This is a genomic window from Pantoea sp. X-Soil-OKNW-556, from assembly GCF_059730695.1.
On sequence record NZ_AP035990.1, the window covers coordinates 2643555 to 2699596 of the forward strand.

62 protein-coding genes (2 of these 62 cut by a window edge) are annotated in these 56042 nt (G+C 52.4%); 25 read left to right on the forward strand and 37 right to left on the reverse strand.

Translation table 11 applies throughout. The annotated features are described in order from the left end of the window. The 4 genes in view from AC6I8T_RS12425 to AC6I8T_RS12440 are tightly spaced (at most 31 nt apart) and all read right to left on the reverse strand, a layout consistent with a single transcriptional unit that may run on beyond the window. A protein-coding gene (locus AC6I8T_RS12425; RefSeq protein WP_497833928.1) for an anti-CBASS protein Acb1 family protein crosses the window boundary here: on the reverse strand, nt 1-1083 show its 5' portion. It extends 375 nt beyond the left edge of the window; only the first 1083 of its 1458 coding nucleotides appear in the window; it begins with the start codon at nt 1081-1083; its stop codon lies beyond the left edge, outside the window. A 12-nt stretch (nt 1084-1095) separates the two neighbouring features. Then, complete coding sequence (locus tag AC6I8T_RS12430; RefSeq protein WP_497833929.1) at nt 1096-2568, reverse strand: phage terminase large subunit family protein; 1473 nt, start codon at nt 2566-2568, stop codon at nt 1096-1098. Beyond that, the gene (locus tag AC6I8T_RS12435; protein ID WP_497833930.1) at nt 2555-3034 is read right to left on the reverse strand and encodes a DUF2280 domain-containing protein; all 480 of its coding nucleotides are present in this window, start codon (nt 3032-3034) and stop codon (nt 2555-2557) included. Before AC6I8T_RS12435 ends, AC6I8T_RS12430 begins: the two co-directional genes overlap by 14 nt. A gap of 31 nt (nt 3035-3065) precedes the next feature. After that, nucleotides 3066-3695: a putative metallopeptidase gene (locus AC6I8T_RS12440; protein ID WP_497833931.1), complete on the reverse strand. Its 630-nt coding sequence runs from the start codon at nt 3693-3695 to the stop codon at nt 3066-3068. Between the two features lie 103 nt (nt 3696-3798). On the opposite strand from AC6I8T_RS12440, the gene AC6I8T_RS12445 reads away from it, so the two are divergent. Next, on the forward strand, nt 3799-3996 hold the full coding sequence (locus tag AC6I8T_RS12445; RefSeq protein WP_497833932.1) for a hypothetical protein: 198 nt from the start codon (nt 3799-3801) through the stop codon (nt 3994-3996). A gap of 65 nt (nt 3997-4061) precedes the next feature. On the opposite strand, the gene AC6I8T_RS12450 is transcribed toward AC6I8T_RS12445, so the two are convergent. Both AC6I8T_RS12450 and AC6I8T_RS12455 read right to left on the reverse strand, forming a co-directional pair. After that, entirely contained in the window at nt 4062-4307 is a 246-nt protein-coding gene (locus AC6I8T_RS12450; protein WP_497833933.1) for a hypothetical protein, read from the reverse strand. Between the two features lie 117 nt (nt 4308-4424). Then, nucleotides 4425-5738, reverse strand: coding sequence for a colicin-like pore-forming protein (locus tag AC6I8T_RS12455; protein WP_497833934.1), 1314 nt, complete (start codon nt 5736-5738; stop codon nt 4425-4427). A gap of 125 nt (nt 5739-5863) precedes the next feature. Here AC6I8T_RS12455 and AC6I8T_RS12460 point away from each other — a divergent pair, with 125 nt between their 5' ends. Further along, a complete protein-coding gene (locus tag AC6I8T_RS12460; protein ID WP_497833935.1) occupies nt 5864-6220 on the forward strand; it encodes a TonB family protein in 357 nt (118 codons plus the stop codon). A gap of 75 nt (nt 6221-6295) precedes the next feature. On the opposite strand, the gene AC6I8T_RS12465 is transcribed toward AC6I8T_RS12460, so the two are convergent. From AC6I8T_RS12465 to AC6I8T_RS12535, 15 genes are all read right to left on the reverse strand, one after another. Further along, nucleotides 6296-6538 carry a DUF1378 family protein gene (locus AC6I8T_RS12465; RefSeq protein ID WP_497833936.1) on the reverse strand — a complete coding sequence of 81 codons (243 nt, stop codon included), beginning with the start codon at nt 6536-6538 and terminating at the stop codon, nt 6296-6298. Further along, entirely contained in the window at nt 6535-6795 is a 261-nt protein-coding gene (gene lysC / locus AC6I8T_RS12470) for an Rz1-like lysis system protein LysC (RefSeq protein ID WP_497833937.1), read from the reverse strand. The genes AC6I8T_RS12465 and lysC overlap by 4 nt, the downstream gene beginning before the upstream one ends. Then, nucleotides 6683-7075, reverse strand: a complete 393-nt coding sequence (locus AC6I8T_RS12475) for a DUF2570 family protein (protein ID WP_497833938.1) — start codon at nt 7073-7075, stop codon at nt 6683-6685. The genes lysC and AC6I8T_RS12475 overlap by 113 nt, the downstream gene beginning before the upstream one ends. Next, the gene (locus AC6I8T_RS12480; protein ID WP_497833939.1) at nt 7072-7350 is read right to left on the reverse strand and encodes a DUF7940 domain-containing protein; all 279 of its coding nucleotides are present in this window, start codon (nt 7348-7350) and stop codon (nt 7072-7074) included. Before AC6I8T_RS12480 ends, AC6I8T_RS12475 begins: the two co-directional genes overlap by 4 nt. Next, entirely contained in the window at nt 7280-7909 is a 630-nt protein-coding gene (locus tag AC6I8T_RS12485; RefSeq protein ID WP_497833940.1) for a glycoside hydrolase family 19 protein, read from the reverse strand. Before AC6I8T_RS12485 ends, AC6I8T_RS12480 begins: the two co-directional genes overlap by 71 nt. Nucleotides 7910-7912: 3 nt before the next feature. After that, nucleotides 7913-8251 (reverse strand): phage holin, lambda family, encoded by a 339-nt coding sequence (locus tag AC6I8T_RS12490; protein ID WP_497833941.1) that lies wholly within the window; start codon nt 8249-8251, stop codon nt 7913-7915. A gap of 300 nt (nt 8252-8551) precedes the next feature. Beyond that, nucleotides 8552-9118 carry a hypothetical protein gene (locus tag AC6I8T_RS12495; RefSeq protein ID WP_497833942.1) on the reverse strand — a complete coding sequence of 189 codons (567 nt, stop codon included), beginning with the start codon at nt 9116-9118 and terminating at the stop codon, nt 8552-8554. Nucleotides 9119-9345: 227 nt separating this feature from the next. Continuing rightward, nucleotides 9346-10185 carry an antitermination protein Q gene (locus tag AC6I8T_RS12500; RefSeq protein WP_497833943.1) on the reverse strand — a complete coding sequence of 280 codons (840 nt, stop codon included), beginning with the start codon at nt 10183-10185 and terminating at the stop codon, nt 9346-9348. Between the two features lie 37 nt (nt 10186-10222). Beyond that, entirely contained in the window at nt 10223-10579 is a 357-nt protein-coding gene (locus AC6I8T_RS12505) for a RusA family crossover junction endodeoxyribonuclease (RefSeq protein WP_497834302.1), read from the reverse strand. Next, entirely contained in the window at nt 10579-11961 is a 1383-nt protein-coding gene (locus AC6I8T_RS12510) for a replicative DNA helicase (protein WP_497833944.1), read from the reverse strand. Before AC6I8T_RS12510 ends, AC6I8T_RS12505 begins: the two co-directional genes overlap by 1 nt. Continuing rightward, the gene (locus AC6I8T_RS12515) at nt 11958-12956 is read right to left on the reverse strand and encodes a replication protein (protein ID WP_497833945.1); all 999 of its coding nucleotides are present in this window, start codon (nt 12954-12956) and stop codon (nt 11958-11960) included. The genes AC6I8T_RS12510 and AC6I8T_RS12515 overlap by 4 nt, the downstream gene beginning before the upstream one ends. A 52-nt stretch (nt 12957-13008) precedes the next feature. After that, complete coding sequence (locus AC6I8T_RS12520; RefSeq protein WP_497833946.1) at nt 13009-13170, reverse strand: hypothetical protein; 162 nt, start codon at nt 13168-13170, stop codon at nt 13009-13011. A gap of 55 nt (nt 13171-13225) precedes the next feature. Further along, nucleotides 13226-13411 (reverse strand): DUF4222 domain-containing protein, encoded by a 186-nt coding sequence (locus AC6I8T_RS12525; RefSeq protein ID WP_497833947.1) that lies wholly within the window; start codon nt 13409-13411, stop codon nt 13226-13228. Beyond that, nucleotides 13404-13706: a CII family transcriptional regulator gene (locus AC6I8T_RS12530; RefSeq protein WP_497833948.1), complete on the reverse strand. Its 303-nt coding sequence runs from the start codon at nt 13704-13706 to the stop codon at nt 13404-13406. The genes AC6I8T_RS12525 and AC6I8T_RS12530 overlap by 8 nt, the downstream gene beginning before the upstream one ends. Nucleotides 13707-13717: 11 nt before the next feature. Then, nucleotides 13718-13948 (reverse strand): transcriptional regulator, encoded by a 231-nt coding sequence (locus tag AC6I8T_RS12535; RefSeq protein ID WP_497833949.1) that lies wholly within the window; start codon nt 13946-13948, stop codon nt 13718-13720. A gap of 39 nt (nt 13949-13987) precedes the next feature. Here AC6I8T_RS12535 and AC6I8T_RS12540 point away from each other — a divergent pair, with 39 nt between their 5' ends. The 19 genes from AC6I8T_RS12540 (at nt 13988) to AC6I8T_RS12630 (ending at nt 26108) form a co-directional block, all read left to right on the forward strand. Beyond that, entirely contained in the window at nt 13988-14692 is a 705-nt protein-coding gene (locus AC6I8T_RS12540; RefSeq protein WP_497833950.1) for a helix-turn-helix domain-containing protein, read from the forward strand. 1004 nt (nt 14693-15696) lie between these two features. Further along, on the forward strand, nt 15697-16101 hold the full coding sequence (locus AC6I8T_RS12545) for a hypothetical protein (RefSeq protein WP_497833951.1): 405 nt from the start codon (nt 15697-15699) through the stop codon (nt 16099-16101). After that, nucleotides 16098-16232, forward strand: coding sequence for a hypothetical protein (locus tag AC6I8T_RS12550; RefSeq protein WP_497833952.1), 135 nt, complete (start codon nt 16098-16100; stop codon nt 16230-16232). The genes AC6I8T_RS12545 and AC6I8T_RS12550 overlap by 4 nt, the downstream gene beginning before the upstream one ends. Continuing rightward, the gene (locus AC6I8T_RS12555; RefSeq protein WP_497833953.1) at nt 16223-16423 is read left to right on the forward strand and encodes a hypothetical protein; all 201 of its coding nucleotides are present in this window, start codon (nt 16223-16225) and stop codon (nt 16421-16423) included. Before AC6I8T_RS12550 ends, AC6I8T_RS12555 begins: the two co-directional genes overlap by 10 nt. Then, nucleotides 16404-16838 carry a hypothetical protein gene (locus AC6I8T_RS12560; RefSeq protein WP_497833954.1) on the forward strand — a complete coding sequence of 145 codons (435 nt, stop codon included), beginning with the start codon at nt 16404-16406 and terminating at the stop codon, nt 16836-16838. The genes AC6I8T_RS12555 and AC6I8T_RS12560 overlap by 20 nt, the downstream gene beginning before the upstream one ends. 4 nt (nt 16839-16842) lie before the next feature. Then, nucleotides 16843-17508: an exodeoxyribonuclease X gene (gene exoX, locus AC6I8T_RS12565; RefSeq protein WP_497833955.1), complete on the forward strand. Its 666-nt coding sequence runs from the start codon at nt 16843-16845 to the stop codon at nt 17506-17508. A gap of 1 nt (nt 17509) precedes the next feature. Next, nucleotides 17510-18175 carry an ATP-binding protein gene (locus tag AC6I8T_RS12570; RefSeq protein WP_497833956.1) on the forward strand — a complete coding sequence of 222 codons (666 nt, stop codon included), beginning with the start codon at nt 17510-17512 and terminating at the stop codon, nt 18173-18175. Further along, complete coding sequence (locus AC6I8T_RS12575) at nt 18175-18861, forward strand: hypothetical protein (protein ID WP_497833957.1); 687 nt, start codon at nt 18175-18177, stop codon at nt 18859-18861. The genes AC6I8T_RS12570 and AC6I8T_RS12575 overlap by 1 nt, the downstream gene beginning before the upstream one ends. Before the next feature lie 84 nt (nt 18862-18945). Next, a complete protein-coding gene (locus AC6I8T_RS12580) occupies nt 18946-19134 on the forward strand; it encodes an ANR family transcriptional regulator (RefSeq protein WP_497833958.1) in 189 nt (62 codons plus the stop codon). Further along, nucleotides 19135-19665, forward strand: coding sequence for an HD family hydrolase (locus AC6I8T_RS12585; RefSeq protein ID WP_497833959.1), 531 nt, complete (start codon nt 19135-19137; stop codon nt 19663-19665). Beyond that, nucleotides 19658-19822, forward strand: coding sequence for a hypothetical protein (locus tag AC6I8T_RS12590; protein WP_497833960.1), 165 nt, complete (start codon nt 19658-19660; stop codon nt 19820-19822). Before AC6I8T_RS12585 ends, AC6I8T_RS12590 begins: the two co-directional genes overlap by 8 nt. Beyond that, complete coding sequence (locus tag AC6I8T_RS12595; RefSeq protein WP_497833961.1) at nt 19822-20076, forward strand: hypothetical protein; 255 nt, start codon at nt 19822-19824, stop codon at nt 20074-20076. The genes AC6I8T_RS12590 and AC6I8T_RS12595 overlap by 1 nt, the downstream gene beginning before the upstream one ends. Further along, nucleotides 20069-20800 (forward strand): hypothetical protein, encoded by a 732-nt coding sequence (locus AC6I8T_RS12600; RefSeq protein WP_497833962.1) that lies wholly within the window; start codon nt 20069-20071, stop codon nt 20798-20800. The genes AC6I8T_RS12595 and AC6I8T_RS12600 overlap by 8 nt, the downstream gene beginning before the upstream one ends. Further along, nucleotides 20793-21011 carry a helix-turn-helix domain-containing protein gene (locus AC6I8T_RS12605; RefSeq protein ID WP_013509325.1) on the forward strand — a complete coding sequence of 73 codons (219 nt, stop codon included), beginning with the start codon at nt 20793-20795 and terminating at the stop codon, nt 21009-21011. The genes AC6I8T_RS12600 and AC6I8T_RS12605 overlap by 8 nt, the downstream gene beginning before the upstream one ends. Continuing rightward, nucleotides 21005-21532 carry a hypothetical protein gene (locus AC6I8T_RS12610; protein ID WP_497833963.1) on the forward strand — a complete coding sequence of 176 codons (528 nt, stop codon included), beginning with the start codon at nt 21005-21007 and terminating at the stop codon, nt 21530-21532. Before AC6I8T_RS12605 ends, AC6I8T_RS12610 begins: the two co-directional genes overlap by 7 nt. A gap of 622 nt (nt 21533-22154) precedes the next feature. Then, complete coding sequence (locus tag AC6I8T_RS12615) at nt 22155-23030, forward strand: phage N-6-adenine-methyltransferase (RefSeq protein WP_497833964.1); 876 nt, start codon at nt 22155-22157, stop codon at nt 23028-23030. Then, nucleotides 23027-24769 (forward strand): DNA cytosine methyltransferase, encoded by a 1743-nt coding sequence (locus tag AC6I8T_RS12620; protein ID WP_497833965.1) that lies wholly within the window; start codon nt 23027-23029, stop codon nt 24767-24769. Before AC6I8T_RS12615 ends, AC6I8T_RS12620 begins: the two co-directional genes overlap by 4 nt. Continuing rightward, nucleotides 24766-24972, forward strand: coding sequence for an excisionase (locus tag AC6I8T_RS12625; protein WP_497833966.1), 207 nt, complete (start codon nt 24766-24768; stop codon nt 24970-24972). The genes AC6I8T_RS12620 and AC6I8T_RS12625 overlap by 4 nt, the downstream gene beginning before the upstream one ends. Further along, complete coding sequence (locus tag AC6I8T_RS12630) at nt 24930-26108, forward strand: Arm DNA-binding domain-containing protein (protein WP_497833967.1); 1179 nt, start codon at nt 24930-24932, stop codon at nt 26106-26108. The genes AC6I8T_RS12625 and AC6I8T_RS12630 overlap by 43 nt, the downstream gene beginning before the upstream one ends. A gap of 236 nt (nt 26109-26344) precedes the next feature. Here the strand turns inward: AC6I8T_RS12630 and phoH are convergent, their stop codons facing one another. Both phoH and putP read right to left on the reverse strand, forming a co-directional pair. Beyond that, nucleotides 26345-27133: a phosphate starvation-inducible protein PhoH gene (phoH, locus tag AC6I8T_RS12635; protein ID WP_013509516.1), complete on the reverse strand. Its 789-nt coding sequence runs from the start codon at nt 27131-27133 to the stop codon at nt 26345-26347. Between the two features lie 727 nt (nt 27134-27860). After that, entirely contained in the window at nt 27861-29345 is a 1485-nt protein-coding gene (gene putP, locus AC6I8T_RS12640) for a sodium/proline symporter PutP (RefSeq protein WP_497833968.1), read from the reverse strand. Nucleotides 29346-29646: 301 nt separating this feature from the next. Here putP and putA point away from each other — a divergent pair, with 301 nt between their 5' ends. Beyond that, a complete protein-coding gene (gene putA / locus AC6I8T_RS12645) occupies nt 29647-33591 on the forward strand; it encodes a trifunctional transcriptional regulator/proline dehydrogenase/L-glutamate gamma-semialdehyde dehydrogenase (RefSeq protein WP_497833969.1) in 3945 nt (1314 codons plus the stop codon). A gap of 144 nt (nt 33592-33735) precedes the next feature. Here the strand turns inward: putA and AC6I8T_RS12650 are convergent, their stop codons facing one another. The 9 genes from AC6I8T_RS12650 to AC6I8T_RS12690 all read right to left on the reverse strand — a co-directional run bounded on the left by AC6I8T_RS12650 (nt 33736) and on the right by AC6I8T_RS12690 (nt 42374). Then, nucleotides 33736-34818, reverse strand: coding sequence for an acyltransferase family protein (locus tag AC6I8T_RS12650; RefSeq protein ID WP_021182899.1), 1083 nt, complete (start codon nt 34816-34818; stop codon nt 33736-33738). A gap of 415 nt (nt 34819-35233) precedes the next feature. Next, nucleotides 35234-36325: an acyltransferase family protein gene (locus AC6I8T_RS12655; protein WP_497833970.1), complete on the reverse strand. Its 1092-nt coding sequence runs from the start codon at nt 36323-36325 to the stop codon at nt 35234-35236. Nucleotides 36326-36550: 225 nt separating this feature from the next. Further along, the gene (tcyN, locus tag AC6I8T_RS12660) at nt 36551-37303 is read right to left on the reverse strand and encodes an L-cystine ABC transporter ATP-binding protein TcyN (RefSeq protein WP_021182896.1); all 753 of its coding nucleotides are present in this window, start codon (nt 37301-37303) and stop codon (nt 36551-36553) included. Beyond that, nucleotides 37300-37968: a cystine ABC transporter permease gene (gene tcyL / locus AC6I8T_RS12665; RefSeq protein WP_021182895.1), complete on the reverse strand. Its 669-nt coding sequence runs from the start codon at nt 37966-37968 to the stop codon at nt 37300-37302. The genes tcyN and tcyL overlap by 4 nt, the downstream gene beginning before the upstream one ends. Next, nucleotides 37968-38768: a cystine ABC transporter substrate-binding protein gene (gene tcyJ, locus AC6I8T_RS12670; protein ID WP_021182894.1), complete on the reverse strand. Its 801-nt coding sequence runs from the start codon at nt 38766-38768 to the stop codon at nt 37968-37970. Before tcyJ ends, tcyL begins: the two co-directional genes overlap by 1 nt. A gap of 101 nt (nt 38769-38869) precedes the next feature. Then, nucleotides 38870-39856: a D-cysteine desulfhydrase gene (locus tag AC6I8T_RS12675; RefSeq protein ID WP_497833971.1), complete on the reverse strand. Its 987-nt coding sequence runs from the start codon at nt 39854-39856 to the stop codon at nt 38870-38872. 131 nt (nt 39857-39987) lie between these two features. Continuing rightward, nucleotides 39988-40491, reverse strand: a complete 504-nt coding sequence (gene fliZ / locus AC6I8T_RS12680; protein ID WP_013509525.1) for a flagella biosynthesis regulatory protein FliZ — start codon at nt 40489-40491, stop codon at nt 39988-39990. 49 nt (nt 40492-40540) lie between these two features. Then, the gene (locus AC6I8T_RS12685) at nt 40541-41263 is read right to left on the reverse strand and encodes an RNA polymerase sigma factor FliA (RefSeq protein WP_013509526.1); all 723 of its coding nucleotides are present in this window, start codon (nt 41261-41263) and stop codon (nt 40541-40543) included. 142 nt (nt 41264-41405) lie between these two features. After that, a complete protein-coding gene (locus AC6I8T_RS12690) occupies nt 41406-42374 on the reverse strand; it encodes an HNH endonuclease signature motif containing protein (RefSeq protein WP_208724125.1) in 969 nt (322 codons plus the stop codon). 349 nt (nt 42375-42723) lie between these two features. Here AC6I8T_RS12690 and rfbD point away from each other — a divergent pair, with 349 nt between their 5' ends. The 3 genes from rfbD (at nt 42724) to AC6I8T_RS12705 (ending at nt 46022) form a co-directional block, all read left to right on the forward strand. Further along, complete coding sequence (rfbD, locus tag AC6I8T_RS12695; protein WP_208724124.1) at nt 42724-43608, forward strand: dTDP-4-dehydrorhamnose reductase; 885 nt, start codon at nt 42724-42726, stop codon at nt 43606-43608. Between the two features lie 90 nt (nt 43609-43698). Then, nucleotides 43699-44880: an ATP-grasp domain-containing protein gene (locus AC6I8T_RS12700; RefSeq protein ID WP_497833972.1), complete on the forward strand. Its 1182-nt coding sequence runs from the start codon at nt 43699-43701 to the stop codon at nt 44878-44880. After that, nucleotides 44877-46022: a Gfo/Idh/MocA family protein gene (locus tag AC6I8T_RS12705; RefSeq protein WP_208724122.1), complete on the forward strand. Its 1146-nt coding sequence runs from the start codon at nt 44877-44879 to the stop codon at nt 46020-46022. Before AC6I8T_RS12700 ends, AC6I8T_RS12705 begins: the two co-directional genes overlap by 4 nt. Nucleotides 46023-46063: 41 nt before the next feature. Here the strand turns inward: AC6I8T_RS12705 and AC6I8T_RS12710 are convergent, their stop codons facing one another. The 5 genes from AC6I8T_RS12710 to AC6I8T_RS12730 form a co-directional block, all read right to left on the reverse strand. Further along, a complete protein-coding gene (locus AC6I8T_RS12710; RefSeq protein ID WP_208724121.1) occupies nt 46064-47215 on the reverse strand; it encodes a DegT/DnrJ/EryC1/StrS family aminotransferase in 1152 nt (383 codons plus the stop codon). Nucleotides 47216-47249: 34 nt separating this feature from the next. Further along, entirely contained in the window at nt 47250-50678 is a 3429-nt protein-coding gene (locus AC6I8T_RS12715; protein ID WP_497833973.1) for a glycosyltransferase family 2 protein, read from the reverse strand. Nucleotides 50679-50838: 160 nt separating this feature from the next. After that, nucleotides 50839-54366, reverse strand: a complete 3528-nt coding sequence (locus tag AC6I8T_RS12720; RefSeq protein ID WP_208724119.1) for a glycosyltransferase — start codon at nt 54364-54366, stop codon at nt 50839-50841. Nucleotides 54367-54530: 164 nt separating this feature from the next. Then, nucleotides 54531-55370 (reverse strand): hypothetical protein, encoded by an 840-nt coding sequence (locus AC6I8T_RS12725; protein ID WP_497833974.1) that lies wholly within the window; start codon nt 55368-55370, stop codon nt 54531-54533. Nucleotides 55371-55409: 39 nt separating this feature from the next. After that, nucleotides 55410-56042, reverse strand: the 3' portion of a protein-coding gene (locus AC6I8T_RS12730) for a radical SAM/SPASM domain-containing protein (RefSeq protein ID WP_208724117.1). It continues 351 nt past the right edge of the window; the window shows 633 of its 984 coding nt (coding positions 352-984); its start codon lies beyond the right edge, outside the window; it ends in the stop codon at nt 55410-55412.

The following is a 56042-nucleotide window of genomic DNA, read 5'->3' on the forward strand; positions in this document are numbered from 1 at the left end:
GGTTTTCGCCCAGCTCTTGCCGTCCTCGGTTGAGGCGCGTTCGCCGGTCTGCATACCCACCAGCTCTTTCATCGGGATTGGCACGGTGGCGCACCACTCACTCAGCGCAGTTCGCCACGTTGGTTCGGGATCGGCAGCGGCCACTGAAAGCACCGAGGCGGTCCCTTCCTGCATGAATGTGGCGCTGTCGGTGCTGTCGTTGAGTCGGCGAACCTGATTATCCAGCGCATCGGACAGCTGCCCCTCGGTCACGCCAAGGGCTTTAGCCAGCGCGGCAAAGTTCGTATCCTTGCTGAAGCTGAAGTTGAGCTGGCGGCTGGCGTTCTTCAGAAAGCCTTCAGACGCGCCACCGCTCACCTTCTCGATGTCCAGCAGCTTGTTGAATCCATCCTCAAGCATCGACCGGCCGGACGTCATAGCGCCATCTTCAGAGCCTTCGGCGAGGATAATCACGCGGTCGGGGTGCACGTTAATAACGCGGCCCGGACGCGGATCACGGTTGTTGCCAACCGGCATCTCGACGAATGAATACATCTTCACATCGCCGAATGTCTCGCTTTGCTCATCGCTGTCCCATTCAATCGGCTCAATCTGCGCTTCCCACGCCGGGATCAGTTTCACCAGCGCTTTCTCAGCCTGACGGCCTACAACCGCTGTGTCGACCGGCTCTCTCCAAGCTTTATTGTCTTTCACCTGAATCAGCAATGCCGAGTAGCGCCCCACCAAGTTGCGCCGGTCAGCGCCTTTAATCTGCTTCCAGCAGCGTTTCAGCAACTTATTGATACGCTTATCCCACGGGGTCAGTTTGGTTGCGTCTTTGGTGTCGTCGCCTTCATACACTTCCGGGGTATCTTCCCAGCAGCCATCAATCATCCGTTGCACTGATGCACCGGCGATCGCGTTGCGCGTGTAGGCGCGATAGAAATCGTCGAAGCTCAATTCGACCGGGTAGCCGAATTCCTGATACAGCCGCTGGCGCTTCGTGTTGCTTGTGCCGCCGTAAAGGGACGACAGAAATTTGCCCCGCTCCTTTTCAAGGCTGGCATTAGCGGCATGCTGTTGTTTCATCTGGCTTTCGTTCACTGGTGTCCTCCGTCAGCGCGAGCGCACCAACATGCCAAGAGATTGTGGTTCTGATAGTTCGGTAAGGGCATAAACAGCGGCGTCGAGCCGGTCAGGTGATTTCTTCGCGGTCGCTGGCACGTACTCCATAAACTGGTTTTCAACCTGATACAGACTGCCCCGGTGCGCTACGCGGCCCTGCGCATAGAGCGCGGAAATGGGTTCGGCGCGGGCAAACTTACCCTTGCTGGCGTGCACACGAATGACGCGGCCAGAGAATCCAGCGTTGCGCAGCGTATCTTCCGCCATGTCGCCGCCCTGGTTGGTTTCAATGACAATCGCATCGGCATCATGTTGGTGATACGCCTCAATCGCACGCGTAGCCCAGCCGTTTGGCGAGTATTTGCCGCTGTAGTCGGCGTCGAGGCTGTACTGGCGCTCATCACCGCTACCGTACACGCTGGCAACCGCAATGCCTGATTCGTCGCTCTCTTCGCTGTTGGTTGCCTGTGGATCGATAGCAACAACGGTGCGCGCGAGTTCCTGCGTGATCCGCATGTCATGCGCCGCGCTGATCATCTCCTCATTCCACAGTGCGCCCTCGGCGTTGAAACGCTTCGGATTCTGCATGTACTGCGCCTCGGCGGTGCGCCGGTGGGAGAAGAGTGAAACACGGTGCGACTCGTTATGCTTGAACGGCCACAGCCAGCCATCAGGCAGGCCGTGATCAATCGGTATGGCGTGGGTGTTATCCGGGTATATCTCGGCATAGCTGCGGCTGTTATCGATGATCACCGGCAAATTCAGGTGATGCCACATTTCGCCGCTGCCGCCGCGCAGCAGATAACCACTGAGGTCGTGATAGTGGATACGCTGCATAATCACGATCATCGGCGTCGTTTCGACGGCCAGACGTGATTTGATGGTTTCGTTAAAACGGTCGTTAACGCCGCCGCGCACGGTATCGCTGTATGCATCATCTGGCTTAACCGGGTCATCGATGATCAGCGCACCCTGCCAACCAGGTTCCATATGCCCGGCACGAAAGCCGGTGACCTGCCCAGCTGCCGACGACGCATAAACGCCACCGCCATACTCGTTCCACCACATGGCCTTACTGTCTGCGTCGTCGCGCAGATCCATAGGCCACATGCCCTGAAAGGCGCTCGATTTAATCATCCCGCGCGCGGTCGATGAGTTGAGCAGCGCCAGATTATGCGAGTACGACAGATGCATGAAGCGGGCGCGCCGGTTAATCGCCAGCCCGCGCCCCATCATGTTGATGGTCGCCAGTTCGGTTTTGGTGTAACCGGGCGGAACGTTGATAACGAGGCGCTTAATCTCGCCATCGATGACGCGATCAAGCGTTTGCTGAATCACCTGGTGATGCGGCGCGACTATCATCTTGCCGCCGGTGCGCTGCTTGAAGAAGTAGCGGGCAAAATACATGCCATCCTCTTCACACTCTATCCGGCGCGCGAATACCTTTTGCTCAGCAGTCGTCATCCTCCATCATCTCCTGCCGGGCGGATTTGTAATCCTCTTTGCTCATGGTGAATGTCTGGATAGCGCCGCCATCTTTGCCGGTGTGCTCCACTTTCTGCCGGTTGGTGAATGCGTCGCCGCACTCTTTGGCCGCCTGCTCAATCAGTTGGGCGGTCAGCGCGAAGTTCTTCATGCCTTCGGTGCGCGTCGCCATGCGGTCGAGTGCGCGCAGCCGGTACGCTTTGTTGGCGATCGGGATGTCGGCTAACTCAGTCTGGAATCGTTCGCGGGTGGCGTTGAACATGTCCACCCACTTTTGTGCCAGCCCCCGCCCGTTAACCTTCGTCGGGTCGTGAGATTCGACCTGCTGTCGGCTTACGGCGATCCCAAATTCTTTCTTGACGGAATCGACCACCGCTGAAGGGGTGTCAAAGCAGGCCAGGGACTGGACGATGAAGGCTTTGACCTCACCTTTCAGTGTCGCCATTGGTTACCTGCCCGTCATAAACAGTCAAAAATTAAGCCAGTCGCAGCAGACATGTGCCGCACGCCCTGGCTATGTCGAGTTTTGCCACCTCAGCCGGTTGGCTGAAGGCATCGATAAGCTGTTGAACCTCTGCGCTGGCACCATAGCGTCGTACCACTCCCACGAACTCTTCAACATCGTGGCCGCGCAACGTTAGCTTAGGTTGGCCCTCGCGAGTGAACTCCGGCGCGCCGAACTCATCCACCTTTTGCGCGATGTGGTACAGCTCATGCTCAACCAGTGCGCAGAACTCAACATCACTGCATTCGGCACAGTAATCAGCGGCCAGCGTGATGATGTAATCCGGCACCTCGCCGAACCATTCATACATCTGCTGTTCCATCCGGGCTTTCTGCCAGCCGCCAGCGCGAAACGCGACCTCTTCGGCCTGGCCGAGTACCGTGCGCCCCTTTTTGGCGAATGCCGATGATGCCCACATAACGCGGATATTGGCGTCTATCAGATGTGCATGGTCGGGGTTGTGCAGGTGACCGTCTTGCGAAAGGATTTGCTGGTTTATCCACTCGAGCACCTCAGGCGCGGGGATCAGCTTTATGTGAGGTTGAAAATCTTCAATAAAGTTGGCTGGCGCAGTAGGCCGATCAATTTCATCATCAGCCATATTATCTCCTAATGACCATTACTAAACGCGCCGATATACGAGCTGAGTAATAATCTTTTGATGTTATGGTAGAGAAAACTTTTAACTTCTGGAGTGATAGAACATGAAAGGAATGCCAAGAGGCAGCAAAGGTCAGAGAGCTGTGCAACAAGTGGCAAGAAGAAACCGAAAGCAATCTATGCACTCAGAGGCTAATCCTAAGCAATCTAATCGCGCTGGTGATCTAGAGCCTCAACAGATCGCCGCAATTGTGCTTATCGTTATCGCCATTTTTGCTTTCATCATGATCGCTTTGCGTTAGTGCAGATTAATTTCTTCTGCAATAAAAAACCGCCCGGAGGCGGCCTAGTTAGATAGCTTGATTCGCTATTTATTTGAAAACTCTTCATCAGGATATTTAGCAATAATGCTCTGAATCTCTGAATCAAGCATCCCTCTGAGCTGGGATGCTGTTAAGGCAGACCCATCTTCGACTATTAAACTATGGCTTCTGACATTGCCATTTTCTTCCCACTGCCAAACGAGTCTTTTCATAGGCCCGATGGAAAGGATATTGAGATTTCTAAATGGAATCATAGTCCCAGCAATGTCTTCAATCTCATATTCTGTCATGGCGCTCTCCTAGGTTAGCCCATGACATTATTAACTATTTCATCATCAGGCGCACTCGTAAATGCGCCTTGTGATGAAGAATCAAGGCCGCCAAGTGGACGGCCATTAGGGCATCCATTAACCAGCGAGAATGGAGTCAAGCCACTCAGAAAGGTCTTCCATATGGTCTTCGTCGGCGTATGTTGCCAGGAGCAGCGCCAACAGACCAAACATCACCGCAGTACCTGTTCCTATAACCAACGAACCAAAGAGAAATGCAGTAAGATTGGAAACAACCTCACCAGCCAGATACGCGGAAATGTAGTTCAACACCGGATTCCAGTTGCCAGACCGGGCTGCATCCCCCACCTCTTTCGCGAAGTCCACAATCTGCAATGACTTGCTGGCATCACCCAGATACCCAGCCCATTTTTTGAACTGAGCTTCAACGTCAGATTGTGACATCGACTCAAGAGCGTTGGCGATTGCAGTGAGATCTGAGCTGCTAAATTTACTCACTACTGCTAGCCCGTATTTTTCCCAAGCTGTAACAGCTTCTGCATAACTGCTGATTGTTTTACCTACCGAGGCATTAGCAAGGCGCATGGCCTCTTTGGCTGCATTCTCACCAAGAGTCTCATAAACACTCTGGAAAAAGCTGATCGCATTTTCCAGATACCCTTCAGCATCTTTTTCAGCTTGGGTGTAGTTAAACCGATCCGGTACAGTACCATTCTGAATGCTAACAATATCAGCTTCCGTTTGGGTGATATCAGCATTAATATTTGAGAGTGATGCCTGACTCTCAACAATTTGCTTGCTTAGGTCATCTTTTTCCGCAGCTAGCTCGTTTACTTTGACTTGTGATGACTCAAGTTCAGCTTCATTTTCTGGCCACCAAACGCCACCAGAATAATAAAGCCATTCACCACCAACGGTATAAGCTACATTCTGTAAGTAACTCACATATGCACTTACTTCTGTCGATCTTGCTTTTGCCAAGGCTAAATATGCCTGTGCATTGTTCAGCGCGTTAGATTTATCAACATTCAAATATGCAATTTGTGCATTAAGACTCGCATCAAGCGCAGCGTTATAAGTCGCCTGGCTTGTTTTCTGCCATTGCATTCCTTCCTGAATTTGAGCAATAGCTTCGGATGAGTTGAACGATTTCAGCTCTGACAGTGTCTGTGGAATTGGAAATGTAGCATTTAGACCATCAATTGCTGCCTGCAAGCCTGCTTCCCAAGATTCCATGCCTGATAGGTTATAGGCAGATGAGGTAATATCTGATGTTGTATATGCTGATAAATCCCCACCGTTATATGCTTCAGACAAAAGAGTATCATCTGAAATAAGTCCACCACGAGACCATATCTCCTGATCAGGATAGGAATCATCCTTCGGTTGCAGAGTATATCCAGCAGCGATGAGCTTACTTACATCAGTCATATCAGTTCCTTATGAAATTTTAAAATCGACTAATAAGTCGTAGGAAAATACATTAAGTTGCAAATGATAACGATTTTCATTATCATGCATGGTGCTTGTTCACATTGAAAATTAACGGATTAAATATGAAAGCAATTTTAGTCGGATTTATTTTAATAATTTCAGGATGCTCAACATCCATAAAGTCATCTGCAAATCCTTCTGAAGGACTCCTTTACGTACCAACCCCTGCGTACCCAGCTCTTGCATATAATAGAAAGATGACAGGTGTTGTTAAGGTTCAATATGACGTAGATAGTGATGGCAGAACTTATAATGCCAAAGTTATTCAGGAGTGGCCGAAATACTATTTCTCCGAGTCCGCAATTCAGACAATAACAAACATGAAATATATTAAGAACCACCCCAGAAAGGGATTGATTTTCAAAGTCACATATACGCTATCTTCAGGTGAAGATTTAGAAAAAGAATCGAAAAAATAATATCTTAGTAACTCTAACGGAAAAGCACTTAGAGGCGCACTCGCATGAATGCGCCTTTTGATGATAACGCCAACTTTATGCCGGGGCAGTCCCTGCAACTACCGGCCCCTCAGTGGACGTAGCAGTCGCTGCCGGGGCATCTGCTGATGTTGCTTGGGCTACTTTAAGCCGCGCCTGTACTTCAGCCTCAATCGCATCAGACTTGGCCTGCGCTTTTGCCTTAATGTAATCCCGGATTTTTACCCAGCCACCCGAGATAAGGTAAAGAGCAACCCCGAGGGTTGAGAACCACAGCATTACAGTTTGAATAAAAGTCATTTAGTTTGTTCCTGTCTGGATTGTTCAATGGTACGGATGTCTGCTTTGTCCTGATTGCATTTCTCAATCACGGCCAGCAGTTGCTCGTTCAGCGTGAGGCTGTCGCTCCACGTCATCTGGTAAGGGATTTCGGGAATTACACAATCAATTAGCAGGCTGGCTGGCAACGGTACGGGTGGCACCTGCACGTATTCGGTTCGCGTGGTCCCGCAACTGCTCAACAGCAGCGGCAGGCACAGGGCGTTTAGCGCATTCATCGTCAGCAACGGCTTTCTGAATAACGACGATACGCTCCGCTGACTGCTGGTCTGTTTTCTGCTTTGCATCTGCATTCGCCTGGACAATGCTGTTGATGATCGAGACGGTCCTGAGCACATTGGCCGTCACTGTGCTGGCTTGTTTTGCTGCATTCTCGGCAGTATCAGCCCGGTCGCTGTTGCTTTTGAACTGGTAGCCAAAATAGCCACCAGCGCCGATAAGGCTGAACAGCATGATTAGAAGAACGATGACGATCCCCGCTTTAATCTCTGCTGTCATGGCTTTTTACCCTGATCCACAAGACGACCAACGATTCCGCACACAGCGACCACAGCTGTGATGGCCCCCATGTAATCGGGCGGTATATGACGCTTGAGGTCATCAGGAAGCCATACCCAGGCAGCCGGGATAGCACCGGCGAGCGCGAGGCAGTGAACAGACAACCAGCGCCATGAGCGCTTCCAGTCAGCGACTAACCTCATATCACACCACCAGAACCGATTTGGCTTTGAGAAAACGGGCGCGCCGATCATCAATACCATTCTGGCCGCCATTGATAATCTGAGTAACGCGCAGGAGGTCACCGCTGTATTTCAGGCAACCTTTGCTGGCAAAGAACCACGCAGCACTGCGGGCGGCGTATTCATCCTGCGCCAGCAGTTCGGGCTGCGATACCAGATCCACTTTCAGGCCCGTGCCACAGTTGCTGTAATTCATCAGGCCAGTGATCTGGATAAGACCACGCCCACGATAAAACCAGCCGTCTCCCGCAGCGCTGTTACCCATGCGCTTGCTGTACACCAGATTGGCAATAGCTCGCTGACGTGCCAGCGGTAATGGAGGTTCATTCAGCCGACGGCCCAAAGCGTTAGCCTGGTCCTGTGTCAGCCGCCCGGCGTTAATAAAGCCTGCCAACCCGGCAATACTGTAGTTGAAACTCTCAACCAGACTGGAGAAACCGGAACTCTCATGGCCTGCTTGTGAAATAAACATCGCCTGGTCAATCGGTGCGTTGATGCTAAATTCCTTCATGGCCGCATCAATATGCGGAAACCAGCGCGCAGCTAACCCGGCGCTTATACCAGCCGCCTGCTGAAATTGAGTCTGATTCATTGATTAAGCCTTAGGATTACCACCGAAGCGGATAGCAAGGATATTCAGGAGCAATTTTCTGAACTGCTCGACGCCGATAAAACCGATTCCGCCGCCAATTGCGATAGAAAGCGCTTTTGGTATTGAGAAGTATTCGAGGCCTGACGACGCGGTAAGCGTTAAAGCACCGCACAATAGCCCTTCCAGTAACATCTTTTTCCATCCACCGCCGCCATAAGCAATGCGCAAGCCTGCCATGACAAAGGCCAGCAGAACGGCACCAACCGGTGTGTCTCCACGCCACCAGCTATGAAGAAGCTCATACACATCCGGCCATGAATGCGGGTCATTGTTCATTTTCATGGTCTCTACCCCTGTAGGGGATTCGCTTTTAGGAATTGAGGAAATTGTGACCACAGCGAACCCGGTTAATATTCTCACTGTCACCTGAGAACCCCCTTCGTCGGCCAATGGATGAATGACTCGCAGTCACCTGCATACCAATCAGAACGTGGAAATTTCCTGTATAAAAACAGACCTTCTTCAGGAGAAATTCTGAAATTTTTAAATCGGCAGAAACGAAAAAACCAGCATCGGCGGCTGGTTTTTAAAATTGATTATTTTTGGTGAATGAAATAACTACACTCAGATTTGAAAGTATAATTAGCCCAATGACTGACACATAGATAGAACTGCTTCTCTCGTAACATTATCACCAGAAACGATGCCTAATTTCTTCCCCGAAGTTTCATAGAGATAAAGATAATCGTAGGAACCACCTTGAACGAAATAACGATGTTGTTGGACAATTAGTTTCCCCTGATATTCCCCACCAGCAACAACACATACTAAACTTCCGTCCGTAACATATTTAGTTTGATGAGTTGATATATCAAGCGAGTGAATTGCAGAAGAAGTAGCCCATGCTGCCGTTTCAAAGTAGATCGTTTTTGCATCTTGAGATAATTTAAGGTTGCTAAATCCGTAAAGTGTTTTTTTAGGATCAGCGTCTGGAGCAGAGTTAAGAAGTACCTCATCTTTTCCAGAGGAGAAATTTTTCAGCAAAATTTGGGAACCACCTTCGTAGTCCTCCGTCCCTTTTTTGCTCTCATCAGCCATGATGTAGTAAACCAACTTCCCGCCAGGCGCAGTTACATACTGCACAGGAGATAACGCTGCAAATGTTGATAATGGTGAAGCCAGTAGCGCTAACAATGTCCATGTTTTCATTTTTATTGCCTCATAAGAAGAGAGTCAAAATTATACTCTCCCGTTAATCAGCCGAAAACAACACACATAAAAAAACGCCCTACTGGCTGGTGAGGCCTCAGGGCGCTTTATTTAGTCACAGATTATGCAACTGACCGGATTCTTCGCTGATGAACAGCACACAAAAATCCTATCATTGGCGAGATATTGGGCCATTTTCGTCACAACGTCAATACAACGAATCGGACCTAATTGATTTTTTCTAAATTTTCTCGATTTCTCGTCACCTTCTGAAGCATGTCATCAGCGTGCGCTTCCTCTTTGTGGCACTGGATGATCAGCAGTTCATAGAACGGTTTAAAGCTGCGGCGCCACGTAGGCTCGCTGATAGCCATTACTGCATAACCGGCTGCGCGCCGTACCGTTTCCCCCGGAAGCCGGGCATAACCACGTCCAGAACATTTCGGGCAGTTCTTCATAACCGGTACGCCCTGTAAATCACTTTGCTCTTTATCCAGCACCTTCCCCTTTCCGTGGCAGCGACAGGCATTGCTGATTTCGCCTTTGCCGTCGCATGATTTACACAGGGCGCGCACGACTTCACGCTTTGCCTTCACCTCTTCCCAGTACGACGGGAATACGCCTTTTGTGCAACGCGCCCATTTCGGCGGCTTGCCGTCGGGATAATACGTTTTGTTAGTAAACGTCTCCGCTTCGATAAATTTTTTACCGTGACAGCAAGGACACTGCCGGGTGCTGGCCGCGCTGCGTGAATAATCCTGATATGCGAATGTTGCGAGCAATTGCACCAGGTCGCGTTTAATATCGTTTTCGAGTACGGCAATCGCCCGGTAGCGCACCGCCTGACTCAGACCAAAATCAGTAAGCATCTCCACGGCGCGGTCACTGGAAGTGATGCCGAGTTTCGACAGAAACAGCTCAAAGCCGAAGCGTGCCTGCGCTTCGGTAAGACCAAAGGATGCCATCACATCCGTTATGGTCAGGCTGTCACTGGCCGTTGCCCGTGGAGAATCGCTGAACATAGGTGATTTAGGCGCGAAAAATTTGATAGAGCTTTCCAGATTCAATGTGATTCTCCTGATATTTATTGGCGTGGTACATCAGTCAGGTATTGCTCTCGATCCGTATTTGTCCCTTCTCCCCCCAAATCTTGGTGATCCGCGCATCCCATACCGCGCTGTCGTCTCTGAACACTGCATCCATCAGCGCTTTAAACATGTTGTCCACATCAGGCTTTTGCAGATGCGGGCGACCAACTAACTCAGCCCTTTTCTTTTTGCTCCAGCTGTCAGGCATCGGTAGAACAAAAGTAATGTGACATCCGGCTGCATGCAGAGTTACGCCCCTCAGGCGAACCTCATCGCAAAACGCCCGGTAACGTAGCACCTCGGGACGTTTCTGGAATTTGTCACGCTGTGTCATACGTGGCTTTCCCAAAGGCTTAATGTCGTAAATCTGGATCAAAAGTCTCTCCTGTCATGCTTGCCACCATAGGCCGGTTTCTCGCGGGCGAGTTGCGCCGCGACAGCCTGGTCGGTGTCGATGAAATGGCCGTTACGGAATTCCTGATAAACAATGCCCTGGGCACCGTGGCGGTTTTTGCCAATGATGATTTCAGCAATGTTGGCCGCCGGGCTGTCGGGGTTGTATGCACCATCGCGATAAATAAACCAGATACCGTCGGCATCCTGCTCAATGCTGCCGCTGTCGCGCAGATCGGCATTAACCGGACGTTTGTTCGGGCGCTTTTCCACATCGCGAGAAAGCTGGCTGAGGCACATCACGGGGGTGTGCAGTCCCATTGCCATCGTCTTCAGGCCGCGAGTGATTTCGCCAATCGCCAGGTCGTTACGTTCGGCTGAGGGCTTTCTGATGAGGCCGAGATAGTCAGCCAAAATGAGCGACAGGCCTGGATAACGCTGCTTATGGCGCGTGGCTACTGCCCGGATTTGGTCAATGCTGAGGTTAGTGGCATCGACCACCCACACATCGAGGTTTGCGAGTTGTGCGATACCCATAGAGATTCGGCCCCAATCCTCGTCCTCCAGCTCCTGCGCTTTACGGAGTTTGGAAACCGATAAATTTGAAGCGTTTGCCAGCTGGCGCTCGACAATCTGCTGGCCCTGCATCTCCATGCTAAAAATAAGCACGCCCCGCTTCACCTTCTCCGTGCCGAGGGTGACAGAACGCTGAGCAATGCATTCGGCAATCTTCAGCGCCAGTTCGGTTTTACCCATACCGGGACGAGCCGCAAGGATGATCAGGTCAGTGTCATTCAGCCCACCGGTAATTTCATCGAGTTCGGGTATGCCGGTTTTTACGGTGAATGAATCTTCCGGATCACTGACGCGCTTCTCCAGATTTTCCAGGTAACCATCGAGCAGGTCACTAACACGAACCGGCTGCACTTCATCATCCGTGCGATTGATGGTCATCAGCTCACGCGTGAATGCCTGGATCTGCTCGACTGCCAGATCATGGTTTATTGCCCCGGTGATTTTGTCGTAATGCGTTTCCATCAGCCGGGCAAATCCGCTGATCATGGCCTTCTCGTTGAGGCGTTTGGCGTAGCCCTTCAGGTTGGCCGCGCTCGGAACCACTTTCACGGTTTCCATCACATCCGCAAAGATGCCCGGCTCATTGCCCATAGACTCCGCCACCAGCAGCGCGTCGATCATTTTCTTGTGCGTCGCCTGGCGCTTAATCTCGATGTACAGACGGCTGTAGAACGAGTTGGTGAACGCGGTGGATTCAACCGAGTTCAGAACGTCCAAAGCATCGGGCGTCAGGCCGGAACGCAGCAGGCAACCAATCACGCTGGCTTCGAGGTGCAGATCACTCATAGTGCACCTTCCCGGACTTTACGGAGCGTTTCGGGTTTCATCAGGTAATCGAAGTTGGCACGCCAGCCAGTGCCATCAGGGCCGCCGAAATGGAACTCACGAGCGTCAGCCATGAAAGCACTGAAATACATGCGAAACGCTTCGACAGACTTTTTCGACATATGAGCCAACAGTGCACGGATGGCATTTTCTCGATCCCGGTCAAGTTCAGCAGTGGCCAGGCGACCATCAGTGATTTCGTTCCATGCATCGACGACTGCCTCACAATCGATGTCCACCAGGTTCTTGCTCCAGATGGTGGCGTCGGCCAGATAGCCGTCAAATCGGTTCACCCGGCAGATATTTGCCGGTTTCGCAACGGCGCCATTACGGCGCTTCCACGTCAGGGAAACCCAGCGGATCACCAGTTGCAGGTCATCAACGGTGTAGGCCGCACGGGCAGAGCGTTCTGTGAGTAAAACGGCAAAAGCTTCAGCAGAGCGGCAGGCAGTGCCTGTGACCTCGTTGTAATATTCCAGGACCTGTTTTGCCTGTGAGAGAACTTCCTCCGAAAATTCCCCCTTCTGGGGGTTAGGGGGATCTGTATTTATTGTCTTTTGAATAGTGTCTTTTGTGTGTCTCCGTTTTGGTGACAACCCTGTCACTGATTCGGTGACACTATTTGTCACTGTTTCGGTGACAGTGACACCGTTTTGGTGACACTCTGGAATTTTCCAGTCAGAAAGGCACTTGTTAGGGCCAATGTTCATCCCTTCACGAAGCAGAACGCGCATGGCAATCAGCTCATTCTTAGCCTTGTTCACCTTCTGGCGTGGAAGTTTAGTCAGCTCAGAAATCTGGCTGTCAGAGATGCGGTCCAGCTTTTTGTTGAAGCCATAAGTTTTACGGCACACAGCGTGCGCTACCTTCGCCTGGTTACGCGTGAGGTTAGCGCCAATCAGCTCCTCATACAGCTCGTTAGCCAGCCGAGTGAACCCATCATCGGTATCGGCCATGCGTGACTCCACACGCTCTGTGCGAGCGGGAAAATTGATAACCTCAGCAGTGTTACTCATCCCCGGACCTCTCACGCTTCAGCTGTTTGGCCTGCTCAAGAGCATCACGGAGATGACGCCCGACGCCGGGCGCTATCTGGCGCGCAAACTCATCACGCGCCATGTCTTTATGTACAGTGTTTTCTGGTTGCGGTTTACGGCGTTTATGGCGCATAATTGACCTCGCTTTCTCAAAGCAATGAAGTACCCGGCTGTTCAGTCCTACCTGTTCAGCCTTCCTTCCCAACCTCTCGGAAATACTTTTCGAAGTACCATTTCGGCACAAAGCATTCATGCGGATAGCCAGGGCGCATGAAGATGACGCGCCATTCCTTACGGTCATAACTGACGACGCGCACAATAATGCCCCGCCTGTCGCGGTACTCCCTGTCGGTTTCAACGAACCTTTCATCCACCAGCGCCCCCGTTCTCTGCCCGGAGATGTTCGAGCATCCCGATCAGGCAACGAGCTAGATCGGCTGTCTCATCACCCTTAAAGATCACCATCCCGGATGGCTGCTGGAAATCGAGGGCAGCCAGCAAACAGCTGGCTTTCTCAATCATTCCGCCGGGGCTCTGCCAGCGGCTGACCTGCGATTTATCCACGCCGAGTTTTTTGGCAACTGCCGTCACCCCCTGGGCGGCAATACGACTGACAATTTCGCTTTCGATATCACGCGCCTTGTTGCGTGATGTTGCGGATGATTCCATTGAAAATTTCCTTACTTACTTTGATTTGGATGTGGGAATAATTCGGGTAGGTCTGGGCGAATTTGATACGCCAAAACCTCCCCACCAGTTGCTTCAACAATTGCAGGTACTTTTTCGGGTGAAACCCGCTTTTTTCCGTGTAACCAGCACCAAACATTTGGTTGGCTAACGCCGACTCGCGCCGCAAATTTCTTCTGGCTACCGACAACCTTGATTGCTCTTTCGATTGCTTCATTGATCATGTTAATAACCTAAGGTTTAACGATGCGAGGATAATAACCTTGAGAATACACAATATCAATACCCTAGGGTATTTGACTGCCAATATCCCTAGTTATATGTTTTCGGGCATGAAAAAGACGAATCTTGCAGAAAGACTACAGACGGCCATAGATGCACGTGGTCATACCCAGGTCTCATTAGCTGAGGCCGCAGGTGTCTCACAGCCAACAATCTGGAAAATCGTTACTGGTAAAACAAAGAGTTCGAAGCGACTGGTTGAAATAGCAACAGCGTTGAATGTGCGGCCAGAATGGCTACAAACCGGCCAAGGTGACATGGAGTATCCGCATGCTCAGTCTGGTGAATACCATGCTGATAAATCTGAGCGAACGAGGTCCAGCAAAGAAGCTGATGATAAACATAGGTTCGTTAATGTTTGGGATATGAATGGCATAACGCCGGATGTGGCATTGGTGCCCAACATTGTTGATAGCAGCCACGCAAGAGCTTATAAACTTAGACATCCAAGTGGCTTTAGCGAGATACCTCAAGGTTCCATCATCGTGATCGATACCGAAGAGAAGCCAGGCAACGAGGATTATGTTTTTGTGGAACTAAATGGCGTTCAGTCCGTTTATAAATTCATATCAAAAGGTGGTTCTGGTTATCTCGATAGCGGTGATACACGCATCCCTCTGTTATCGGTGACAGAAGAAACTAAAATAATTGGCGTCATAGTTTTCCTTTCCCGTTTCTTCAGATAGAAAATTTTTTCCAAGCCCTGTCGTGGATAAATGAACACAGGGCTTACCATTTTGTAGTTTCCCGCCCCATCCCGATAAATACCCATAACCATTTAATCACCTGATTCACAATGTTTTTTCACACCCCAAACCTCCAACACTGTTTATATATACAGTAAAGATTATGCTTCGATCAAGAAAAGATCAAGAAAAATAACCCTCCTATGTTTTCCCTTCCCCGAAAAACCCAAAATTATTTTTTTCTCTCCTTCAATCATCAGTTTAAACCCAAAGTTATACATTTTATACCCTAAGGTATTGACCATCAAAATAACCAAGGGTATATTTCATTCCACAGCACGACGCAGCCCACCGCAGAAAGCTGATCGCTCTTTAACAATTCGGCAAGCGCTTCTGTATCAAGGCAGACAGTACGCAGCGCGCTCACTCCCTGCGACATCATGGACGGTGCTACAGGCGAGGCAAGACATACGCCAGCATAGTGAGCAAAGCAGAGGGTACAACTTATACAGATGCGTTTTTCAACCAAAGAGGAGATAAAACAATGAAGTAGCAAAGCGGATAGACCGCTTATGCCCACCCTAACGGGTGACGCATCGTGAAGACGGCGTATTACGGTCTGGCTCCCACGGCGACGTAGTGAGGGAGAGGAAGTCTTAAGGCATCACTAAGTAGCCGGTTAGCGCCCGGTTAACGCGTAAGTAGCTTTAATGACGAATGGCAGCCCGGAGTACCGCAGCAGCATATTGGGCTTAAAAGTAAAGGCGGTGGATAAGCCGGGCATCATCCCGGCACACAACGGAGAGAGCGCTGAGAGGTGCATGACAGATGACGCCTCGTGCCTGGTTAGCCAGTGCTCTCCCCGTTGTGGTGAATTGCAGTCCATCGAGGCAACCAGAAGATCAGCACCTGGCGCCACAACCCCATAAATGCTGTGTGTAGTTGTTAGCCCCCGCATCGGGGGCATTTTTTTGACTTTTTCCCAGCAAGCCGAGGTAACTCACATGCAAATCATTCCCAAGCTGACGAGCCAGCGCCTCGCTGAGCTGCCGTCTGGCACGCCGATCCGCATCGGTAATCAGAAAGTCATTTTCGACCACTGCACGATTGAGCCGGACTACAAAGGGCACGACGAAACCTTTGTTCACTATATCGACGGCGCCGGCCAGCAGCGCAGGCATATGGAATTCACGGTACTCCAGTCCGGAACCGAATTCACCGAATCAGAGCTGTGTGATTACTGTGGGCGTTTCCGTCACCCTGGCGATACAAAACTTGCAGTCATCCGCTTCTGGAACCGCACCGAAGAGCGCAATTTCTGCAATGACAGGGAATGTGCCCGGCTTTATCAGCAAACAATACGTGTCCCGGCAGCGCGTCCGGGCAAAACCCGGAGACGTGCATCATGAACCCTGTGGAACGCCTGCAATTCAAATATCGCCTGACCGGCGCTGATTTCCACCCACGCCGTCGCACTTGGCTGATTCCTCTTACTCTGGCCGCGCTTGTCGTGGCGGGGATGTGTGCCGGATGGATGTAACCATTATCCCCACAGAAATCGCCCTGAAAGAGGCGATGCATTCCCTGACGCTCGACACGATTTTAACCATCTGCGAGCAGAACCAGATTACCCCGGCGGAACTGGTGACGCTGGCCCACAGGCTGGCGCAGCGCGAAGCGAACGCCGACGATTCAACGTTGAGGATATTGCATGAAAAGGTCTATCAGTGAGCTTAAAGCCTACATTCTTAGTCGCTGCATTTTATCTGAGGGCGGTTGCCTGGAATGGCAGGGGTCACTTACCGCTGATGGCTACGGGCATGTTCGTTCAGGCAAGGTAACGCTAAAAACTCACAGAGTGATAATTAATGCCGCACCGAACGCCAATGTTCTACATTCCTGCGATAACCCACGCTGCTGCAATATCAAACACTTATCAATTGGCGATCATAAAGCAAACATGATCGATCGTTCCCGAAAATGCAGAACGGTCAACATGCATGGCTTGCAGAAACTTACTGAGGAAGATGTTCGCGAAATAAGGGCAAGCACTGAAACTCATCGGACTATCGGCATCAGATACGGGCTGTCAAGAACAGCTATCACTAACATCAAATTAGGCACCCGTTATGCTTGGGTGAAATGAATCCATGACAATTATCCGCATTATAGATACGGAAACCACCAGCTTTGAGGGTGGTATCTGTGAGCTGGCGAGCATCGACATCGTTGATGGCCAGTTGTGCAACCCGATGAGCAACTTTGTTAAACCACCAGAGCCAATCACAGTTGGCGCGATGGCTGTACACCACATCACAGATGCAATGGTGGCCGACGCGCCGCCGATTGCTGATGTGATTGACCGCTATCTGGGTGCCGACGTTTATGTTGCGCACAACGCCGCGTTTGACCGCCCAAAGCTGCCACAAATCACAGCACCGTGGATCTGCACGCTGAAATTAGCGCGCAAGCTGTACCCGGAGCTTGAGAGCCATTCTAACCAGTACCTGCGCTACCACTTCATGCTCGATGTTGATGTGCCGGAAGGATTACACGCCCACCGCGCCTTGTATGACTGCTACGTAACGGCGGCGCTCCTGATTCGTCTGAACCGGGATGTGCAGCTGACTATTTCTCAGATGCGTGATATTTCCTCACGCCCTTCCCTGCTACACACCATGCGTTTTGGCAAGCACAAAGGCAAAACCTTCGAAGAGATTGCCGCCAAAGACCAGGGTTATCTGCGCTGGGCGCTGGCGAATATGGACCTCGATGAGGATCAGAAATTCACCATGCAACATTACCTGGAGGGCTGATATGGGCATTCCGGTCCTTATTCTGGGTGACTCAGGTTCTGGCAAGTCAGCCAGTTTAATGCACCTGAACCCCGATCACGGTTTCCTTGTTAACCCTGAAAACAAGCGTCTTCCCTTCAAATCCAGTGGCTGGAAGCCTCGCGACTTCACTGCCAAAACCGGCAACGTCTTCTTTACCGATGTGCCGAACGACATCGTCACGATCATCAACTTCGCCCGGCGCGCCGGTAAACGGTTCGTGGTGGTTGACGACTTTCAATATGTGATGGGCAACCAGTTCATGCGGCGCCGCAGTGAAAAGTCGTTCGAGAAATTCACCGAGATCGGCGGCGGAGCCTGGGACGTTATACGCGCAGCCCAGGCAGCGGAGGATGACCTGATTGTTTACTTCCTCGCACATACCGAAGAGACGGCCGCCGGCCGCATCAAAATGAAGACCATCGGCAAGATGCTGGATGAAAAAATCACCGTAGAGGGCATGTTCAGTATCGCGCTGCGCACCGGCGTGACAGATGGCCGCTACTACTTCACAACCCAATCCGACGGCACCGACCCGGTGAAATCGCCGATTGGCCTCTTTGAACAGTTCCAGATCGACAACGACCTGAACGCCGTCGATGCGGCGATCCGGGATTATTACGAACTTAATGACGGAGTAACCGCATAATGCAGCAACCAATTTTCACTTTTGACGCTGAATCAGCGAAAGCAGCAGGACCGGGCGGCGCATCTGAAACCGGGGCCTATATCGGCACCATCCGCACCGCGCTGTTCACCAACGGTCAGGATTCTCAGTCGCAGTCACTCGAGCTATCTCTCGATGCTGATGTGGGTTCAATCAACTATTTGCGTGTTTCCTACATCGGGCGTGACGGTAACCCGCTGAAGGGCGGTACAGCCATGATTAACGCCATCATGGGCCTCACCAACACGAAACAGCTTTTCTCCACTGAGGTTATGGGTGAACAAGGTCTCGAATATCACTGTAAGGATCTGGAAGGTAAGCCAATCGGGTTTGTTTTGCAGAAGGTTCTCTACACCAAATCGGATGGCCGCGACGGGTACCGTTTTGAAATTCGCCAGGCATTCGGCACCAAAACACGCAAAACCTACAAAGAGGCGATGGAAAACACACCCGCTGAAGCCGTTGATAAGTTACTGGCAAATCTGAGCGACCGTGACGAACGCCAGCAGCAACCACAGGGAGCAATGGGTGGTATCAGCGGTAATCAGCAGCGTTCCATGCTGGGAGGCCAGCAACAGACGCAGTCGCGGCTGGCTCAGAACTCAGGCGGTCGAAATAACCAGCAGCAGGCACCGCAACAAGACTTCGACGACGACATTCCCTTCTGAGGTGTGAATTTTGTAAACCGGTCATCATAACCGCCTCGACTGAGGTGGTTTTTGTTTCATCAACCATCAGCTGCCGAGGCAACTATGGACGAAACCTACACGTCACTCGCAACCGAAGCCGTTGCCCTTGAGCACAGCGGCGAATTCTTCAGAGCATCACAGGTATGGCGCCAGGCCAAAAAGAGAGCCTCAGGTGCCAACGTCAACTGGTCAAAACACCGCGCCCTTTTCTGCCTGGGTGCGTTTAAGCGCAGCAAACAGGGAGAGGAATAAATGTCCTGGATCACCACGCAGTCTGGCAAGCACTTCGATTTTCTCAACATGTCGCCAGATGCCATCTGCATCGATGACATCGCCTGTGCGCTATCGAATCTCTGCCGCTTCACCGGCCACGTTCAGGACTTCTACAGCGTGGCGCAGCACTCGGTTCACGTCAGCTATCTGGTGCCGCCCGAATTCGCGCTGGAAGCGTTGCTGCACGACGCGGCAGAGGCTTATTGCAACGACATTTCATCACCGCTAAAGCAACTGTTGCCGGATTACCGCCGCATCATCAAATCAGTCGAAGAGGTCATCGCTGCCAAGTTTGGTTTTCCGGAGGTAATGAGCATAGAGGTCATCCGGGCAGATTTGACAATGCTGGCAACTGAACGCCGGGATTTAGATTTGAACGATGGCGATTACTGGCAGATCCCGAATGACATCGAACCGGCATCTTTCCTGTTGTCCCCGCTCAATCCCCGCCAAGCTCGCGTGCTGTTCCTGCAACGCTATAACGACCTGAAAGGAGGTAATCATGGCTAAACAGCGTGCACGCGGGATCTCCATCGAATCGAACGCGATTATGTGGATGCATCGCAGGGACTTCACTGGGACCGTCATCAAGTTTGATGAGGGCGACTATTACGGCAATTTCAGCCGCTGCGCCGCGCGCGTGGTGACGAGAAAGCGGGGGCACTGATGCCTAAACAAGTTGAATTATCAAATGCTGCTCTGGTTTTCACTGACGCCGCCACCGGTCAGGGTTACATCCGCAAACTGAATGAGTTCGAGGCAAATCTGGTTGCAGCACAACTTACCGCGCTGGACAGTGGCGAACTCAATGCGCGACCAGTTCATCCGGTACAGATACACCTCATGGCTGCTGAAGAAATCATCTTGGCGAACGCCATTGAGGTTGCTGATCAGAAGCGTAAGGGTGATGACCATGCGTGAGCGCGGAATGATTTTCAACGCCGACATGGTTCGGGCAGTTCTGAACGGCAGCAAGACGCAGACACGCCGGATTATCAAGGTGCAGCCGGAATCAAACCAGTTTGGGCTGTCTCGCGTCAAGGCTTCAACTAAACGCAGCGATATCGGCAAACACTACTGGTCTGAATCGAACGCCACCGGCCATCACATCCGCTCAGAGATGTTTGCTTGCCCTTTCGGTGCAGTAGGTGATCACCTGTGGGTGCGTGAGGCGTGGATGCCTGACGCTCCGCGTGATGGTACTTGGGCTGATGTGGAGTTCTACGGCTGCAAAGGCTCACCGCTAAGCATGATACCTAAGCGCTACCGCAAGCCTGAGCATTGTATTCACCGCGCATCTTGGGAAGGTAGCGAAATGGTTGGCTGGACTCCATCCATCCACATGCCGCGCTGGGCTTCCCGCATAACGCTGGAGATTACCGGCGTTCGTGTGGAGCGGTTGAATAGTATCAGCGAGCAAGACGCATTGGCTGAAGGTATTCGTCGTAGAGACAGCACACCAGTAACTGATCCAGCCTACTGCAATTACTTGGCGGCCAATTTGAATGACGTTCAAGAATGGTTTGACCGTCCCAGCGACAGCTTCATAAGCCTATGGCAGTCAATTTACGGTGCTGAAAGTTGGCAGCATAGCCCGTGGGTGTGGGTCATTGAGTTTAAACGCGTGGAGGTGGATCGTGCCTGATAAATTCTCATTCAATCTGGCAGTGCGCAAAATCGCTCGCGAGCGGAAATGGACCATCAAAAAAACCGCGTGGTTCTGCGGTGTCTCGACCAGCACGTTGCGCCAGCTGATGAACAGCAAACACACCTACATCAGCACGATCGAAAAGTATGCAGCCAAGTTCAATATGTCCACCATTGGGTTTATTCAGAAGGGGCAATGTGAATGGTGATCACCAAAGAACAGCGCCAGACGCTTATCGACCGCAACAACGCAATAATCGAAATGTGCAGTAATGGAACCATCAGCGAAGTCGATCAGCTTGATATTCAAAATGCCCGCATCGCCCTGGCTGCGCTGGAAGCTGAGCCTATCGGGTATCACAGAGAAGACGCGCGGGAAGCTTTCAGGGTTCTACCATATGACGACGGCGTATATAAGATTGCTGTATATGCTGTGCAACCAGTTCCAGTTTTGCACCTCCCCTCGCCAATCACCGAGGAGGATGGCTACCGCCTCAACACATCCTGGCACGCTGGCGCTATATTCCGCGACGGCGCTAACTGGATGTTGGAACAGGCCAAACAGATGCAGCCGCCACTGGCGATCCGCCTTCCTGATACCAGTTCTAAAGCCTTTTGGCACGGTTCAGGGAAAACAGAGGTGTTTCTTCCTGAGGCTTATAAACGCTGGGTGAAAGAGGCGATTGAGCGAGATTGCACTGTTGCCCGAGTAAATGTGGAGGTGAAGTAACCATGCTGATCGGCTTCGTCCTCATTATCGCATCAGCCATGCCCGTTCCCGTCAGTGAGCACATCTACCCAACCGAAACAGCCTGCAACCAGATGAAAGAGCGAATACTCGAGCGCCGACCATCGGCGCAGCTCGAGTGTTCACCCGTCTACCGATAGCCGCGAAAGCGGTTTTTTTGTGCCTGCCACCATGAAAAAACGTCTCCGCGCGCACTATGCGCGCCACCAGCCTTTCTACGATGTCGCCGCAATCGCTGGCGTGTGGATTCTCCTGCTCATCGCGGCATTTACCACAGAGTTCTATCTCCAGTGAGGTGAGGTTATGAAAACTCAATTGCCAGCGGAAAAGCCTACTGGAGCGGCAGACAGGTTACCTGCTGGTGCTCCGCTTATGACTTCCCTCACCGGTTCACTGGCGGCCGGTGCAATGGCTACCACATGGCTAAAAACTGCTTTGAAAACCGCCTCGGCTGCCAGAACTGAAACTGCCTGCACGCGGGCGGCTGCGACGTTGTAAACGGGACAGAAAGCCCGGCTGAATGCCCGTATGTGCTGGATTTTTGTTCATACCATCAGATTGATTTGAATAGGAAATTTAAGCGCTGACAGGAGGTGTAAAAACAATGACCGATAACATCATCAACCCATACTGCGCAGCGCTGGAGGCGCTACGCGGCCAGTCAACTCACAAACTAAAGCAGGTTGGCGACCAGTGGCGCACGCCTGATCCGCTCTGGTGGGGAATCAACTCAATGTTCGGTCCGTTCGTGCTGGACCTGTTCGCCGATCCCAGCAACGCCAAATGCGATGCTTTTTACACCGCTGAGGATAATGCTCTGGTGCAAAACTGGTCTGAGCGCCTGGCGGAACTGAACGGCGCGGCATACGCCAACCCGCCCTACAGCCGAGCCAGCCAGCATGAGGGGCATTACATCACCGGCATGCGTCACATCATTGCTCATACGCTGGCGATGCGCGAGGCTGGCGGGCGCTATGTGTTTCTCATCAAAGCAGCAACCGGCGAGGTGTGGTGGCCGGAAGATGCCGATCACATCGCTTTCATTCGCGGGCGCATCAGTTTTGACCTGCCTACATGGTATCGGCCGGAGCCGGGCCAGCCGGAAGAATCATCCGCCGGGTTCGGCGCGGCCATCGCGGTATTCGATAAGTCGTGGCATGGGCCAAAGTTCGATTATGTCAGCCGCGACGAGCTGGAAAGACGTGGATCCTTGTTGATAGAGCACATCGAGCGGGCGGCAGCCCGGATGATTCCAGCAGCACAATCAATACCAGTCATTCCGGAAACAGAGAACGACATCTGGCCCGCTGAAGTTCAGTTGCTGGCCGGGCAGTTACCGCAACTCGGCAGCCTGGCCACTGACCACCAGCGCAAGGTAAAGCACCACATCAACCGCATGCTGCTGGAGCGCCAGCCGTCAGGCGAAATCATTGCCGCAGCACAATCACTTACAGCCACATTCGGAGAGCACGCCCAATGAGGGAAATCATCGTCGATAATTTTGCCGGTGGCGGCGGAGCCAGCACCGGAATTGAAATGGCTACCGGCCGCAGCGTGGATATCGCTATTAATCACGACCCCAACGCGATCGCCATGCACACCACCAACCATCCTGACACCCTGCATTACTGTGAATCGGTGTTCGACATTGACCCGCTGGCAGCCACCGCAGGCGCGCCGGTCGGCCTCGCCTGGTTCTCTCCGGACTGCCGCCACTTCAGCAAAGCCAAGGGCAGCAAGCCGGTTAAAAAGGAGATTCGCGGGCTGGCGTGGATAGTGATCCGCTGGGCGCTGGCGAAGCGGCCACGCGTTGTGATGCTGGAAAACGTGGAAGAGTTCAAAACCTGGGGGCCGCTGCTCACCGATGAGGACCGGCCAGACCCGGCGCGCGCTGGGGAAACATTCGCCGCATTCGTGGGTATGCTCAGCACCGGCGTGACCGCTGATCACCCGGCGCTGGATGAGGTGTGCGAGTTCCTGAATATTGACCGCCACAGCGTTACCGCTCGCCGCCTGACGGCAGGGCTGGGTTATGCCGTCGAGCACCGAGAGCTGCGCGCCTGCGACTACGGCGCGCCGACCATCCGCAAACGCTTCTTCATGGTGATGCGCTGCGACGGGCTGCCGGTAACGTGGCCGCAGCCAACCCACGGCGATCCAAAAAGTCTGGCGGTTCAGTCGGGACACCTGAAGCCGTGGCGCACAGCGGCAGAGTGTATTGACTGGTCGATCCCCTGCCCCAGCATTTTCGGGCGCTCTAAACCGCTGGCAGAAAACACGATGAAACGCATCGCGCGCGGCATCCAGCGCTTTGTGATCGACAACCCAACGCCGTTTATTGTGAAGTGCAATCACACCAGCAACCGAACGAAATATGACTGTTTCCGGGGGCAGTCACTGGAAGAACCGCTGAAAACCATCACCCAAACACACGGTTATGCAGTCGTGTCACCAGTGTTTGCCGGAACCGGCGGATCTACATTCCAGATGAAGCCGCGCCCGGTGGACAAACCGTTTTTCACGCTGCTAACGCAGAACCGCACCAACATCATCTGTCCACGGCTGGCCCCGGTTATTTCCCGCCAGTTCGGCAGCAGCATCGGCCATGCAGTAGATGAGCCAGCGGGAACGGTCACCGCTGGCGGCGGTGGCAAAAGCGCGCTGGTCACCACCTTTCTGGCGAAGCATTTCGGCGGCAATTACACCGGTCCCGGCGCGGCGGTGGATGCGCCAGCACACACCGTAACCACCACCGATCACCACGCCCTGGTAACTTCCAACCTTGTGAAGATGCGCGGCACCAACACCGGGCAGAAAGCCGATGATCCGCTGCAAACGGTCACCGCCGGTGGCAATCATTTCGGCGAGGTCCGGGCCTTCCTGATGAAGTATTACGGTAACGAGAAAGGCGGCGTTGGCCTGAGCGATCCGCTTGGTACGGTCACCACCAATGACCGCTTCGGCCTGGTGACGGTCGAGGGTATCGATTACCAGATCGTTGATATCGGCATGCGGATGCTTCAGCCCCATGAACTTTACGCCGCCCAGGGCTTCCCCTCCTGGTATGTCATCGACTGCGATTATCGCGGCGTGAAATACGCCAAAGACAAACAGGTTGCCCGCTGTGGCAATGCCGTCCCGCCGCCGTTCGCTGAGGCACTGGTGCGCGCCAATCTGCCGGAAATGTGTTCCCCACTTTCACAGGAGAAAATCGCATGAGCCTCGATTGTGTCCCCCTTTCAACATACTGCAAAAACACCGGTGAAACGGTCGAAGCCATTAACAAAAGGATACAAAGGAAGATCTGGAGGGAGGGAGTTCACGTATTAAAAGTGGACGGCGTCCGGGAACGCTGGATTGATCTTGATGAGGTAAACCGATGGGCAAGAAACAGCAGGGACCCGCTTTACCGCGGGGAATAACGGTGCGCCAGCATAAAACTGGCGATACCCTCCAGTTAACTTTTACGTTTAAAGGGGTTCTGTGCAGGGAACCCCTTTCCGGGATGGAGGTAAACCCGCGTAACATCAAATATGCCGAGCGATATCTTGGCGAGATCCAGAACCGCATTTCAACGGGGGATTTCCACTACCTCGACTATTTTCCACGGTCAAAGAAGGCCGCCATATTCGGGCATGAAAAGAAAAAAAAGACGGTTAAAGATTACCTGGATGAGTACCTGGTGATCTGCGAAAACCGCAACCTCTCCCCTTCCACCCTTGATGGCTACCGCAAGTGCCAGCGGGCGCTGAGGGAGTTGCACAAAATCTATGTCACCGACCTGACCCCGGCGGCTCTAAAACGATGGGTTGCCAGCCGAAAGACAAAGCTGAAGACGATCCGCAACCGGCTTTCATTCCTTCGTAGCGCCATAGATGAAGCGGTGACGGACGGTCTGATCACCAACAATCCGGTAGCGCACATCAGCGCATCCCGTTATTTCTCAGTGGAATCAGGAAACACAGAGGAATATGAGGTTGACCCGTTTACGCCAGAAGAAATCCGGATCATTTATCTCAACTGCCAGTTTCTCCAGTGGAAGACGACTTTTCAATTTGCCTTCAATACCGGTGTGCGGCCGTCAGAGTTGTGCGCCCTGAAGTGGGCTGATATCGATTTGCAGAAACGAACCGCGTTTGTGCAGAACGCGGTCGTTGAGGGAGTTTTCAAAGGCACGAAAACAAAATCCGGCACCAGAAAGATTGAACTGAATGATGAGGCAATGCAAGCGCTGGCCGAGCAGAAGCAGTTCACGATGATGAAGAGTGAATTTGTTTTTGAAGATCCTCGCACCGGGGAACCCTGGACAGGTTCGGATGCAATTCGCCAGAAAGCGTGGCTGCCGATTATGAAAGCGGCAAAAATCCGCTACCGGAATCCGTACCAGACCCGACACACGTTTGCCACGATGCATATCAGCGCCGGGGTAAACCTGTTCTGGCTGTGTAAACAGATGGGACATAAGGGACCGGATATGCTGTTCAGAAATTACGGTTCATACCTCGCCGACTACGACGGGCACCTGATGCGGCCAGGGGCAAAAACCGGAAGCGAGTAACACCGCTTTTTGACGATCAATGCACGTATAATGCACGCAGGAAAGAATGCCATGATAAACACTATTTATTTCAGGTTGTTACGGAGATTTAATCGCGGGTTCGAATCCCCCCCTCACCGCCATCATTCTGAAGAAGAGTCTGAACTAACGTTCAGACTTTTTTTTTGCCTGTGCACCATACGTTGCGCACAAAAAAACCCGGCCGCAGCCGGGTTTTGTGTATCAAATCTCAATGGTTAACTGTAAGCATGTAGCGTACGCTGACACAAGGCCGAACGGACACAGTCGTCTTTGCCAAAACGAACCACGCCGATCATCTCATCTTCTTCGAATCGTCCCAAGGCATCCGCGAGTCCGGATGTCACTCCGCGCGGTAAATCGCACTGGGTAATATCGCCGTTGACGATGACGGTCACGTTCTCACCAAGACGCGTCAGGAACATCTTCATCTGCGCAGCGGTGACGTTTTGTGCCTCGTCGAGAATCACCACGGCATTTTCGAAAGTACGTCCTCGCATATAAGCGAAGGGCGCGATCTCTACCTTGCCGATTTCCGGGCGCAGGCAGTACTGCATAAAGGAAGAGCCGAGACGTTTAACCAGAACGTCGTAGACCGGTCGGAAATACGGGGCGAATTTCTCGGAAATGTCTCCGGGGAGGAAACCGAGGTCTTCATCCGCCTGTAGGACCGGGCGTGTAACGATTATCCTGTCGATATCCTTATGTATCAGGGCCTCAGCCGCTTTGGCTGCGCTGATCCAGGTTTTTCCGCAGCCCGCTTCTCCGGTCGCGAAAATAAGCTGTTTCGTTTCTATGGCTTTAAGATAGTGCGCCTGAGCATCATTTCTGGCTTCAATTGGTGAACTGTCTCGCACATCGCGTGCCATGCCAATTGCATCCAACCCACCCATCTGCACCAGCGAAGTGACCGATTCTTCTTCACGCTGACGATGACTGCGAGAGTCATTACGAAGCACTCTGCGGGCTTCACGACGCGCTTTGATCACTGCTTTCTGTCTTCCCATAGTGGCACCTTACAGTTGGTTTCATTTATCGCTTCAGGATTATCCTGTTGCGATGACGTGAACGCTTTAGAGGTTGACGTGGCTTCCTTTAGAGCCGTTTCGAGCCATTGAGAATAGTGTGCAACAACGCGCAAACGCTGTTACGCACCGGTAAGAAATATGAGATTGAAAAAGAACGAAGCTTGAAAAGTGAAGAGGAAACTTTCGAGGGAAAAAATCCCCCGCAGTGAACTGCGTATATTGAAGGGTATTTACCTGTCCTTTGAAGGACCGAATCATGCGCGAACTCCAGTGACCTTAGCCACACATCTGACAACGCTTATGATTAAAATGCATCATATTTGCGGTAATTTGCAACAGTAATTTTACCTGGTGACCAACAAAAAGTGACCAGGCCCCGTAAGCAGTTCACAGCTTAAATTAAATTTGTTTTATTTATCATGTAATTGATTAATTCGACTGCGCATGAAGTTTTTAGGAGGATTCGGAAATCATTCTGACCAGTTAATCCAACTAAAAAACATGAAAGATCGCTGCTCCGTTTTCGCAGTCTGGTCAGTGGAAAGTACATTTATTAATCAATCGGGTGTAAGAAGGAACAAGGATGAGCTTACTGAGGTAAATGGCCCTTACCCAGCTTCTATTCTCACTGAAACGTTTCTTCTGCAAAACGTGCGATAAAAAACCCGCCTCATTAATGAGGCGGGTGACATCTCGGGAGAAGGATTTATTTGGTCAGATATTCCGCTTCCGCTGCGGCAAAGCGTTGTTGAGCCATCTGCGAGGGTGCGCGGCCCAACAGGCTGACGACGACAATCGCGATGCTGGCGAACAGGAAGCCAGGGATGATTTCATACAGACCCAGCCAGCCATATTGTTTCCACACCAACACCGTGGCGGCACCAATCACCATGCCAGCCAGAGCACCGTTGCGTGTCATACGCTGCCAGCACACACCGAACAACACCACCGGACCAAAAGCCGCACCAAAGCCCGCCCAGGCATAACTGACCAGACCGAGTACGCGGTTATCCGGGTTTGACGCCAGCGCAATGGCGATCAATGCAATCAGCAGTACCATCAAGCGCCCAACCCATACCAACTCTTTCTGGCTGGCATTTTTGCGCAGGAAACCTTTATAGAGATCTTCCGTCAGCGCGCTGGAGCAGACCAGCAACTGACAGCTCAGGGTTGACATTACCGCCGCCAGAATGGCCGACAGCAGAATACCGGCAATCCACGGGTTAAACAGAATACGTGCCAACTCGATAAACACGCGTTCACCATTCTGGCTGACGCCGCTCGCCTGCTCCGGATGGTTCTGGAAGTAAGCAATACCGAAGAAACCGACCGCAACCGCACCCGCCAGGCACAGAATCATCCAGGTCATGCCGATACGGCGCGCCGTTCGGATGGAGCGATGCGAATCAGCCGCCATAAAGCGCGCCAGAATATGGGGCTGACCAAAGTATCCAAGCCCCCAGCCCAGCAGCGACACAATCGCCACAAAATTCAGGCCTTTCAGCATATTCAGGTTTTCGAGGCTTTTCGCTTCAATCACCGCCAGTGAATCGGAGAAGCCACCCACCGCGACAATCACAATCACCGGGGTCAGGATCAGCGCGAAAATCATCAGGCTGGCCTGCACGGTATCGGTCCAGCTAACAGCCAGGAAACCGCCGACTAAGGTATACAGAATGGTTGCGGCAGCGCCCGCCCACAGCGCGGTCTGATAATCCATGCCGAAAGTGCTTTCGAACAGACGGGCACCGGCCACCACACCCGAGGCGCAGTAGATGGTAAAGAAGATAAGAATAACCAGCGCCGAGATAACGCGCAGAATCTTACTGTGATCCTCAAAACGGCTGGTAAAGAAGTCCGGCAGCGTCAGCGCATTATTGTGATGCTCGGTTTGCACACGCAGGCGTCCGGCGACAATCTTCCAGTTCAGCCAGGCACCAATGGTCAGACCGATTGCAATCCAACTCTCAGAAATACCCGACAGGAAAATCGCCCCAGGCAGGCCCATCAGTAACCAGCCGCTCATGTCTGATGCACCGGCTGAAAGCGCGGTGACTACGCTTCCGAGGCTGCGCCCACCGAGAATATAGTCATCAAAGTTTTTGGTTGAACGGTAAGCAATGAAACCAATCAACACCATCCCAAGGATATATACAACAAAAGTCACCAGCATCGGTGTACTGACACTCATTTCGTCTCTCCACTTGTTATTGGATCTCCATAAAGGCGCGGTATCCTGCCGCAAAGCGGCGTCTGGCACAATGCCTTTGAATACGCGGAGTTAACGACGTTTCACAGGTTGTGATCGGGGCAACAGCGGGTTGCACCGAAATAAACCTCCAGCAGATGAGTTGCAACCCTGGCGAGAATCTTGCAACAGACATCCTACTAACGACATGGCACACATTTAACACGGTTGCACAAAGTTGCAACATGGGTAATAGTGCAGATCACTTCAGAACTCTCTCTACTCTTTTGAGGAACAGGCAAGCATGGGAACCACCACGATGGGGGTGAAGCTGGATGAAGCTACCCGCGATCGCATTAAACTGGCAGCACAGAAGATTGATCGCACGCCGCACTGGCTGATTAAACAGGCAATTTTTAATTACCTGACACAGCTGGAATCCGGTGACGCATTACCGGAAATTCCGCTACAACTCATCGAGGGCGCGCCGGAAGAACAAACGTCAGAAGAGTCGGTGCAACCTTTCCTCGATTTTGCCGAACACATTCTGCCGCAGTCGGTGACGCGTTCAGCCATCACCGCCGCCTGGCGTCGCCCGGAAACCGATGCAGTGCCAATGCTGCTGGAACAGGCCCGTCTCCCTGCCCCACTGGCGGAGAAAACGCATCAACTGGCGTACAGCCTCGCGGATAAATTACGGCATCAGAAAGGTGCAACCGGTCGCGCCGGGATGGTGCAAAGTCTGTTGCAGGAGTTTTCCCTCTCCTCGCAGGAGGGGGTCGCGCTGATGTGTCTGGCGGAAGCCTTATTGCGTATTCCGGACAAACCCACGCGTGACGCGTTGATCCGCGACAAAATCAGCAACGGTAACTGGCAATCCCACCTCGGTCGTAGCCCGTCGATGTTCGTAAATGCCGCCACCTGGGGTCTGCTGTTCACTGGCCGTCTGGTTTCGACTCATAACGAAGCGAATTTATCGCGCTCACTCAACCGGATTATCGGTAAAAGCGGCGAGCCGTTGATTCGTAAAGGCGTGGATATGGCGATGCGCCTGATGGGTGAGCAGTTCGTCACCGGCGAAACTATCGCCGAAGCCCTGGCTAATGCACGCAAGCTGGAAGAGAAAGGTTTCCGTTATTCGTATGACATGCTGGGCGAAGCAGCGCTGACTGCCAGCGATGCCAAAGCCTATCTGGTGTCTTATCAGCAGGCGATCCATGCCATCGGCAAAGCGTCCAATGGCCGTGGTATTTATGAAGGTCCGGGGATCTCGATCAAACTGTCGGCACTGCATCCGCGCTACAGCCGTGCGCAATATGAACGCGTCATGGAAGAACTCTATCCCACGCTGAAATCCCTGACGCTGCTGGCTCGCTCTTATGACATTGGTATTAACATCGATGCAGAAGAAGCTGACCGCCTCGAACTGTCGCTCGATCTGCTGGAAAAACTCTGCTTCGAGCCGGAGCTGGAAGGTTGGAACGGCATTGGCTTTGTTATCCAGGCTTACCAGAAGCGTTGTCCGTTTGTCATTGATTACCTGGTCGATCTGGCCCAGCGTAGCCGTCGCCGACTGATGATTCGTCTGGTGAAAGGTGCCTATTGGGACAGCGAAATCAAACGCGCCCAGATGGACGGCCTGGAAGGCTACCCGGTCTATACCCGCAAAGTGTACACCGATATCTCCTATCTGGCCTGCGCACGCAAGCTGCTGGCGGTGCCGAATCTGATCTATCCGCAGTTTGCCACCCACAACGCTCACACCCTCGCGGCCATTTATCAGCTGGCAGGGAATAACTATTATCCGGGCCAGTACGAATTCCAGTGCCTGCATGGCATGGGTGAGCCGCTGTACGAACAGGTGGTGGGTAAAGTCGCCGATGGCAAACTCAATCGTCCGTGCCGTATTTATGCGCCGGTAGGTACGCACGAAACCCTGTTGGCCTATCTGGTACGTCGCCTGCTGGAAAACGGTGCCAACACCTCATTTGTTAACCGCATCGCCGATACCTCATTGCCGATTGATGAGCTGGTCGCTGACCCGGTGACGGCAGTGGAGAAAATGGGCGCCAGCGAAGGCGCAATGGGGCTGCCTCACGCCAAAATTCCGTTACCGCGTGAGCTGTACGGAGAGAAACGTGTTAACTCTGCCGGTCTGGACCTGGCCAACGAACACCGTCTGGCCTCGCTTTCCAGTGCTTTGCTCAACAGCGCCAGCCAGCCGTGGCAGGCCCAGCCGCTGATTGAAGGTGAACTGGCTGTCGGCAGCAGCAACCCGGTACTCAACCCATCTGCGCCAGCCGATGTGGTGGGTCACGTACGTGAAGCCACCCCGCAAGAAGTCTCACAAGCATTGGATGCGGCAGTGAATGCCGGCCCGATCTGGTTCGCCACCCCACCCCAGGAGCGTGCCGCCATTCTGGAGCGCGCTGCTGAGATGATGGAAAGCCAGATGCAGCAACTGATTGGCCTGCTGGTGCGTGAGGCGGGTAAAACCTATAACAACGCCATCGCCGAAGTCCGCGAAGCGGTTGATTTCCTCTATTACTACGCCGGTATGGTGCGTGACGATTTCGACAACGAAACCCACCGTCCACTCGGCCCGGTGGTGTGTATCAGTCCGTGGAACTTCCCGCTGGCGATTTTCAGCGGGCAGATTGCCGCCGCGCTCGCCGTAGGCAACAGCGTGCTGGCGAAACCTGCCGAGCAAACGCCGCTGATTGCCGCCCAGGCGGTACAGATTATGCTGGATGCCGGTGTGCCGTCTGGCGTGTTGCAGCTGCTGCCAGGACTCGGTGAGACTGTCGGCGCACAGTTGACCGGTGATGACCGTGTGCGCGGCGTGATGTTTACCGGTTCCACGGCGGTCGCGACGCTGCTACAACGCAATCTTGCCGGACGTCTTGATCCACAGGGACGCCCTACTCCATTGATTGCGGAAACCGGCGGCATGAACGCGATGATCGTCGATTCATCAGCACTGACTGAACAAGTGGTGGTGGATATTGTCGCCTCCGCGTTCGACAGTGCAGGTCAGCGCTGCTCGGCGCTGCGTCTGCTGTGCGTGCAGGAAGATGTCGCCGAACACACGTTAAAAATGCTGCGCGGTGCGATGGCGGAATGTCGCATGGGGAACCCAGAACGCCTCTCGACGGACATCGGCCCGGTGATTGATGCCGAAGCCAAAGCCAATATCGAGCGCCATATTCAGGCTATGCGCAATAAAGGTTTCACCATCTACCAGGCTGCACAGGAAAATCCGCAGGACACGAAAGAGTGGACGACCGGCACCTTTGTGAAACCGACGTTGATTGAACTGGAGCAGGTCAGCGATCTGGATAAAGAAGTGTTTGGTCCGGTGCTGCACGTTGTCCGTTTTGCGCGCAATAATCTGCCGCAGCTGATCGACCAGATCAATGCTTCCGGTTACGGTTTAACGCTGGGGGTGCATACGCGCATTGACGAAACCATCGCCCAGGTAACGGCAGGGGCCAAAGTCGGCAACCTCTATGTTAACCGTAATATGGTGGGTGCGGTGGTTGGCGTACAACCGTTCGGTGGTGAAGGTTTATCGGGCACCGGACCGAAAGCGGGTGGCCCGTTGTATCTGTATCGCCTGCTGGCGAACCGTCCGGATGGCGCGCTGCTTACAACGTTTGATCGTCAGGATGCTGAACGTCCGGTGGATAGCACCTTGCGTACCACCCTGCTCAGCGCACACCAGGCATTGCAACAATGGGCGCAGGACAAACCCGAGCTGCTGGCCCTGACGCAACGTTATGACCAGTTGGCACAGGCCGGTACCGTCCGTCTGTTGCCGGGTCCTACCGGTGAGCGCAATACCTTTACTTTGCTGCCGCGTGAGCAGGTGCTGTGTATTGCCGACAACCAACAGGATGCACTGACGCAACTGGCTGCTGTCACCAGTGTCGGTAGTCAGGCGCTATGGCCAGATGACGAGCTACATCGTTCATTGCGTGCTGCCTTACCAGCGGCGGTACAGCAGCGTATTACGCTGGCAAAAGATCTGCTGGCCGCAGAGTTTGATGCGGTGATCTACCACGGTGATGCCGATCAGTTACGCAACCTGTGCGAGCAGGTCGCAGCGCGTGAAGGTGCTATTGTTTCCGTGCAGGGCTTCGCCCGTGGGGAAACCAATTTGCTGCTGGAACGGTTGCTGATTGAGCGTTCGCTCAGCGTCAACACCGCAGCAGCGGGTGGTAACGCCAGTCTGATGACCATTGGTTAACGTCACCAATAACATGCTTGCCAGTTATGCTGGCAAGCATGCAGATACAAACCCGTAGCGGCGCGATTTATCGCGCAATATCGTGCGTATTGCAGCAAAACCTGCGCGATAAATCGCGCCGCTACGGAATGTGCTTGCTTTTCGTTATGCGGCTGTCTTTCTTCGCTTCATACCAATTAATGTCGGGAACACAAACAGCGACTGCCCCAACCCGCGATTGGTCAGTGACCACACCAACACCGAACACAACGAACAGATGGCTACGATGGCAATCGGATACAAGCACGCCCAAAGTATCGAGAACCACGCCTGCTCGTACAGATGATGGCGCTGCGCAAATAAAATGGCTGACATGCCAAAATATTCAATAAATATGCGATGAATAACATAAATTTGCAGGGTATTGCGGCCAATCCAGTTCAGATAGGTCATGCGGAAATGCGCATTCAGCCAGCGGCAAATCGCCACGCTTAACAGCACCGCGATGATGCACAGAAACAGGTTCCTGCCGACACCAAAGATAATGTTTACCCCCGCAAAGGCGGCCAGCAGTGCCCAGGGGACCATATTTTCCCGCTTCCAGCTACTGAGCCGCAGCATCAGTGGACTCCAGAACGCCCCCAGCAGGAAAAACAGAAGATATTGCGCCAGACTCTGCGGTCCCCAGTACGGGATAATTTTCACTACCGCCAGATAATTCAACACCACCGCCACCGCCAGCAACGCCATTCTCTGCTCGCGAAAGATCTTGGCTAACAGGAAATAAATGCCCAGACCGTAGAGATACCATGACGTGCTCATCGCCATAAAGGTGAGCTTCAGAAACTCCAACAGCGATCCGGCATAGGCCGCATTGGTATTGTCAGAAATACGTTGCCCGGTGATTTCCGATGAAATGCCATCGATGGACCACCACTGAATAAATCCCCATAAAATATAGAGATAGAACAGATTGGTAATGCGGCTGGTGAAAACCTGCTTCCACGGGCGATTCATGATGCCATTCGCCGCCAGCAGTCCCGACACAAAGAAGAAGGCAGGCATACGCAGTGGCGACAGAATCGTATTAAACTTCACCCAAATTTCCGCTGGCAGCCAGCCTGCCGACAGATAATGCACGGTATTTTCGAATCCGGGTAAAACCGTATGGTAGAGCACCACTAACAAAATGCAGGTGCCTTTAAGGGTGTTCACCCATAATATCTCATCGGTCCTGGTGTTATTCATATGATTAACTCCCGCTGTGTCAGTCTTGAACGCGAAATTTGACGCCGAGAAATGAGGTATGACATTTTTAATAGTGAGAGGGATTATCAAACAGGCGAGGCAATCTGACTGTAGCGAAAGTCTTAAAAAATTTTTACTGGCCCTATATAACAATGCGTTACGTCATAACACCGACCAGCATAACTAAGCAGGCTAATAATTTTCTCCATTTATTTAAACGTTAAAGTGAATATTGATACACATCAATCGCAAATAAACGCGGTCAATAATTAAGATTTACTCACCTGCTTTCAATCCACACGATAATCAAATAAAAGTAAAAATAAACAGCATGTGGCAGAGAGTTAAGAAAAAAAATTCTGCCTGTGCTGCTTGTAAATGGCGAAATGGCCAGTTTTCACTGGCCTGTATTTCATCAGGATAACGGCGATGATTTTGCTTCAGTGGCTTGCTTACGCAGTAAACGTGGGTAGAGAAACAGCATCCGCCCCGGACCATGATTTAATAGCGTCCAGACCACTAATGACAGCGAAGTACAGACGGCTACCCCTGCCAACGGCATCAGTAATGCCCATGCCCAGCTAAAGGTGGTGTTACCAAACCAGCCATAGTGCAAAGCGAGCGTTAGCGCACTTAATCCCAGCAGTTCAATAAAGATGCGGTGCAGCACATAAATCTGTAGCGTGTTCCGGCCAATCCAGTTAAGCCACGCCATATTGCAACGTTGATTGAGGAAGCGGCACAGCACAATGCCAAACACGATGGTCAGCAGGCTATAGAAGGGATTCTTGTAACTACCGCCGACATGATGCGCCACACCGATTAACGCGATACCGGCCAGGAGCAGCCAGTGTTGCCGCTCAAGGTGGCTGATGGCGATCAATCTCTCGCTAAAGAAAACGCCAAGCAGAAAGTAAAGATAGTTCTGAGCCACGCTGGCGGGGCCCCAACCGGGGATCAGACTGAGCTGAGCAGCATAGTTAGCCACAATTGCCAGCAGCACCAGCGCCACCTTCTGGCGGTGAAACAGCTTGGTGAACAGGAAAAAGCCTGCCAGCGCATAAAGATACCAAAGGCTGGTCATCGACAGCAGCAGCAACTTGATGAACTGAAGTGGAGAATCCGCGTAGGCGGCGTTTTTCGCCGTCGATAAGCGGTCACCCATCATATGCGTTGAAATGTAGTGGATGCACAGCCACTGAATCACGCCCCACAGCAAATAAAGATACAGTATGTTGCTGAATTTCTTTGTAAACACTTCCTGCCAGCTTTTTTTACTGATGGCGCTCGCCGCCAGCAGGCCAGAGACGAAGAAGAAAGCGGGCATACGTAACGGGGAGAGGTATTTATTAAAGGTCACCCAGCCTTCAGCAGGGATGATCCCGGCGGTCAGATACTGCAACGATGGGGCAAAAGTGGTGATGATAGCGTGGTGCAGAACCACCAGCAAAATACAGCCGCCTTTTAGCGTATTGATCCAGAGTACCTCTTGCCTGGCAGACGTCATTGTTAAGTCCTGATTGTGTCATGAATTTGTAAATAATTATTTTTATTTATTAATTCATCACAATCAGTACCACTCTTAAAAAGACCGCAAGAACCCAGCAGAGTAAATGAAGGTAAAATAAATACTTAAAAATCAGCATAATGAGAAAATCAGGCTGATTTTTTTCGGAAGAAACTGATGTGGAAAAATGAGGAAAACGCCGTGAATCATCCACGGCGCTTAAGATTATTGATTAAGGAATTTATCGAGGAACTGTCGGGTACGGGCATGTTGCGGATTGCTGAACAGCGCCTTCGCCACCCCCTGCTCAACGATACGGCCCTGATCCATAAAGATGGCACGGTCAGCAACGTCGCGGGCAAAGCTCATCTCATGGGTGACAATCACCATCGTACGCTTCTCTTCCGCCAGCGCACGGATGGTATTCAGTACCTCCCCCACCAGCTCAGGATCAAGCGCTGAGGTGGGTTCGTCGAACAGAATCACCTGTGGGCGCATTGCCAGTGCGCGCGCTATCGCCACACGCTGCTGCTGTCCACCGGACAAGCGTCGCGGGAAGCTCTCTTCCTTACCGTGCAGCCCCACTTTCTCCAGCAATGAACGTGCACGCGCAATGGCCTCCGCTTTCGGTTCACCTTTGACGATCACCGGCCCTTCGATAATGTTTTCCAGTACCGAACGATGGGGGAACAGATTGAAATTCTGGAACACGAATCCCACCTGCTGACGCAGACGGCGCACCAGTTCCTTCTGTTTGTTGATGCCGAGAGCAGCATCGACGGCAATCTCGCCCACCCGGATGGTGCCACTATCCGGCACTTCCAGCAGGTTGATGCTGCGCAATAAGGTAGTTTTACCCGAACCGCTCGGCCCGATAATCGCAACCACTTCGCCAGAAGCCACGTCCAGATCGATACCGTGCAGCACCGTCTGGCCGTGAAACTGTTTCACCAGCTGACGTACTTCAATGGCACTCATTTCGCCTCCCGATCCTGACGATTAACATGCGCTTCCAGTCGATTCTGCAAGGCGGAGAGTACCGTCGCCATCACCCAATAAATCACCGACGCCGCCAGGTACATGGTAAACACCTCCAGGGTACGCGAGGTGATCAACTGCGCCTGACGGAACAACTCCGGCACCTGAATCGTGGCCGCCAGCGAGGTATCTTTCACCAGGCTGATAAAGCTGTTGCCCAATGGCGGTAGCGCGGTACGTGCCGCTTGCGGCAGGATCACGCGACGCAGCGTTTGCCACGGCGTCATACCGATACTGGCCGCCGCTTCCCACTGACCACGCTCAATCGCAGCAATCGCGCCACGTAGCGATTCCGAGGCGTAAGCGGCGGTGTTTAACGACAGACCAATCATGGCGGAAGGAATGGGATCCAACTCGATACCAAACTGCGGCAGGCCGTAGTAGATCATAAACAGCTGGGCGATAAGCGGCGTGCCACGAAAGATCGACACATAACATCGCGCCAGCCAGTTAATCGGCCAGAAGTGCGACAGGCGCATCAATGCCAGCACAAAGCCAAGTATCAGCCCGAAGAACATGCCGCCGATACTCAGTTGCAGTGTGAACACCGCGCCTTTGAGTAAAAATGGTGCTGAATCCAGCACCAGTTGTAGGCTTTCCTGCATTATTTAGTAACGTCCGCGCCGAACCATTTCTCGGAAAGTTTGCTCAGGGAGCCATCTTTCTGCATATCAGCAATCGCCGCATCAATCGCTTTCAGCAGATCATCATTACCTTTACGCAGTGCCACGCCAGATTCCAGACGCGAGAAGGCCGGGCCTGCCACTGCCATGGTATCGCCAGTTTTCTTCACCAGATCCAGCGCGGCCAGACGATCCACCAGGATGGCATCAAGGCGGCCTGAACGCAGGTCCTGATATTTGGTTGGGTCATCATCATAGGTGCGGATATCCACGCCCTTCACGTTATCACGCAGCCACTGTTCATAGTTGGAGCCGAGACCCACACCGACTTTCTTACCGGAGAGATCGTCCGGCTTAGTAATGCTGCCCGCGTTTTTCTTCAGCGTCAGCGCCTGCACACCGGAAATGGTGTACGGCGTGGAGAAGTCATATTTCTTTTTACGCTCATCCGAAATGGTGACCTGGTTGATGACCACATCGATACGTTTTGAATCCAGCGCGGCCAGCATACCGTCCCATTTGGTTGGTTTCAGGCTGGCTTTCACGCCAAGATGCTGCGCCAGTTGCTGGGCGAATTCCACTTCGAAACCGGTCAGTTTGCCGTTTTCATCCTGGAAGCTGAACGGCGGATAGGTTCCTTCCAGCCCCACCAGCAGCGTGCCGCGTTCTTTCACTTTATTCAGCAGATTTTCTGCCGCGAAGGTTTTCACATTGAAACCGGCGACCAGCGCCACCGCCATCACTCCCATCACCAGTTGGCGACGAACCTGTGAGAAAGCCATAAATACCCCATTTATTATTTGTGAGTTGTGTGTGTTGTGTGCGTTATTTCACCGGGTCAGGCAAATAACGGCCGGATTATAAACCTTTTTTTACCTGCGTCTCAGACCGAAGGATGATAAGCAAATAACGCGGGTGATCCGCCGGTATGGACAAATAACAACGGGCCTTCACGACGGAAACGGTTCTGGCTGATGCCGTCAATCAAACCGGCCATCGCTTTTCCGGTATACACCGGGTCAAGCATGATGCCTTCCAGCCGCGCCAGCAGCTTCACCGCCTCCATCCCCTCTTCGTTCGGTTCGCCGTAGCGCGGAGCATAATATTCATCCCACAGCGTAATGGGCGCGCGCGCTGCAACCTCCAGCTGCTGCGCCAGTGCCGTGCGGATGCGCTCAACCACGGGCAGTTGATCTGCCACTTTGCGCGACACCGTCACACCCACCAGCTCGCTGTCCGGCAGCAGTTGCTCCAGACCAACCGCCAGGCCAGCATGGGTACCGGCACTGCCGGATGCCACCACCACGGCGGCAAAATCCACCACGCCTTCGCTTTGATGCGCAATTTCCTGGGCACATTCCACATAACCGAGTGCACCCAGTGCATTGGAACCGCCCACCGGCACCACATAAGGACGAAAACCCTGTGCTTCGAGACGTTCAGCCTGCTCCGCCAACTGTGCCGTCGGATTATGCAACGCATCGACCATCACCACCTCGACGTCCATCAGGTCCAACAGCAGTCGGTTGCCGTTACTCAGGTAGTTTTGTGCCGTGGTGCCAATCGGGTTTTCCAGCAACGCCACGCACTTCAGACCAAGACGTGCCGCCACTGCCGCTGTCTGACGTACGTGGTTAGATTGTATTGCACCCGCCGTCAGCAGCACATCCGTGCCTTCGCGCAGCGCATCGGCCGCGAGGAATTCGAGTTTGCGTAGCTTGTTACCACCGAGCGCCACCGGGGTGAAATCATCACGTTTAATGAAAATATCACGCCCAAGATAGTCAGAAAGACGGGGCAAATGCTCTAGCGGCGTGGGAGCACCCAGCAGCTCAAGACGAGGGAATTGGTGCAAAAGATGTAAGGACAATGCAGCCTCCATTCGGGCAAATTGCAATTATTCTTACAGTGTTGCAGAAGATGAGAAAAGTCGCACCCGGAATTCACCGGGTGCAGTCCCTGTTGCTGGCGTCTTCGACAACAACAGGGGGAGGATCACAGTTAGCTGCGCTGCCAGCCTAAAAACTGGTCATATTTACGCAAAGCGATGCGGTAATTATTATTACCGGCATCAGGTAAATCGTTCTCCAGACACTCATGCCAGCTGTTGCCCCGCAAACGTTCTGCCGGGAAATTTTTCGCCTTGAGCATGTCATCGAGTCGACGTAAACGCACCACGTATTCGCGGATGGTGCTGTGACTCATCTCAGTCTGTTCAAAGAGGTATTGCTTGAACGCCATGATATCGAAGTAATTCGGATGAGTATTACAAAAAATATCGCTGCAAAAACGGCACAACGCAGTCAATTCCGGCTGGAGTTTCATCCACACCTGATCGTCAATCATTTGGTCCATGCGAGCAATGGCCTCTTTATTGATGATCTGGCCGCGGAACACTAACGCCATACGGTCAAGAACCTTGCCACAATGTGAACAATTGCTTTGGCTGTGCTTGTAGTCTTTAAGGTAGCGACTTAAAGGTCTGGCTTTGGATTTGGCTCCCATTGCTGAGTCCCCGGTTTTATTTTTTTTGGATCCCCAGGAACTGATTCTGTCAGCGCGCTCCCGTTAAACGGGCACGCAGGCGTTTGATCGCCTGACTGTGCAGTTGGCTGACGCGGGATTCGCCCACTTCCAGCACCGCGCCAATCTCCTTCAGGTTCAGTTCTTCCTGGTAGTACAGTGTCAGCACTAATTTTTCACGCTCGGGCAATGCCTCGATCGCTTCAATTACGCGCTCACGCAGATTCCCTTCCATCAGTTGATGAAGCGGGTTGGCTTCTTCATGCCCTTCCGTCACCAGCTCTGCGCTGTCACCGTGTTCTTCCCGATACTCGTCGTAGGAGAAGAGTTGGCTGTTGTTGGTATCGAGCAGAATCTGCCGATACTCCTCCAGCGAAACATTCAATTGATCAGCCACTTCCTGCTCGGTAGCCGCGCGCCCCATCGCTTGCTCTACCTGATGCATGGCGCCAGCCACTTCGCGCGCATTACGGCGTACGCTACGAGGTGCCCAGTCGCGACTGCGCAATTCATCCAGCATTGCTCCCCGGATACGCTGCACGGCGTAGGTGGTAAAGGCGGTGCCCTGTAACGCGTCGTAGCGTTCCACGGCATTCAGTAAGCCAATGCCACCGGCCTGCAACAGATCGTCAAGCTCAACGCTGGCGGGCAACCGTACCTGTAGGCGAAGCGCTTCGTGCCGCACCAGAGGAACGTAGCGCTGCCAGAGCGAATGTTTATCCATCACGCCATCGGCGGTATAGAGATCGTTCACGTTGACTACCCTGCGTTAATAAAGTTATCGGCATGATTATCTAATTCTGTAGGGCGTTTTGATTGGAGGAATAGGCGGGCAAAGCGCGGTTATTTCAATTTGTAATTGATGGCGGCACAGCAGGCCGCCACCCAAGACTTCCCTAACGCAGATTACGCAGGCGCTGGCGCGTGCCGGGCGGTACGTTGTCCCATAACACGCAGGTTTTCCCCTCAAGCGACTGATAGAAAGGGCTAATGTTGCCATCGCTTTCAAGTTGCGCGTTGAACACCACCTGACCGGTTTCCGCATCGATGCTTAACATGCGGTTAATAAATAGCCGCTGTAAGTCACTGCGCAGGAACAAACCGTTATCCACGCTATTATCGGCGAGAAATCCTTCTTCATTTTCCTGAGTATCGATATGACAGGCTTCGACCCACGGCCAGCTGTGTCGTTCAGTCAATCGCGTGCCAGTGATCACGCAAGCGCCGTAGCGCGCTTTAACCGCCGCGCTAAACTCGGCCTGACTGGCACGCTGGAATACTCGCGCTTTAACCCGCCTGCCGACTTCAGTACCGGGCATCACCGCAATCGGGACTTTATGTTGCGGTGTACTCAGCACCACCAGGAATTGCACCTTGCGCGATAATGGAAAACAGGGATGAGCCTGCGGGTCGAACAACTGCCAATATTCGTCGTCTTCATTCTGGCGCATCAGCACCAGCTTAAAGCCACGGCTTGCCAGCAGGTTCTGCGCCTCTGCCGAATGGGGATCGAGCATCGCGTAGACGCGGGTTTCCCCGACGACCTTCCAGCGATTTTCTTTCTTTATTTCGTCAGTGCGGCGGAAATAGAGGAAAGCCTGCTGGTTCTTCAGGTAATGCTCAAAGCGACGCAGATAGTTTTTGCGTTCGTTGTCGTCCGAGACAAACAGCAGATCCTCAATCGGGCTATTGATCTCCTGCTGAGCGAACACCGCGCGTATCACCAAATTGCGATAGCTGGTTGACGGGCTCAGCAACCCACGGGCGGTAAGCTCTTTATCATCAGGATTTTGCTGCATGTAGCGCAACGCGATCTCTTCGAAAGTCAGTAGCTCACCGGGTAACAAGTCATAATTGAAGCGCATAGACACCCCAGAAAATGGAAAAAGTACGGCAAAAATTCGTGTGATTCTGAAGGGAGTTATCGGCAGATTTGCAGGGTTCTGTAACAGGTTGGTTACTTTTTTATGGTATCCATACAAAGGTCATTTTTCTGCCCCTTATCCCCTGCATTACCGGCTTTTTTAGTGTTTATTTGCGCCATTAATTACCCTGACTCACTCGTATGCTGCTGTCATGACTCTGCACGCGCAGTGAATGGACCAAGATGAGAGCAAATTATGAAAGGAATGGTGTTGGCGGGCACAAGCTCCCGATTACATCCTGTGTGCACGCCGTGGTGTTACGGCCGTCCGATGTGGTGGAGTTGACCCCATGCGTATCCTGCTGACAGGCGCGGGCGGCCAACTCGGGCGCACCCTGATTGATCGCTTACCGACAGAATGGGATATTCATCCTTTCACGTCTGGTGAACTGAATATTACGCACTATCCATCCGTAAAACACAGGTTCCTGAATCTGCGCCCGGATGTTGTCATTAATGCTGCTGCTTACACCGCAGTGGACAAGGCGGAAAGCGAACCCGAACATGCAATAGCGGTCAATGCAGAAGGTCCGGCTTTGCTGGCTGAAGCGGCGAATCAAACGGGCGCTCGTCTAATTCATGTGTCTACGGACTATGTTTTTGATGGCAATAAATCGACGCCTTGGGTGGAAGGTGACACGCCCTCCCCGATCAATGTTTACGGCTTAAGTAAATTTGCCGGGGAGGTGCGGCTGATTAACACCTTACCTGATGCCTTAATTGTGCGTTCATCCTGGGTGTTTAGTGAATATGGTCAAAACTTTGTACGTACCATGCTCGACATCGGATTGCAGCGTCGGCAACTCAGTGTTATCGAAGATCAGATTGGTAATCCCACCTACGCCGGTGATTTAGCCGATTTTCTCATCTTTTTGGCGCAGAAACCGCAGGTTAAAGGAGTTTTGCATTTTGCCGGCAATGAAACCATCAGTTGGTTTGGCTTTGCGCAGGCGATTTTCCAGGCAGCAACGGCTATCTGTCCGGCCTACGCCAGCATGCAACTCACCCCCATTAGTAGTGAACAGTGGCCATCACCGGCAAAGCGCCCACGGAATTCAGTCCTGTGCAGCTTACGCCTGGCCGAGTTAGGTTTCCCTTCTTCGGATTGGCGCGCCCGTTTAAGCGAGGTGGTCCCTCAACTGCTGGCAGCAAACGTGTTGAAAAAGGCAAATTGAGCCAAAAACCCTGTCTGTTTCTGCCATTGCACTGACCCAAGCCTGAATAAAATAAGGCGGTTAAATTTACTCAGGCTAAGGTTGGACGCCATGTCTTCACCCTCCCGGGCGCTGCTGCTTGATGCGGGATTCGCCTCACTGCCCTTTCTGGATGTATTACGCCAGCACGGTTACCGCACGGCGGTGTGCGGCAGCAAAAACCAAGACCCTGGCCATCGTTTTGCAGATGACAGCAGTCCTGTTAACTATGGTGATGTGCAGCAAGTCATTGACCTGTGTCGCGAATGGGGCATCTCGGCCCTGCTGCCCGGCGTCACGGATGTCTCGTATCTCACCGGTTCACGCGTCGCAGAACAACTTGGTTTTTCCGGATTCGACACTCCGGATGTTGCCGATACGTTGTTCCAGAAGGACCAGTTTCGCCAATGGGCACAGGCTAACCATTTCCCGGTGCCAGCAGCGGTACAGCAGTTAAGCGAAAGCAATGGATTGTCTTTACCGCTGATCGTTAAGCCAGTTGACGCCTACAGCGGGTTAGGGATTACCCATATCTCTGAACGCGAACAGTTAGCTGCTGCTTTCCTCGCTGCTCAACAGGCTTCACGTAGCGGTGAAGCGTTGATTGAGCAGTTTATTAATGGCACGCTGCACAGTCACTCCGCCTTTATTCGTAAAGGTGAAATCGTCTGCGAATTTTATGTCGATGAGTTTTGCACCGTTTATCCGTGGCAAGTCAACAGCAGTTCTCTCACCACGCAACTGAGCCGCACATTACAGGATCGCGTCAGCGATTGTCTGGCGACGTTGACGTCACAGCTCAATCTGTGTGATGGCCTGCTACACACCCAGTTTATGACCGACGGCAACGATTTTTGGTTGATTGAACTGACACGACGTTGTCCAGGTGATCTCTACAGCCGCCTGATCAGCCTGTCGACCGGTGTGCCTTACAGCAGCCATTTTGTCGCCCCCTTTATCAATATTGATGACCACTTTGACCAACGCCGCCCGGTACGCCAGCGTTTTATCGCCCGTCATACCGTCTCCGTCGCCGAAGCAACCCGTTTCGCGGGTTTTCACTTTGCCGCATTACCGGCAAAAATACTCGATGTCATCCCCCTCAAGTTACCGGGCGATGCACTGGAAGCCGCGCCGCGCGACCGCGCAGGACTGGTGTTTGCCGAGTGCGACAGCCTGACCAGGCTGGCGCAACTGACGCCGCATCTGAACCAGTATCTTAATCCCCCGATGCAACAGGAGAGAAAGTCATGACCCAACCACTCAGGATTGCCTTCCTTGGTGGCGGCATCAATTCCGCCATCGGCCAGACCCACAAAATTGCCGCCCAGATGGATGGTGAATTTCATCTGGTCGCTGGCTGTTTCAGCCGCGATGCACAGATAAATCAACAAACAGCGCAGATCTGGGGCATCGCCACCGATCGTCTGTACGACCATTATGAAGCGCTGCTGGCAGCAGAACATTCACAACTGGATGCGGTGGTGATTTTACTGCCTACGCCGCATCATCTCGACGTCATCGTGCGCTGCCTTGAATATGGTGTCGCGGTGATATGTGAAAAGGCATTGGTGGAGTCAGTCGCCAGCGCGCTGGTGGTCAGCCACACCCTGCAACGTACTGGTGGTCGTCTGTTTGTTACCTATAACTACAGCGGTTACCCAATGGTGCGCGAGCTGCGCCAGCGCATTGCCGATGGCGAGCTGGGGAATATCCAGCAGATCCTGGTAGAGATGCCGCAGGAGGGCTTTAGCCGTCGCAATATGGCCGGGGATGTAGCACGGCCACAAAGCTGGCGTCAGTCCGACGGAGTGATCCCCACTGTATCGCTCGATCTCGGTGTTCATGTGCATCAGTTAGTGGATTTTATTGCGCAACGTCGGGCGACCGATGTCTATGCGATCAATAGCCACTTCACGACGTTACCCAACATTATCGACACCGTCCATGCTGTTTCCCGCTATGAAGATGGTCTGGTATGCCAGTATTGGTACGGCAAGGCGGCGCTGGGTTACCGCAATGGCTTACGTATCCGGGTAATGGGCGATAAAGGTAGCGCGGAGTGGTTACAGGTGGAACCGGAAACCCTGAAACTCAGCAATGTGCACGGCCAGGTCACTTTGATTGACCGTACCGATAATGCCAACCGCATCGCTAACCTGCCACGCTACTGCCGCTTCAAGGCAGGTCATCCGGCTGGATTTATCGAAGCCTTTGCTAACTACTATGCGGATATCGCCCAGAGTTTACGTGGCGAACACAACGACTACAGTCAGGGTATTGATACGGCACTGAGCGGGCTGAATTTTCTCGAAAAAGCCCAACGCAGTGCCACGTTACACCAGCCAGTAACGCTGCTGGACTTGCTTTCCCATCCCGCCACTGCGACCGGTTAATGCGCTAACACTTTGCTCCCCCCTTTCGGGGGGAGCCGTTCTCAGGCCGCCGCGGTCTGACTGGCTGCCAACACAATATCAATAATGCGCACTTGCTCTGTCTCAGTCAGCGTGGGATGGATCGGCAGGCACAGCACCTGCTGGGAAGTGGCACTGGCAACCGGCAGATTGTCAGGATGAGACGACTCATAACCTTTATACATCGGGAACTGCGAAATCAGTGGATAGAAGTAGCGACGGGCGTAAATCCCTGCGTCCTTCATCTGTTGATAAAGCTGGTCGCGCGTCAGCGGAAAGTGTTCCGGGTGGATAAACAGCGGGCAGTAGGCGTAATTCCATTCGGTTTGCGCATCCGCCTGCAACAACGATACCCCTGGCACCACGGCTAACGCCTCAGCATAGCGTTGATAAATTCGTTGACGCACACCAAACGCGGCATCCACATGCTTTAGCTGCAACATACCAAATGCCGCCTGGAATTCGCTCATTTTGCCATTGATGCCCGCCGCTACGACCGTTGTTTCATCAGCAAAACCGAAGTTCTTCAGATAATCAATGCGACGTTTAATCTTCTCATCCGGGCAAATAATCGCACCGCCTTCGAAGGTATTAAACACCTTCGTGGCATGGAAACTCAGCACCGATAAATCACCATGATTCAGGATGCTGACCCCTTCACGTTTCACGGCAAAAGCGTGTGCCGCGTCATAAATCACGCGTAAGCCATAAGTATCGGCAATGCGCTGAATCGCATCGGTGTCACACGGCAGGCCGTAACAATGCACAGGCATGATGGCGCTGGTTTTAGGCGTAATTGCCGCCTCAATTTTGGCCGGGTCGAGGTTACAGGTTTGAGGATCAATATCGACAAACACCGGCTTGATGCCGTTCCACAACAACGAATGTGAGGTTGCCACAAAGGAGTATGGTGTGGTGATCACCTCACCATCAATACGCAGCGCCTGTAACGCGGTCATCAATGCCAGCGTGCCATTAGAAAACAAGCAGATATGTTTCACACCCAGGTATTCTGCCAGCGCAGCTTCCAGGGCCTGGTGATACGGGCCCCCGTTGGTCAGGTATTTGCTCTGCCAGATATTTTCGAGGTAAGGAATAAACTCCTCCAGTGGCGGCAGTAAGGGGCTGGTCACCAGAATATTTTTGTTGTCGTAATGTGGCGCGATTTTTTTCATCGTGGCCCCCTGCGGGCAAAGTAATGTGTCACGGTTAATGGAGATCTACACCGGCCTGCTGCCAAAAGGTCGCAAGCGTGTTTGTCGTTGACTGGTTTTCGCGGGTTACTGGCGACACAACTGCCGACTCAACGTTCTGATGCCATTCACGTAAGCGAGTAATCCAAACATTGTCTTTATTCCTTACCGCTGCTACTGACCCGCCGTGTGCCAACGCGATATGCTCACTGCACAACACCGGAAGCGAAGCCGCCTGGTAATGCAGCAGGGGCAAATTATCTTTGAAGCGGTTTTCATCATTGTTGAGACGAAACAGCACCGCCAGATTGACTTGCAGGGATATGATGTCATCAGCGTTCACTAGCACAGAGTGCGTTCGATGTATTTCACTCACACCGGCAAACCAACCGGCGGGAACATCGCCACGAATGACCCAATCGATAAATCCCGCGGTTTCGTTGATGACAGGGGCAAAGAAGCGCTTATCAGCATCACTTAATTGCAGAGTGTCACATAACACCCGCAGTTTCGTGCCGCGTGGGGCGACTCCTAACTGAAGTTTTGGCATGACCACCAACGATGGCAGGGAATAGACCGTTTGCTTACGTTTTTGCAGCCAGAGTTTTAATTCTTCGTTGCGTACCAGCCAGCCAGCGAGCCAATCGGCATGCAACAGTCCCTGGACTGCTTGCTGATTGATGCCAGCCTCAGGTAAGCAATACGTCTGGCAACCGGTCATGGTGGTAATCGACTTAAGATGCCCCAGTTGGCGTTCGCCCACCTCCGCCGATATGATCAGCATGTCTGGCTGTAAGCGCACCAACACCCAAGGTGCGAGGGCATCATATGTGAGCAACGCAATCTGTTGTTGCTGCGCCATCGCGCTCAGTATCTCACCCAGGTAAGCGCTGGCGGGCATACCGTTATCTCCCTGTACCCAAACGACGCGTGGGATGTTTGCCTGGGTGAATGCTGGCCACATTTGCTTGACGCTTTCATCAACCGTGAAGGGTTCGCCATACAGAGAATGACTGGGGTGATAGCCAGGGTCACAGAATAGACTTCTGCCCCATTGCTGCTGAAGATGCGAAGCCTCGACAGAAGATGGATTAAATCCACGCGCATCAGCATCAGTTGCGACCACACTGTGGGGCGTCCAGATGGACAGGTAACCAGCTTGCGCGACCTTGAGGAAAAAATCGATTTCCGCCAGAGCAATGTCGCCATAACTCTCGTCCAGTCCCTTCATCTCATGCCAGCATGTTTGGCGAACCACCAGGCATTGCCCATCTAACAGGCGAGAATAACGGTCACTTTGCAGGAAACCGGCGGCGATCATCGAATCCCAACGTTCGCCCTTACCAATGTGCCCGGCAAGGCCACGATAACCACCAATGATGCCAGCCGACAGGATATGCTGCTCCGTATGGATCAGTTTTGGACCAACCACAGCCACTTCCTGACGTTGAGCGTGATTCATCAGCGCAGAAAGCCAGTTATCACTAAAGAAAATCAGGTGAGGTTCGATAAAGCAAAGAAACTCGCCTTTGGCGTGTTGCGAAGCACGATTGCGTAATATTACAGGCTGCCAGCCGACAGTAAGATTAATCACCCGGATACGCGCAGGATCAATGCTTGCGAGTCCCTCCAGCCATGTATTGATCGTGCTATCACTATGTTGATGATTGATCACCAGCAATTCGGTATTTGCCCATGCGTTATATTGCAGCAAACTGGTGATTGCACGTTCAAGAGCCGCCAGTTTGTTGCCCGCCAGCAGTATTAAAGAAACCAAGGGTTGCGCTCGATGATGGTACACAACACGCATCGGCAAACCGGGTTGTACCTCTACGGAGGCCGTCGGATAACCTCGTTGGATTGTCAACGCGTTTAGCGCCTGAGCAGCCTCATCACTCTCCTCGGTGTGCACTTGCGGCTGCGGCAAAATACAGATCAGGTCTGGATAATGCCGAATAGCCATAACACCGGCATGGAGATAAAGTTGTTGCAGCACGCTAACGTCCAGTGCCTGCGTTAAATGGGCTGTATCCAGCCATTGAGCGAATGCACTTCGCGCCAGCAGGCAGCGTTTGAGATAGATTTCGGGTGCGTTACTGAACAGATCCCAATCCCATTGCGGTTTGAGATGTGGAACCGGCTCACCGTTAGCATCAAGCCATAACTCGTCGGCATACACCGCCTGCACTTGCGTCTGACTCGCAAGGAAATGTGCCAGGCCCGGCCAGCACTCAGCGCTATAAAAACCACCAGCAGGAATACACTGCAACCAATCAAAAGTATCCTCAGCAACCTGCCGTGCCAACCACCCTCGCCAATGCGTCAGTGCAACAACCTCAACACCTTGCCTTGCGGCATCCTGACGCGATGAAACAATGACAACAGCCACGTAAGCAGGACGTTCAGCCAGCGTATCAAGCGTTAACGACAAGCGATCGGGATGTTCAGCATCATCAAAAATCGTGATAAGCAAACGAGGCATCTGCGTAAATTGCAGTTTGCTTTTCAGCGCAGGTGTCAAACTTCGGTTCACCAACCAATTTTCCAGGCGTCCTTCCCAAACCGTTTGCTGAAATTCTCTGGCTGCCTGCTGTGAAGAGCTCACCAGATGGTCAAGCTGTGACGCAGTCTGTTTACGGCGCTCAAGTAACACATCATGCATCTCTCCGATGTTACTGCGCACCCTCTCCAGGGTCCCAGGTTTGTCATCCCAACAATAGCCTAATCCATTTAGATCATTGATCGTTGCGGGTGTTACCGCATGCTGTTCATAGCCCCTGGCCGTCAACGCCACCACCGGACAACCACAGAGTACGGCTAGCAATCCTGTTCCCGAGGATTCATAGGTATATAACGTACGGGTAGTTTTGAGTATTTCGGCGAGTTGTGGCAACGATAACGGATTACGCATGGAGAGAATCTGTATATCCGCAGGCAATGACGCGAAGTCAACGGCAGATTCTGGAACTCGATTCAGGTACAGCACATCACGATTACGTTTACGCTGCTCATCACAAAACAGGTCAAGGTCATAACACTCAATATTGAGAATATTGGCGTGGTGGTGCTTTGCAGCGAACTCCGGTCGATACCAATAAAAGAGGTCGCCCACCTTGTCTTGTAATGTATTGCCATTAATTGCCGACTCACGGTTCAACATATATCGCACCACGACCGGAGCCTGATGTGGATTCCCGCTGACAACTTCTGGATAAACAGCAATAAACAGGCCGCCGCGCAAACGGTAGTCACGCAACTCTTTCCCGGTCACCGCCGGGGTATTCCATTCTGGATTGACCTTACAATTCACCATCCATGCGCGTCTGCCACTTTCATTTAACAGATGGCACAAGCGATGCATAACCTGCACGCCAGCAGAAGAGTCGCGGTAATCTGGCGCGATAATGAAATAAGGGAAATTTTCGTCCTGAATAGTCGTCATCATGGTTACGCGTATATTGAGCGGCAAGTGTTGCCGGGCAAATTTTCTCTATAGTAGCCATGACAGGTGACAACCAATCCCCAAAACAGAGGGCAAAAACGCGGCATTTTTCATATCAAAGGAAACAGGCTGGATGGGATACCCAGCCTGCGTGCCACAGTAATCAGGCGCTCCAGGCTTTGAGCCAGTTATCAACATGGGTGCCTTTGAGCATCCACTCTTCACGCACCTGCCGCTGGAGGGCGAGACCGGTTCGTTCACTTTCATTCAGGTCATTAAGATGCATACGGATCGCATCGACCCAATCTTTGAAGCGATTTTTCACGCGAGTCACCGGTAAGTTAGTGTGGCGATAACATTGGACATCGCTGCACACCACCGGGATGCCACAAGCGCCATACTCCATCAAGCGCAGATTGCTTTTGCAATCGTTGAAGATATTATCCTCTACCGGTGCCAGAGCCAGATCCAGATTCAGTGCAGCCAGCGTGGCCGGATAAAGGCTGATGTCCACGCCTGAATGATGTTCATGCACGTAAGGGCGCAGTTTCTCCGGGCACATCCCCATGAACACCCATTCCACTTCGTTGGCAAGCGCTTTGACCACATCCGCTATCATTTCCAGGTCCCCCTGATGACTGGAGCCACCAGCCCAGCCGACACGGGGTTTACGCCCTTGCCCACGTAGACTGTGTAGCCCTCCCCACCAGTTAACCGGCAAACGGTTAAGCACCACCTGAATATCAGGGTGGAAAGACGACAGGGCCTCTGCTAGTGGCTGTGTCGACACCACGAAGCGGTCAAAATAGCTCAGGCTTTTACGTAAATGCCCCGATACTTCCTGCCGGAAATTGGCGCGGTTGTAGTGTTTCATGGGCAAATTAAGAATATAGTCATCCAGCTCAAACACTTTGAACATTTCGGGAATCTTACCGGCACGCTCAATCCAGGTATGAAAGGCAGGTGCATACCGGCGCTGGATAATCAAACTGTCTGGACGATACTGTGCCACCTCACTCAGGTTAAGCAATGAGAGAGAGGCATTACCCTGTGCCTTGCCTTCCATTTGCATCGCGTGCAAGGGTTGCAGCATACGATAGTGACCGCAACCCGCCGTATCTGAGTGATGGAGTAACAGCTGTGGTAAACCCGCACTTCTCACTGGCTGCCAGCACATTTCACTGTCATTGCTGATATCAAAATGTCGACCACGTTGCGACAGGTTGGTGTTATACGCTGGGTCGCGTCCAACTAACGGTAACCAGCGCTGCAACAGCAAATCCTCTTCCTGTTGCTTGAGTCGCGCCGCAGCCTGGATCGACACGCCCGCAAACGGACGTTTTCGATCTGCCGCCCGCAATACACGGGCATAGGGCGTCCACACTGTCAGGTAGCCTTGATTTCGGGCGCGCAGGCAAAGATCAACGTCAGTGAATAGCGTCAGGGTTTCATCGAAACCATTCAGAGCGGCAAACACCGTAAAACGAACCAGCATAAAGTCGCCTGATACGGCACTGTAGTTTTGATCGAGATGTAGGCGTCCAAGCGCAGACGGAGCCTTATCGTCCTGGCCGCGAAATACATCGCCAGCGATGCCATTAACACCAAGGACAAAGCCCGCATGGCGCACTTTATTATCCGCCGACAGTTGCTTGCCTCCCACAATCGCCACTTCCGGGCGTTGCGCGTGATTGAGCAAATTCGCCAGCCACTCGCCATCCGTAATGGCTAGCTCACTGTGCAGAAACATCAGGTATTCGCCCTGTGCATGTTCTGCTGCCAGATTCGCCATTGCGCCCTGATGCCATTCACCGTCGTAACGCACGACGCGGATACGCTCTACATCAACGGTTGCAATCGCCTCAAGCCAGTTATCGCGCTCCTGGCTACGCTGATTGTCAGCCACGATCATCAACTCGTAATGCTGATAACGTGTCTTCTCCATCAATGTTGTGACACAGGTGATCAACGCCGCCAGGCTTTCCCCGGCCAGAATGATTATGGAAACCTTGGGTTGATCAGCATGGTTATAGCGCAGCCGATAGTTGTAGTAGCCATCAAGCGCAATTTCCGCCTCTGCATAACCACGGTTGTGCAGATGACGCTGGATAATCTGTGCATCCTGCGCAATATCTCGTGGTCGAAGATGAGCTGTCAGAAGTGGTTCCGCGAGGTGACCGACGACATTCAACCCCTGCGATTCAATCAGTTTGACGATCAGATCCAGTTCAGCTGACTGGTTAAAATTGATGTCAAACCCCTCTGCTGCGAGTAACAGTTCACGACGAAATAGCCAGTGTCGTGCCATGGACTTCGGTGAACTGAGCAACATATCCAGATTGAAATCCGGGCGGAATGCCAGACCTGCGGGTTGCTGTTCAATATAGAAATACTCATCTGCATACAGCGCCAACACGTCATCCCGTGATGGCAAAGTGGTAGACAACGCCATTAGCCCGGAGAGATTAAAACGTGTTCCGGCCTCAACACACATCAACCAAGTGTACGTCTGTTCAGCAATGAGCTGGTTAATTATCGCAAGTCGGGATTCAGCTGATGCAGGCCAGGCTGGGGCTCCCTGCGTATTGTCAGTTACCTCACCGACCAATAAAGGGGTAAGTACCAATAATGGCGAAGAAAAATCACTCAGGGATGTTAACGTGTCATTCAGCTGCTCTACATTTTCAGGCGTGACGATAATGATGATCGCAAGGCTCGCAGGCTGTGGTGAACGATCGCTCAACTGTTGCAGCGCCGCCTGGTGAACCGGCTTCAGACTCCGTACCGCATTCCAGTGAAAAAGCGTACTGAGACTGAGTGCATGATATTGCAACTGCCTGACATTATGCTGCGTAAATGCCGCTGGCTGTGATAAGGGCGCAACAGAGATGAGCTCTGATGGCCCTTTTGCGCTGCTCTGCCAGGATGCTTGCCGCAAAAACTGAATCACTCTCTCTCGCGACGTCCGAGCCGGCTCGTCATCCTCGATCTGATGAGGTTGAGGATGGACATCAGAAACGCGTACTGCACAGAGTGGGGTCGGGAACCAAACCGCATCACCTTGTGCTAACAATTTGCTATACAAAACCAGTGCACCTGCTGGTGCTAATGTTTCATTCTCAAGGGTGAACAGCGCCTCTGGTTCTGGCATCAGTGCCAACAGGCACTCCCGCCTGATTAAGGTCGCACTGAGGTCACCGATCAGGTTGTAGCTGAGACGACATTGATAACGCAGCAGGTCGGTACCCTTTACCAGCCCCGGTTGTGGCAAAAATGCCGCTGTGGATAACGTATCCGCCACATCCTCACCGCCTGCATCAAGTCGCTTACGTTTGGAGACAGCCAACACCGCCTGAGGCAGGCTTTCTAACACCTGGACCATCGTTGAAACACATTGAGGTGCCAATTGATCGGCAAAACTCAGCAACTTAATGTATTTGCCTTGTGCCGAATGGATCGCTTCAGCCAGTGCTGTTGAGTACCCAGCTGGAAAGATTAAGTGCCTGACGGTATGTCCTGGCTGATTGAGATAAGGTTGTAACCGTTGACCAATAAACTGTTTGCCACTGGTATCGGAGACCAGAATCTCACAATGCGGATAGTCCTGTGCCAGGGCGCTTTTAAGCGATCCCTCCAGCCAGACGGGAACGTGTGCAGTGATAATAATGCTGACAAGTGGAGAGTGATTCATCAGAGGCCCTTCGCTGGAATACGTTGCGCCAGCACTCTTTGTCAGGCGCAGAAAGACGAGTATTCCTCATGATAAAGAGCCTCTCTGGATTCAATCCGTCGAGCAACACCGTGAATCGCCGCCTATTCATACCGTTTTGGTCAGCAATCAGGCGCTGCTGAATGTCACATGGCCGGTGATTTTGGCGAAAGTTTTAAGAAACGCATAACACCCGGACGTCGCTCGGAAGTCAGTAGTAAACGGTTGTCGTCGGTTAAATCACGCAGCTCAGCCAGATGGAGTGTGGCACGCTCGACAGGTTTAAGCAGCTCGAGGTCAAATAACTGACTTGCTGTGCGCAATAACCTTGTATAACGTGGCAAAAAATCATCAACCCAATGATGAATTTCAATGATAACAGTACAGGATTGCAGCAACGAAAGTGTTTTTTCGCTCAACAATTCAAACTCAAACCCTTCAATATCCACCAGTACAAACGCGTTGTTCCTTTCCTCCGCAGATAGCGCGGCGAGACTCTTCTCAGTCGCCTCACCAAAAATACGCAATTCACCGGGTGAACCATTGTTTTGCCAATTTTTGGCGATGACTTCGCGCCCTTTTTCCGTTATTTCAAAGCAAGATGTCTTGTTAAATTTACCGGAAAGCAGCATCCCAATAGCATAATACCCATCAGCAGCACCAATATCGATAAATCGGCTGTACTGATCGGGATTTATTTCTCCGACAATATCAAGAATCTCTTTTTCATATAAACCCAGACATTGTGACGCAAGATCAAGCTTACCCCACCAGGTATTACGATCGAGTTTCATGCCAGTAAAAGGACCGTATTTAACATGGCCCTCTAACTGTTCAAAGACTTCAAGTGAAATACGCTCCTGGCGTTCCCGAATCGTCTCCGTACGCCATTGTTCCCGCTGCGCTGCTGTCGATTGAGTTGCACGCATCAGCATGGGTTCGAAATAGCGACTTTCACCAGTAATAAAATCTTCAATGTCTCTCATGTCTTTTCTCTTTGATAAAATGCCCGGAAATGCCTTGATTTATAACGCCTGTAATATACGCTTGCGTTCAGCATCATCTTCTTCACGGCTATAGTCCGCAACAGTACAAGAAGCACAAATTCCTTTTTTCAGGCCAAAATCAAATAACCCTTTACGGAAATTACTTAGCATTTTCCCAGCATAGATGTCATAGATTGACAACGTCTGTAAACTCCCTGCTGAAGCAAGATTAGTCTTGTCATCAAGAAAACTTTCGCAGCAAGGTTGAACCGTACCGTCATAGAAAATAGTGAATTCTCTAAATGGCTTCACACAGGGCTGCGTACGAATCGCACTGCTCGCAACATGTTCTGTTAATAATCCCGCGCGATTTGTGCCGCTTTTGCGCCAGTCTGGCCATTGAACCTTAATTTTTACGCCCCGCAGGCTGAACTCAATGTTCGTTGACTGCGTCACATCATCTACACTGAAATCGGCAAACAAGTGTTCGCAACCCAATCGCTCGACAATTTTATGCACTCGCCGACAAATGGAGGATGCACTTTGTATGACGTTCGCATTGGGATGTAACGTCACACATATGGCATCCAGTCCACTTTCAGCTAAGGTAGCCAAGCGTTCGCTGTCCAGATAATCCCCATTACTGTTAAATGCCACATGGGTATAGGGTAA

Excerpts from the sequence above, each read along its gene's own strand:
- AC6I8T_RS12430 (WP_497833929.1), bottom strand. The coding sequence starts at position 2,568 with ATGACGACTGCTGAGCAAAAGGTATTCGCGCGCCGGATAGAGTGTGAA.
- AC6I8T_RS12435 (WP_497833930.1), bottom strand. The coding sequence starts at position 3,034 with ATGGCGACACTGAAAGGTGAGGTCAAAGCCTTCATCGTCCAGTCCCTG.
- AC6I8T_RS12440 (WP_497833931.1), bottom strand. The coding sequence starts at position 3,695 with ATGGCTGATGATGAAATTGATCGGCCTACTGCGCCAGCCAACTTTATT.
- AC6I8T_RS12445 (WP_497833932.1), top strand. The coding sequence starts at position 3,799 with ATGAAAGGAATGCCAAGAGGCAGCAAAGGTCAGAGAGCTGTGCAACAA.
- AC6I8T_RS12450 (WP_497833933.1), bottom strand. The coding sequence starts at position 4,307 with ATGACAGAATATGAGATTGAAGACATTGCTGGGACTATGATTCCATTT.
- AC6I8T_RS12455 (WP_497833934.1), bottom strand. The coding sequence starts at position 5,738 with ATGACTGATGTAAGTAAGCTCATCGCTGCTGGATATACTCTGCAACCG.
- AC6I8T_RS12460 (WP_497833935.1), top strand. The coding sequence starts at position 5,864 with ATGAAAGCAATTTTAGTCGGATTTATTTTAATAATTTCAGGATGCTCA.
- AC6I8T_RS12465 (WP_497833936.1), bottom strand. The coding sequence starts at position 6,538 with ATGACTTTTATTCAAACTGTAATGCTGTGGTTCTCAACCCTCGGGGTT.
- lysC (WP_497833937.1), bottom strand. The coding sequence starts at position 6,795 with ATGAATGCGCTAAACGCCCTGTGCCTGCCGCTGCTGTTGAGCAGTTGC.
- AC6I8T_RS12475 (WP_497833938.1), bottom strand. The coding sequence starts at position 7,075 with ATGACAGCAGAGATTAAAGCGGGGATCGTCATCGTTCTTCTAATCATG.
- AC6I8T_RS12480 (WP_497833939.1), bottom strand. The coding sequence starts at position 7,350 with ATGGCGGCCAGAATGGTATTGATGATCGGCGCGCCCGTTTTCTCAAAG.
- AC6I8T_RS12485 (WP_497833940.1), bottom strand. The coding sequence starts at position 7,909 with ATGAATCAGACTCAATTTCAGCAGGCGGCTGGTATAAGCGCCGGGTTA.
- AC6I8T_RS12490 (WP_497833941.1), bottom strand. The coding sequence starts at position 8,251 with ATGAAAATGAACAATGACCCGCATTCATGGCCGGATGTGTATGAGCTT.
- AC6I8T_RS12495 (WP_497833942.1), bottom strand. The coding sequence starts at position 9,118 with ATGAAAACATGGACATTGTTAGCGCTACTGGCTTCACCATTATCAACA.
- AC6I8T_RS12510 (WP_497833944.1), bottom strand. The coding sequence starts at position 11,961 with ATGAGTGATCTGCACCTCGAAGCCAGCGTGATTGGTTGCCTGCTGCGT.
- AC6I8T_RS12515 (WP_497833945.1), bottom strand. The coding sequence starts at position 12,956 with ATGGCCGATACCGATGATGGGTTCACTCGGCTGGCTAACGAGCTGTAT.
- AC6I8T_RS12520 (WP_497833946.1), bottom strand. The coding sequence starts at position 13,170 with ATGCGCCATAAACGCCGTAAACCGCAACCAGAAAACACTGTACATAAA.
- AC6I8T_RS12530 (WP_497833948.1), bottom strand. The coding sequence starts at position 13,706 with ATGGAATCATCCGCAACATCACGCAACAAGGCGCGTGATATCGAAAGC.
- AC6I8T_RS12535 (WP_497833949.1), bottom strand. The coding sequence starts at position 13,948 with ATGATCAATGAAGCAATCGAAAGAGCAATCAAGGTTGTCGGTAGCCAG.
- AC6I8T_RS12545 (WP_497833951.1), top strand. The coding sequence starts at position 15,697 with ATGCAAATCATTCCCAAGCTGACGAGCCAGCGCCTCGCTGAGCTGCCG.
- AC6I8T_RS12550 (WP_497833952.1), top strand. The coding sequence starts at position 16,098 with ATGAACCCTGTGGAACGCCTGCAATTCAAATATCGCCTGACCGGCGCT.
- AC6I8T_RS12555 (WP_497833953.1), top strand. The coding sequence starts at position 16,223 with ATGGATGTAACCATTATCCCCACAGAAATCGCCCTGAAAGAGGCGATG.
- AC6I8T_RS12560 (WP_497833954.1), top strand. The coding sequence starts at position 16,404 with ATGAAAAGGTCTATCAGTGAGCTTAAAGCCTACATTCTTAGTCGCTGC.
- exoX (WP_497833955.1), top strand. The coding sequence starts at position 16,843 with ATGACAATTATCCGCATTATAGATACGGAAACCACCAGCTTTGAGGGT.
- AC6I8T_RS12570 (WP_497833956.1), top strand. The coding sequence starts at position 17,510 with ATGGGCATTCCGGTCCTTATTCTGGGTGACTCAGGTTCTGGCAAGTCA.
- AC6I8T_RS12575 (WP_497833957.1), top strand. The coding sequence starts at position 18,175 with ATGCAGCAACCAATTTTCACTTTTGACGCTGAATCAGCGAAAGCAGCA.
- AC6I8T_RS12580 (WP_497833958.1), top strand. The coding sequence starts at position 18,946 with ATGGACGAAACCTACACGTCACTCGCAACCGAAGCCGTTGCCCTTGAG.
- AC6I8T_RS12585 (WP_497833959.1), top strand. The coding sequence starts at position 19,135 with ATGTCCTGGATCACCACGCAGTCTGGCAAGCACTTCGATTTTCTCAAC.
- AC6I8T_RS12590 (WP_497833960.1), top strand. The coding sequence starts at position 19,658 with ATGGCTAAACAGCGTGCACGCGGGATCTCCATCGAATCGAACGCGATT.
- AC6I8T_RS12595 (WP_497833961.1), top strand. The coding sequence starts at position 19,822 with ATGCCTAAACAAGTTGAATTATCAAATGCTGCTCTGGTTTTCACTGAC.
- AC6I8T_RS12600 (WP_497833962.1), top strand. The coding sequence starts at position 20,069 with ATGCGTGAGCGCGGAATGATTTTCAACGCCGACATGGTTCGGGCAGTT.
- AC6I8T_RS12610 (WP_497833963.1), top strand. The coding sequence starts at position 21,005 with ATGGTGATCACCAAAGAACAGCGCCAGACGCTTATCGACCGCAACAAC.
- AC6I8T_RS12615 (WP_497833964.1), top strand. The coding sequence starts at position 22,155 with ATGACCGATAACATCATCAACCCATACTGCGCAGCGCTGGAGGCGCTA.
- AC6I8T_RS12620 (WP_497833965.1), top strand. The coding sequence starts at position 23,027 with ATGAGGGAAATCATCGTCGATAATTTTGCCGGTGGCGGCGGAGCCAGC.
- AC6I8T_RS12625 (WP_497833966.1), top strand. The coding sequence starts at position 24,766 with ATGAGCCTCGATTGTGTCCCCCTTTCAACATACTGCAAAAACACCGGT.
- AC6I8T_RS12630 (WP_497833967.1), top strand. The coding sequence starts at position 24,930 with ATGGGCAAGAAACAGCAGGGACCCGCTTTACCGCGGGGAATAACGGTG.
- phoH (WP_013509516.1), bottom strand. The coding sequence starts at position 27,133 with ATGGGAAGACAGAAAGCAGTGATCAAAGCGCGTCGTGAAGCCCGCAGA.
- putP (WP_497833968.1), bottom strand. The coding sequence starts at position 29,345 with ATGAGTGTCAGTACACCGATGCTGGTGACTTTTGTTGTATATATCCTT.
- putA (WP_497833969.1), top strand. The coding sequence starts at position 29,647 with ATGGGAACCACCACGATGGGGGTGAAGCTGGATGAAGCTACCCGCGAT.
- AC6I8T_RS12650 (WP_021182899.1), bottom strand. The coding sequence starts at position 34,818 with ATGAATAACACCAGGACCGATGAGATATTATGGGTGAACACCCTTAAA.
- AC6I8T_RS12655 (WP_497833970.1), bottom strand. The coding sequence starts at position 36,325 with ATGACGTCTGCCAGGCAAGAGGTACTCTGGATCAATACGCTAAAAGGC.
- tcyN (WP_021182896.1), bottom strand. The coding sequence starts at position 37,303 with ATGAGTGCCATTGAAGTACGTCAGCTGGTGAAACAGTTTCACGGCCAG.
- tcyL (WP_021182895.1), bottom strand. The coding sequence starts at position 37,968 with ATGCAGGAAAGCCTACAACTGGTGCTGGATTCAGCACCATTTTTACTC.
- tcyJ (WP_021182894.1), bottom strand. The coding sequence starts at position 38,768 with ATGGCTTTCTCACAGGTTCGTCGCCAACTGGTGATGGGAGTGATGGCG.
- fliZ (WP_013509525.1), bottom strand. The coding sequence starts at position 40,491 with ATGGGAGCCAAATCCAAAGCCAGACCTTTAAGTCGCTACCTTAAAGAC.
- AC6I8T_RS12690 (WP_208724125.1), bottom strand. The coding sequence starts at position 42,374 with ATGCGCTTCAATTATGACTTGTTACCCGGTGAGCTACTGACTTTCGAA.
- rfbD (WP_208724124.1), top strand. The coding sequence starts at position 42,724 with ATGCGTATCCTGCTGACAGGCGCGGGCGGCCAACTCGGGCGCACCCTG.
- AC6I8T_RS12700 (WP_497833972.1), top strand. The coding sequence starts at position 43,699 with ATGTCTTCACCCTCCCGGGCGCTGCTGCTTGATGCGGGATTCGCCTCA.
- AC6I8T_RS12705 (WP_208724122.1), top strand. The coding sequence starts at position 44,877 with ATGACCCAACCACTCAGGATTGCCTTCCTTGGTGGCGGCATCAATTCC.
- AC6I8T_RS12710 (WP_208724121.1), bottom strand. The coding sequence starts at position 47,215 with ATGAAAAAAATCGCGCCACATTACGACAACAAAAATATTCTGGTGACC.
- AC6I8T_RS12715 (WP_497833973.1), bottom strand. The coding sequence starts at position 50,678 with ATGATGACGACTATTCAGGACGAAAATTTCCCTTATTTCATTATCGCG.
- AC6I8T_RS12720 (WP_208724119.1), bottom strand. The coding sequence starts at position 54,366 with ATGAATCACTCTCCACTTGTCAGCATTATTATCACTGCACACGTTCCC.
- AC6I8T_RS12725 (WP_497833974.1), bottom strand. The coding sequence starts at position 55,370 with ATGAGAGACATTGAAGATTTTATTACTGGTGAAAGTCGCTATTTCGAA.